The organism is Streptomyces sp. NPDC057623, assembly GCF_042800355.1.
Lineage (GTDB): Bacteria > Actinomycetota > Actinomycetes > Streptomycetales > Streptomycetaceae > Streptomyces.
On record NZ_JBHVGZ010000044.1, the window covers coordinates 1 to 57290 of the forward strand.

The following is a 57290-nucleotide window of genomic DNA, read 5'->3' on the forward strand; positions in this document are numbered from 1 at the left end:
CCCTCCGCGAGAGGTCCACGCCGAACATGTGAAGTTGCGAGCCGTCGCGTGAAATGAACGGTCAGACACCAGTCCGGAAAACGCGAGGCCCCTCACACCTACGGGGGCGAAGGAGTGTTGCGGCTGACCGTGCAGCGCGACGGGTCCGCCGTGGGTCCCTTCGTCGGCTCGTCGGCCTTCATGCGGCTACGGCAGCAACGCCAGACGCGCCGACATGTTCGGGAGTACTTGGGCGGCGAACCCTGGCCAGCCGACGGCGTCAAGTCCATGACGTCGCTCTCGCCCGAGGACATCGGGGACTGGCTACCAATGTTCGCTATCGGACTCCAGACCCAGGGAGTCTTCCCGTGGGCCGAGACCTACGAAGACGGCTCGTACACGCTCTGGCTGCGTGACACGGCTGTCACCTCGTGGGCCACAGTCGATTACGAACCGGGCCGGGACGAATTCGAGGTCTACCAGTTCGGCCCCCGAGACCTCTGGGATGAGGTCGCCCTCGCGTACTCGCACTGGGACGCTATGGACAGGCCCGGGTGGGGGAGGTTCGGCCTGACGGTCGACGGCGAGACTGGCGAACACACCCCCTGGCTCGACCAGCCGAGCAATACCCTGCGCCCGATCGGCTGACTTCCTCCGAATCCCCGACCGTCCCCCGCCTACGGCCAGATGAGGGGGACGGTCGGGGATCCGCATTTCACCTGGTAGTGGCGTGGCTTGGGCACGCCGCCGGCCGTAGAGGCTTTGGGCGGGAGCTGCCATGGGGCGAGTGAACAGGGGGCCTTACGCTGCCCTGCGGATCGGGCAGTCTTTGGGACCTGCCCGCAATAGCCCGATCGGCCCCCTGTTCTTAGAGGCTCGCTCCATGGTGGCTGCCTAAAGCCTCGTAGGCCGTCGGCCCCCAGCCCGAGAGGGTTTGCGCCGGTCCCGGCAGATCAATCGTTCTTCGAATTCTGAGTGAGGTGCCTATGTGGTCGTGTAGTGCTCAGTTCGCGCCCTCTCCGCAAACGCAGGCTGAGGCGTTCTATCTGGCAGGAGTAGAACCAGACATCGATCTCAAGCTGATTCTGCGGTGCGAACTGGGAGCGCATAAGGGGACGGATCACTCGGCGGGGATCGTGGAGCCGCATGATCCCTCGGGGCGCATGACCTGGGTGTGGTGGCGCTCTGGAGTGGAAGTTCGTGATCCGTGCCCTGTGCGTCGGTTCGGGGACGATGATGTTGACCGGAGGAACAACGACTTGTGCGCGCTGTTCGCAGGTCATGAGGGCGAGCACTCCTGGCCGATGCTGCTGGATGAGGATGAGGGCTGACTGGTGAGCGCCGGTGGTCCGGCCCGGTGCCGTGATGGCTGGAGGCTGTGAGCTACGGGCCCCAGCTCACGGAGAGGGCGCGGGCGAGGTGGGCTGTGCTGAGTCTGGCTGGCTAGTCAGGGCTCGCCTCGTCCCGCGCCGGGGCGGCGGCGCCCCGGACCGGACCGGCCGAAGGCCGCATGCCGGGCCGGGGTGGCTTGAAATAAGTAAAGCCAGATTCCGCCACGCACTGAACCGCTGCCCGCTCCCCTCTCCTGAAGGGCGCATGGCCCGGAGAGTAACCGGCCGCATAGCCAAGCAAGGTTCCCGCTGCCGGGTCCGTCCGGCTCTCTCATACCTGACGGACACTCAAATTCTGTTAATGCAAGGGCAAATCGGCTCGCCACAGCGATGGGCCGGTGTCGGCTGACGGAATTCGCACTCCGGTCAATTGGTGCAGGCTCCAATGGTTCCCGCTGGTCCGGTGGTGTTCATCACGAAAAAGTCACGGGCTACTGCCGGTGACAACTCATGCAATGCAAAGGCAAGTTGGCTGCGCCTGACCAGGGCGTACGCAATACATGTGCGCCCTGTAAGCGCAAAGGAGAGAAGCCATGAATACCCGCCATCTACTTCCTGACCTGAGGCTCTGGAGGCCGCGTTATGTCCGGCGAATCCGGCAACACCATCACACGCCCTATCAGCCCGTCCGGCACGTCTTCCGATCCGGCCGGGCGTTCCGTCGTGCTGGCGCGCGAACAGCGAGTGCAAGCTCCCTCAGAGGCGGACCGTGACCTTGGTCGGCTAATCCGAGATCCGCTCTTTTCGCGCTGGAAGGAGCAGATCAAATCCATCGGTGGCTGCGCCCACCCGATCTACCTGTCCGGTTCGACCGTCACTCGTGATGCGGTTACGGGTGAGGTGCTCTCGTCCTGTTCGACGGACGGGGAGCCGGGTGAGCGGCTGGCGGTGCGCTGCCGTAACCGGCGGGCCTCGGTGTGTGAGCCGTGCGCTTACCTGCATGCCGGGGATACCTTCCAGCTCGTTCGCGCGGGCCTGTCCGGCGGCAAGGGTGTGCCCGATACGGTGCGGGATCGCCCCCTGCTGTTCGTCACCCTGACTGCTCCGTCCTTCGGGCTGGTGCATCGGGTGCGCGACGGGGAGCGGTGCCGTCCTCGCCGGGACGATCCGCGCTGTGAGCACGGTCGGCGGCTCGGCTGCGGCCTGGTGCACACCGAGGACGCCCCGGCGGTTGGTCTGCCGCTGTGCCCGGACTGCTACGACTACGTCGGCCATGTGCTGTGGCACGCGCATGCCGGGCGGCTGTGGGACCGGTTCACCACCTCCGTGCGCCGCTATCTGGCCTCGGCCGGTGGGGTGCCGCGTTCCAAGCTCGGTGACCACCTGGTGGTGTCGTTCGCCAAGGTCGCTGAGTTCCAGCGGCGCGCGGCCGTCCACTTTCATGCGGTCGTGCGGATGGACGGTCCGGACGGCCCCTCCTCGTCCGCCCCGGACTGGGCAACAGAAGACGTCCGCAGGCTGGTCGAGGAGTCCTTGGGGACTGTGCCCCAGCGTGCCGAGTCCTATCGTCGACGGCTGGCGGAGCTGGATGACCAGATTGAGAAGAAGCGTGCCAGTCGCAAGCGCAAGATTGCTCTCCTTCTCGCCTCCGTCAGCGATGACCAGGACGACGATGACGACGCCAAGCTTGTTGAAGAGATGAAGGCGGAGCTGAAGCAGCAGGAAGCCGACCTTGTTGCCGAGCGTGAGCGCGTTGCCGAGTGGCTGTGCGAGGTTGAGGGCCAGGAAGGCCGTGCTCAGCACATGCTCGCCAAGATCGAGAAGGTTGACGGTCGCTTGGACGACTTCACCTTCGAGCAGAAGCAAGATGTGCTGGACCTACTCGACGTGCGCGTGCAGATCACTGGCAAGGGCGAGCCTCGCCACAAGGGGGTGACAGACCCGATCGCTGAGTGGCACCGAGAGACCGGCGTGACCATCCCTGTCGAGATCACGGACGAGCAGTGGCGGGAGGTCGAGCGCATCGTCTCGCCCAGCCGCCAGTGGAAGGACGTCCGGGGCGGGTTTGACGCGATGCTGGACAAGATCCGTTCAGGGAAGAACTGGAAGGACTATGACCGCTCGGAGCGGATTGGCGGACGAGGCTGGGCGGCCCTGTATCGGCGTGCACAGCATTGGTGGGGCAACGGGGAGTACGAGGGTGCGCTAGCGGCCCTGGCGCCCTATGAGGGCGTTGCGCCGCCTCCCCTCTACGTGCTGCCTCCTATGGAGGTGACGGGCACGGCCGATCCGGAGTACACCGCTGAACGGGCTGGTCGGGGCGGTAGTGACTCCGAGTGGAACCACGCGAAGATCGGGGCAGAAGTTTCCCCGAGATGATCATCTATGGGCTCATCCAGCCGATCATGTTCGTGGTGCTGTTCACCTACGTCTTCGGCGGATCCATGCAGATCGGCAGCAGCACCAGCGCCGTCGACTACAAGAACTTCCTGATGGCGGGCATCTTCGCGCAGACCGTCACGTTCGCCACCGCCAGTTCCGGTGGGGGCATCGCCGACGACATGCACAAGGGGCTCATCGACCGCTTCCGCTCGCTGCCCATGGCGAGGGGCGCGGTGCTCACCGGGCGCACCTTCGCCGACCTCGTCCAGACCGCGCTGACCCTGGTCGTGCTGGCGGTGGTCGCCCTGCTGGTCGGCTGGCGCATCGGGTCGGACGGGAGCACCAACGCCGCCAGGGTGCTCGGGGCCTTCGGACTGCTGCTCCTGCTCGGTTACGCGTTCACCTGGATCGGTGCCCTGATCGGCATGTCCGTCCGTACGCCCGAGGCGGCCACGTCCAGCGGACTGATCTGGCTCTTCCCGGTCACCTTCATCTCGAACGCGTTCGTGGACACCAGCCACATGACCCCGTGGCTGCGCCACATCGCCGAGTGGAACCCCTTCAGCGCCACCGTGCAGGCCTGCCGGGTGCTGTTCGCCAATCCGGGCCAGTCGGCGTCGGACGCCTGGCCCATGCAGCATCCGGTCTGGGCCTCGCTGATCTACTCGGTCCTGATCATCATCGTTTTCCGCACCCTGGCGGTACGCAAGTACCGCTCCGCGACAGCGTGACGAAGCCCCCGGCGCCACGGGGGCGCCGGGGGCTTCGTCAAGGACACGGCGTCGGCCGGGACCGGCCGACGCGCGGTCCGGGTCAGCCGTTGTAGGGCTCGGCCTTGAGGATCTTCACCGAGGCCGTCTTGCCGTTCGGCAGCTCGTACTCGGCGTCCTCGCCGACCTTGTGGCCGATCACGCCCGAGCCGAGCGGGGACTGCGGCGAGTACGTCTCGATGTCGGAGCTCGCGTACTCGCGCGAGGCGAGCAGGAAGGTCATCGTGTCGTCCTCGTCGCCGTCGAAGGCGATCGTCACGACCATGCCGGGCGCCACCGCACCGTCCGCCGACGCCGGCGCCTCGCCGACCTTGGCGTTCTCCAGGAGCTGGGTCAGCTGGCGCACTCGGAGCTCCTGCTTGCCCTGCTCCTCCTTGGCCGCGTGGTACCCGCCGTTCTCGCGCAGGTCGCCCTCCTCGCGCGCGGCCGCGATCTTGGCGGCGATATCCGTGCGCGCAGGACCAGACAGGTACTCCAGCTCGGCCCTGAGCTGGTTGTACGCCTCCTGGGTCAGCCAGGTGACGTTCTCACTGGTCTGGGTCACAGGTGCTCCTCGTAGGTACTGGGAATACAAAGCATCGCCCTACCCAGAAGGATGTTCCTTCACGGATGGGCGAAACCACGAGCCTAACAATTCAATGGCCGAAGGGGGAGGACATAAGCCATCAGAATCACGTCAACGCAGGTCAGCGGGTATGTAATCCAGACACGACCAGTCGAGGGCGACCAGGAGTGGTCGATTTCGGTCAGCCTGTTCCGCGAGCGTGATCAGCCGGTGTGAGCGGCCGTGTGATCAGCCGTGTGATCAGTCGCTGTGGCAGCCGAGCAGCTCGGCCGTCGTGCCCTGGGACGTCGTACGCAGCGTGACGACCTTGTCGATCCGCGTGGCGTCGCCGTCGAAGCGGAAGTCGGCCCGGCCCACCTCGGCGCCGCTCTCCGCCTGGGAGCGCAGCGTGCAGTAGCCGGAGGCGCCGGCGTCCTTGCGGACCTCCAGATGCACCTTCACCGAGGTCTTGCCGGCGTCGAACTCGATGACCTCGGCGCTGATCTTGTTCTGGCCGACGTAGTGATAGGCGAAGTAGCCGACCAGTGCCAGCACGACCGCCCCGAGGACGGCGCCGACGATCTTGAGCGTGCGGTCGGCGCGCTCGTCCGAGGAGCGGCCGTAGCGGCTCTCGGGCAGCCGCGTGCTCGCCGTACTCATGATCGTCCTCTCGGCCGGGGCGGGACGGATGTCCCGAAACGGGGCCCCGGGGCCGTACCCCGGAATTATCCGCCCCCCGATTCGGTCACTATAGAAGCCGCCGTTCGCCCCCGAAGACACCGGGGCGCCGACTTACGAGGATTGAGTCTTGACTGACCAGCTGCGACTGATGGCCGTGCACGCCCACCCCGACGACGAGTCGAGCAAGGGCGCGGCCACCATGGCGAAGTACGTGTCCGAGGGGGTGGACGTGCTGGTCGTGACCTGCACGGGCGGGGAGCGCGGCTCCATCCTCAATCCGAAGCTCCAGGGCGACAAGTACATCGAGGAGCACATCCACGAGGTACGCAAGAAGGAGATGGACGAGGCCCGCGAGATCCTCGGGGTCAAGCAGGAGTGGCTCGGCTTCGTCGACTCCGGACTGCCCGAGGGCGACCCGCTGCCGCCGCTCCCCGAGGGCTGCTTCGCCCTGGAGGACGTCGACAAGGCGGCCGGTGAGCTGGTGAAGCAGATCCGTTCCTTCCGTCCCCAGGTGATCACCACCTACGACGAGAACGGCGGCTACCCGCACCCCGACCACATCATGACCCACAAGATCTCGATGGTGGCGTTCGAGGGCGCGGGGGACAGCGAGAAGTACCCGGAGGCGGAGTACGGCCCCGCCTACCAGCCGCAGAAGCTCTACTACAACCAGGGCTTCAACCGCCCCCGCACCGAGGCGCTGCACCAGGCCATGCTGGACCGCGGCCTGGAGTCCCCCTACGGGGACTGGCTCAAGCGCTGGGACGAGTTCGGCATGAAGCAGCGCACGCTGACCACGCATGTGCCGTGCGGTGACTTCTATGAGATCCGTGACAAGGCCCTGATCGCGCACGCCACCCAGATCGACCCCGACGGCGGCTGGTTCCGCGTCCCGCTGGAGCTTCAGAGGGAGGTCTGGCCGACGGAGGAGTACGAGCTGGCGAAGTCCCTCGTCGATACCTCCCTCCCCGAGGACGACCTCTTTGCGGGCATCCGCGACAATGCCTGACATGAGCGCAAGCGCAAGCCTGGCAATGACACAGCTCGCCACCCTCGCCAAGGAGGTGGACGAGGACAAGGTCACCCCCGGTGTCCTCGGCTTCATCGTCTTCGCGGTGATGGCACTGGCGGTCTGGGGCCTGATGAAGTCCATGAACCGCCACATGAACAAGGTCGACTTCAAGGAGGCCCCGGATCCCGGGGCGGGTGCCTCCGGCGACGGCGACAGCGTTGACACGGCGGGCGCGGACGCGAAGCGCTGACCGCGCGGCGCTGACCGCGCGGCGATGCGGTGACGGCATGATTCCGTGGTGCCCGGTGGCATCGGGGGGTCATGCCGTGTGGCATGCCTGCTCCACCGTGGCGCCCGCCCGGCCGAACTGCTCCACCACGGGCGCCCGCCCCGCCGAACAGCGCCGATTCATCGAGACGAAGCCGCGGTCGGTACTCCCATGACCTCTCTGGCATGCCGGTTCGGCACCATCCCCAACCGCCAGGCCTGCCAGCCGACCTCCAGGTCCACGCCTCGTTCCAGCAGCAGCAGATAGGCCTCGACGAAGTCGTCCAGCTTCCCGTCCCGACGGCCGTGCCCGCTCCGTGCCAGCTCCGTCAGTTCCTCTTGCGCCACAGCCGTCCCGACCTCGACGCCGCCGGGCGCCGCGTACGGCAGCAGCGTGCAGCGCAGGAAGCGCGCCCAGTCCTCGCCCCTGCGGTCGCCGTAGGACGAGAACAACGCCACCGCGTCGTCGCACAGCGCCAGTGCCTGCTGGGTACGGGCGTTCCCGGCGTCCACCACCGCGAGCTCCAGACATGTCCACGCCTCTCCGTGGGCGACGCCGATGCGCTGGAAGTTGGCGCGGGCGTCCACGAGGAGCTGGCGGGCGAAGCCGGAGTTCTTCAGCGAGCCGGTCTGGGCGGCCCGCTGGTCCCGGGTGACGCGGGCCGAGTGGTGCCGGGCGCAGGCGAGGCCGTAGACGTCCTGCATGCGCGAGAACATCGTGCGCGAACGTTCCAGCTCGCGCACCGCCACGTCCAGGTTGCCCGTCTCCTCCAGGGCCTGGCCCAGGTAGTAGACGGACCAGGCCTCGCCGCGCGCGTCCTCGTTGTCGCGGTGCCGGGCGGCCGCCTGGCGCAGACCGTCCACCGCCGGGGACGGGTCGCCGGCGACCAGGCGGGCGCGGGCCAGCTGGGTCAGCGCCCAGGCCTCCCCGCGGGCGTCGCGCGTACGGCCGTACAGCTCCAGGGCCTGGCTCAGCTCCGACTCCGCGCGCGGGACGTCGCCCATGCGCAGCCCGAGCTGGCCGAGCTGGAAGTGGGCCCACGCCTCGCCGTGCACCGACTCGCCGGCCCGGTGCAGGACCAGGGACTCGGTCAGCAGGTCCATCGACTCCGAGACGCGGCCCCGGTCCCGTTCCACCGCCGCCAGCGCGTGCATCGTCCAGGCGCGGTCCGTCGCCAGCTGGGGAGCCGACTGCAGGTCCAGGGCCGCCCGGAGCTTGGCCACGGCCTCGGTGAGGTTGCCCTGGTGGTGGAGCGTGATGCCGAGGGAGCAGAGCGCGCGGGCCGCGCCCGCGTCGTGGTGGGCCTCCATATAGAGGTCGACCACCGAGGTCAGGGTCGTGCGGGCCTTGTCCAGCTCGCCGAGCTGGCGGGCCGCGATGCCGGTGCGCCACTGCACCGAGCGCACCAGCAGGCCCTGGTCCACGGCCTGGGCCAGCTCGCTGATCTCGCCGAGGCGGTAGAGGTCGCCGCGCAGCAGGCAGTAGTCGCACAGGGCGCCCAGCAGATTCAGGACCGCCGCCTGGTTGACGTCCTCCGCGTGCCTGAGCGCCGCCGTGATGAAGCTGGACTCGTCGTCCAGCCAGCGCAGGGCGTCGTCCAGCGAGGTGAAGCCGTGCGGGCTGAAGCGGTCCGAGCGGGTCGACATGTTGCCGTCGACCAGGCGCAGGACGGACTCCGCGAGGTCGGCGTAGTTCACGATCAGCCGCTCCTGCGCCGCCGTACGCTCCGCCGCCTCCTCCTCGTCGAGGAGACGGGCGTGGGCGAAGGCGCGGACCAGGTCGTGGAGGCGGTAGCGGTTGCCGCGTACATGGTCGATCAGGCCGGAGCGGGACAGGGCCACCAGGTGGCGCGTCGCCTCCGCCTCGTCCGTGGCCAGCAGCGCGGCCGCCGCCGCCGCGCCCAGCGAGGCACGGCCCGCCAGGGCCAGCCTGCGCAGCAGGCGCCGCGCCGCCTCCGACTGGTCCGTGTAACGCAGCCACAGCACCCGCTCGACCGGCTCCACCGGGCCGTACGCGCCGAGGTCCGTCGCCAGCGTGCGCGGTGACCGCGGGCCCAGCGACGAGCCCGCGATGCGCAGCGCCAGCGGCAGCCCGCCGCACAGCTGCCCTATCCGGTCGGCGGCTTCGGCGTCGTAGGGGGCCGAGGAGTCCTGGGCCGCCGCGGTCAGCAGTTCCTCCGCGCCCGCCGCGTCCAGCGGCTCCACCGGCAGCTGGTGCACCCAGGCGGCGAGATCCGCGGGCAGGTCGAGGGGCTCCCGGGCGGTCACCAGGACCAGGCTGTCGGAGCGCTCGGGGACGAGGGTGCGGACCTGCGCCGCGTCCGAGGCGTCGTCCAGTACGACGGTGACCGGGAGGCCGGTGAGGTGCTGGTGGTAGAGCTCGCTCAGCCGCTTGACCTGCTGGTCGGTCGAGGAACGCTCACGGAACAGGAGCTGCTCGCGGGGTGCGCCCAAGCGGTTCAGCAGGTGCAGGAGCGCGTCTCTCGTGGACAGCGGCGCCTCCTCCGTCGTGTCGCCGCGCAGATCCACCACGCACGCGCCGCGGAACTGGTCCTTCAGGTCGTGGGCCGCGCGGATCGCCAGTGCCGTACGCCCCCCGCCGGGCGCGCCGTGCAGGACGACGACCGTCGGCTTCGTCTCCGTACTCGCCCGCGCCGCCTGGACCCACTGCCGGATGCGGGCCATCTCCTGTCTGCGGCCCGCGAACGAGCCTGCCGGCGCCGGGAGTTGACCGAACGACTGCTCCAGCACGTTCCGGCCGCGGGCCGCCGCGCTCTTGTCGGCGCCCTTGAGCCGCCGCCCGGTCTGCTTCGGGCCGGTGGAGGCGTTCAGCACCCGCTGCTGGTCGAGGAACGGACGGATGCCCCGTACCTCCAGCGCCGTCAGCCACTGCAGCCGCAGCTGTTCCGGTCCGCCGGGCTGGCTGACGGCGCCCGCACGGTGGTGCGCGGCGGGCAGATGCGTGCCGGCCACCTTCACGACCGCCGCCGCCGCGCCGACGACACCCACGGTCACGCCCGCGCCCACGGCCGTCCCCGCGCCGGTGCCGAGCGCCAGGTCGGACACGGCGGCCGCGAGCGCCGCGACGCCCGCCACCATCAGGGGCGTACCGCCGCCCTCCCGCGCGAACCGCTGCCCGAAGGTGAGCCGGCCGGCCTCCGCCTCGTCCAGCGCGCGGGTATACGCCTCGTACTCCTCGGCCGCCGCCTGCGCCATGGCGTCCAGCGCCCCGCGCGCCCGCGACAGCAGCACCTGCCCGTCGACGCGCCCGCCCGAGCGCCGCACCTCCTCCTCCACGGCCCGGGCCAACAGCCGCTCGGCATCGGTCCGATGGCTGTCTCGCATGTCACGTCCCCCTCCGGCGGAAACAGCGTTCTTGGTCAAGTGTGCTGCGAACGGGGCGATGTGGGGAGGGGGCCGGGTGATCGTGGGGCGTCGCTCCGGGGCACGGTGGGTGGCCGTGGGGTTCCGGGCAGCGGGGTGCCGGGTGCCGAGTGGTGTGGGGAGAGTGTGCGCGGTCGAGGCGTCGATTGGCGCCGCGCGGTGCCATGGCTATGGTGATCGCGGACACTCGGTGGAAAGGGCGGGGGAGACATGAGTTGGGCGAACAACGGGCCTGCGGGTGCGCCGCAGGGACAGCCGTACACGCCACCGGAGCCTCCTCCGCCGCAGGGGCCCCAGCCGCCGCGTTGGGCCTGGTGGGTTGGCGGGATCCTGATCCCCCTGCTGGGGATCCTTGTCTCGGTGCTGGTGAGCCAGTCGGACTCGTCGGGCGACGACGGCGACCGGAACGTGGAGTCGGCGCCCACTTCGGCCGCGCGGTCCGGCGGCGACGAGGGGCAGGGCGGCGGCGAGACGCAGAGCAGCGCGCCGCCGGCGGCCGCCGCCGAGACGTGGGAGAAGGTCTACGGGCCCGTCAAGCTCGAGGTCGAGAAGACGGACATCTCCGGAACGAATATCGACCTGGACACGCCGAAGCAACCCCTCGCGAATGCCGGCGACGGCGCGGACTTCTCCTTCGGGGCGGAGTTCCTCGATCCGTCGCTCTCGGTCCCCGGCGACGCGAAGTACCTGGCGCCGTGGCCCGACCCCGGTACCGCACCGACGCCCGAGGGCTGTATGGAGAGCGTGGACACCAACGGTAGCTACAGCGCGACGGTGAAGCGGGGCGAGCAGTACTGCCTGCTGACCGGCGAGGGCCGGATCGCCCACATCAAGGTCCGCACCGCGCCGGACAGCGGCGGCGGAATTCTCGACGTGACCGTCTGGGAGTCGTCTGACGCGTGACACGTGGGGTACTGCGGCAGGATGGACCCCATGCCGAACCGACTGGCTCACGAGACGTCCCCCTATCTGCTCCAGCACGCGGACAACCCCGTCGACTGGTGGCCGTGGTCGGCCGAGGCCTTCGAGGAGGCTCGCAAGAGCGGCAAACCGGTCCTGCTCAGCGTCGGCTACAGCAGCTGCCACTGGTGCCATGTGATGGCGCACGAGTCGTTCGAGGACCAGGAGACGGCCGACTACCTCAACGCCCACTACGTCAGCGTCAAGGTCGACCGCGAGGAACGCCCCGACGTGGACGCCGTCTACATGGAGGCCGTCCAGGCCGCCACCGGCCAGGGCGGCTGGCCCATGACCGTCTTCCTCACCCCGGACGCCGAGCCCTTCTACTTCGGCACGTACTTCCCGCCCGCACCCCGGCAGGGCATGCCGTCCTTCCGCCAGGTGCTGGAGGGCGTGCGCAGCGCCTGGGCCGACCGGCGGGACGAGGTCGCCGACGTCGCGGCGAAGATCACCCGCGACCTCGCCGAGCGGGAGATCTCCTACGGCGGTACCGAGGCACCCGGCGAGGAGGAACTGGCGCAGGCGCTGCTCGGGCTGACGCGGGAGTACGACCCGCAGCGCGGCGGGTTCGGGGGCGCGCCCAAGTTCCCGCCGTCCATGGTGGTCGAGTTCCTGCTGCGCCACCATGCGCGGACCGGCGCCGAGGGCGCGCTGCAAATGGCCCAGGACACCTGCGAGCGCATGGCCCGGGGCGGTATCTACGACCAGCTCGGCGGTGGGTTCGCGCGCTACTCCGTCGACCGTGACTGGGTCGTGCCGCACTTCGAGAAGATGCTCTACGACAACGCCCTGCTGTGCCGTGTGTACGCCCACCTGTGGCGCGCCACCGCCCGCGGCGGAGCCGCTGATGAGCACAGCGAGCTCGCCCGCCGCGTCGCGCTGGAGACCGCCGACTTCATGGTGCGGGAACTGCGCACCACCGAGGGCGGGTTCGCCTCCGCGCTCGACGCCGACAGCGACGACGGGACCGGCAGGCACGTCGAGGGCGCGTACTACGCGTGGACGCCGGAGCAGCTGCGCGAGGCGCTCGGCGACGAGGACGCCGAGCTCGCCGCCCGGCACTTCGGCGTCACCGAGGAGGGCACCTTCGAGCACGGCTCGTCGGTGCTCCAGCTGCCGCAGCAGGACGGTCTGTTCGACGCCGAGAAGATCGCCTCGATCCATGAGCGGCTGCTCCGGCAGCGCGGCACGCGCCCCGCGCCCGGCCGGGACGACAAGATCGTCGCCGCCTGGAACGGCCTCGCGATCGCCGCCCTCGCCGAGACCGGCGCCTACTTCGACCGCCCGGACCTCGTCGAGGCCGCCCTCGGCGCCGGTGACCTGCTCGTTCGGCTGCATCTCGACGACCACGCCCGCCTGGCCCGGACCAGCAAGGACGGCAAGGCCGGCGTCAACGCGGGTGTGCTGGAGGACTACGGCGACGTCGCCGAGGGCTTCCTCGCGCTCGCGTCCGTCACCGGTGAGGGCGTCTGGCTGGAATTCGCCGGGTTCCTGCTCGACCACGTCCTCGCCCGCTTCGTGGACGCGGAGTCCGGCGCCCTCTACGACACGGCCGCCGACGCCGAGCAGTTGATCCGGCGTCCCCAGGACCCCACCGACAACGCCGCCCCGTCCGGCTGGAGCGCGGCGGCCGGCGCCCTGCTGAGCTATGCCGCGCAGACCGGCGCGGAGCCGCATCGGGCCGCCGCCGTGAAGGCGCTGGGCGTCGTCAAGGCCCTCGGCCCGCGCGTGCCCCGCTTCATCGGCTGGGGGCTGGCCGTGGCCGAGGCCAACCTCGACGGGCCCCGCGAGGTCGCGATCGTCGGACCGGGGCTGGACGACGAGGCCACAAGGGCCCTGCACCGTACGGCACTTCTGGGCACCGCCCCCGGTGCCGTCGTGGCCGTCGGGACTCCGGACAGTGACGAGCTTCCGCTTCTCGCCGATCGCCCGCTGGTCGGCGGTGAACCGGCCGCGTATGTCTGCCGTAATTTCACGTGTGACGCGCCGACGACCGACCCTGAGCGACTGCGCACGTCGCTGAGCGGCTAGGGGTCGAGGACCACCGGAAAACGGAAGCGGAAGGCGTGGTTTCCGCATGCCCAAATTGGGTGTGTGTTCGGATAGATCGCGCTTTCTGACGCACCGTTCCGAAACAAGCTATTTATCGGAACAGCCCTCACGCTTCACAGTTCCCCCCTAATCTCTCCACAGTGACGCGACGGCTGTCCGAACGGCCGTCGCGACAGGGGGCATTGGGGATCTGGGGGGATCTTTTGCTGACGTCTGTCTTCATAGCCGTCGTCTCGCTGGCCTTGTTCTGGATGGCGGCTTTCACCCTGTGGTGGCAGATGCACGCGTGGCGTACGCCCGAGGTGCTGGCCTCCACCCGGTTCAGCAGACCGGACGGCGGCGAGCACGTGTCGTTCTCGCTGCTGCTTCCGGCCCGGCACGAACAGGCCGTGCTGGACCACACCATCCAGCGCCTGCTGGAGTCCACACACACCGACTTCGAGATCATCGTCATCGTCGGGCACGACGACCCGGAGACCACCGAGGTGGCCGAGAAGGCCGCGGCACGTGATCCGCGCGTCCGCGTCGTCGTCGACACCCACGAGAAGAAGAACAAGCCGAAGGCCATGAACACGGCGCTGCCGCACTGCCGCGGCGATGTCGTCGGGGTCTTCGACGCCGAGGACCAGGTCCACCCGGAGCTCCTCGCCCATGTCGACCACGCGTTCCGGACGACCGAGGCGGACGTGGTCCAGGGCGGGGTCCAGCTCATCAACTTCCACTCCAGCTGGTACAGCCTGCGCAACTGCCTGGAGTACTTCTTCTGGTTCCGCTCACGGCTGCACCTGCACGCGCAGAAGGGGTTCATCCCGCTCGGCGGCAACACCGTCTTCGTCCGCACCGACGTGCTGCGGGAAGCCGACGGCTGGGACCCGAACTGCCTTGCCGAGGACTGCGATCTGGGTGTGCGGCTCTCCAGCGTCGGCAAGAAGGTCGTCGTCGCCTACGACTCCGACATGGTGACCAAGGAGGAGACGCCCGGCAGCCTGATGTCGCTGCTCAAGCAGCGCACCCGCTGGAACCAGGGCTTCCTCCAGGTCTACCGGAAGAAGGACTGGAAGCAACTGCCCACCTTCGGGCAGCGGTTGCTCGCCCGCTACACGCTGATGACGCCGTTCATGCAGGCCTTCACCGGGCTCATCATCCCGCTCAACATCGCGATCGCGGTGTTCCTCGACGTGTCCGTGAGCGTCGCCTTCGTCACCTTCCTGCCGGCCGTCACCGCGCTCGTCACCTTCGTCTTCGAGGTCGTCGGACTGCACGACTTCGGCAGGCAGTACGGGCTGCGCGTCCGCTTCGTCCACTATCTGAAGCTCGTCGTGGGCGGCCCCTTCTACCAGGTGCTCCTCGCCGGGGCCGCCGTCCGCGCCGTGTGGCGTGAGCAGCGCGGCCGTAACGACTGGGAGCTGACCACCCACGTCGGCGCGCATCTCGCCCATGCCGGAACGACCCGCGACCTCCGAGAGGACGTCCCCGCGTGACCTCCACCCTTCCCGCGGTGACCACTCCGAAGGTCCCCGCGCAGCGGCAGCCTGCGCCTGAAGCGCGTCCGGCCGGCCGAACGAGCCCGCCGACGCGCCTGCGTTCGTCCAGAGCCGACCTGATCCTGTGCGGTGCGCTCCTCGTCGCGATCCTCGTCGTGCAGGGCTGGAACATCTCCGACTACCCCACGCTCAGCGACGACGAGGGCACCTACCTCGCCCAGGCCTGGGCCGTCCAGGAGGGCCGGGGGCTCGCCCACTACACCTACTGGTACGACCATCCGCCCCTCGGCTGGATCCAGATAGCCCTGCTGACCTGGATACCCGCCGCGCTCAGCCCCGACTCGATGACCGTCGGCACCATGCGCGCCGCGATGCTCGTCATCAGCGCGGTCAGCGCCGTCCTCGTCTACGTGCTCGGGCGTCGGCTGTCCCTGCCGCGCTGGGCGGCCGGGCTCGGCATGGTCCTGTTCGGGCTCTCACCGCTGTCGGTCGTCCTCCAGCGGGAGATCTTCCTCGACAACCTCGCGGTGATGTGGACGCTGCTGGCCTTCGCGCTCGCCGCCTCGCCGAGCCGCCATCTCTGGCACCACTTCGGGGCCGGGATCGCGGCCGCCACGGCCGTGCTGACCAAGGAGACGATGCTCTTCGTCCTCCCGGCGGTCTTCGTCACGATGTGGCGGCACAGCCACCGCGACACCCGCAAGTTCGCCCTCACCGGCGCCGTCACCGCCTGCGTGATGATCGGCCTCTCGTACCCGCTCTTCGCGCTGCTGAAGGGCGAGCTGTTCCCGGGCGGCGGGCACGTCTCGCTGTGGGACGGCATCAAGTACCAGATGACCCGGCCGGGTTCGGGCTTCATCCTGGACCAGGGCTCCGGCTCCTACGGCGTCCTGCAGTCGTGGCTCTACTACGACCGCGTCCTCATCCTCGGCGGCCTCGCGGGCGGCCTGCTGCTCCTGGTCACCTGGCGCTGGTCGGTCACCGCCCGCGCCCTGGCCGGACCCTCCTGCGCGGTGGTCATCCTCGCCCTGGTGGCCATGCGCCCCACCGGCTACCTGCCCGCCATGTACGTCATCCAGGCGCTGCCCTTCCTCGCCCTCGTCCTCGCCGGAGGAACGGCCTCCGTCGCCCACGCCGTACTGCGGCGCCGACGGTCCGAGGCGGAGAAGCGGTACGTCACCGGCGCGCGGTACGCCCTCGCGGCCGTCCTCGCCCTCGCCGCCTGCGCCTATGTCGTCCCGCGCTGGTACGACGGCGCCCGCACGGCCGTCACCTCCGACGCCAACGCCCCCTACCAGGCGGCCTCGAAGTGGCTGGCCACCGAGGTGGCGGACCCGCAGGACACCCGGGTCCTCGTCGACGACGCGCTCTGGCTCGACCTGGTGCACGCCGGATACGAGCCGGGACTCGGCGCCATCTGGTTCTACAAGGCCGACCTCGACCCGGCCGTGACGAAGACGATGCCGCGCGGCTGGAAGGACCTCGACTACGTGGTCGCCTCGCCGACGGTACGGCGCGACGCGGTCGACCTGCCCAACGTCAGGGCGGCGATGGAGCACTCGACGCCGGTCGCCGTGTTCGGCACCGGCGAGGACCGGATCGAGATCCGGCAGATCCAGACGGTATCCGGAGGGGTTCGATGACTCACGAGTACACCGCCCCCGAAGAGCTGGGCGATCCGTCGGTGGACGCCGCCGAGGTTCCCGAACCCGGCGCCGTCACCATCGTCGTACCGACCTTCAACGAGTCGGCGAACGTACGGCGGTTGCTGCACCAGATCACCGAGTCGGTGCCGTCCCGGCTGCCCTGCGAGGTCGTCTTCGTGGACGACTCCACCGACGACACTCCGCAGGTCATCAAGGAGGCGGCCCAGGACTGCCCCTTCCCGGTCACCGTCATCCACCGGGACGAACCCGTCGGCGGGCTCGGTGGTGCGGTCGTCGAGGGGATGAAGGCGGCCGGGTCGGAGTGGATCGTCGTCATGGACGGCGACTGCCAGCATCCGCCCTCCCTGGTGCCGGACCTGGTCGCCACGGGTGAGCGCGCGAACGCCGGGCTCGTCGTCGCCTCCCGGTACATCAAGGGCGGCAGCCGGGCCGGGCTCGCGGGCAGCTACCGGGTGGCCGTCTCCCGGGCTGCGACCTGGCTGACCAAGTCCCTCTTCCCGCGCCGGCTGCACGGCATCAGCGACCCGATGAGCGGCTTCTTCGCCATCCGCCGCAGCGACATCACGGCTCAGGCACTCAAGCCCCTCGGCTACAAGATCCTGCTGGAGCTGGCGGTCCGCAGCCGTCCGCGCACCGTCACCGAGGTGCCGTTCGTCTTCCAGGAGCGGTTCGCGGGGGAGTCCAAGTCCACGGCGGCGGAGGGGCGCCGCTTCCTGCGTCACCTCGCCGGACTGCGGACGGCCGACCCGCTGTCCCGGATGGTGGTGTTCGGGCTGATCGGGCTGACGGGCTTCGTGCCGAACCTGGCCGCGCTGTGGGCGATGACGCAGGCGGGGCTGCACTACCTCCCGGCGGAGATAGCCGCCAACCAGTTCGGCGTGGCCTGGAACTTCCTGCTCATGGAGAAGCTGCTGTTCCGCGACCGGCGGCAGCACCGCCACTGGGCCGACCGCACCGTACGGTTCGCGCTGCTCGCCAACGCCGACCTGGTGCTGCGCATCCCGTTGATCGCGCTGCTCGTGGGGCAGTTCGGGCTGGCCGTGCTGCCCGCGACCGCGCTGGCCCTGGTCATCACCTTCGTCCTGCGCTTCGTCGGTACCGAGGCGCTGGTCTATCTGCCGGGCCGCCGTATCGGTCGGCGGTCCGGGAGCCGCACCGCAAGGAGAGCCGCATGACAAAGCGTCTCGTCAGCAAGCGCCGAAGAAGGACCGCACTGGTCGGGGTGGGGGCCCTGACCGCCGGTCTCCTGCTCACCGCGCCCCAGCCCGCCTCCGCCGCCAACCTCATCAAGAACCCCGGCTTCGAGACCGCCGGCACCGACGACATGCCCTACTGCTGGAAGAAGTCCGGCTGGGGCGACAACGACTTCACCTTCGAGACGACGACGGACGCCCACAGCGGCTCCAAGGCGATGAAGGTCACGCTCACCCGCCGCGTCGAGGGCGACCGCAAGGCGCTGATCACCGAGTCCGCCGAGTGCGCGCCCGTCGTCACGCCGGGCAAGCAGTACGACCTGGGGCTCTGGTACAGGTCGACCACCCCGGACGCCTCGGTCACCCTCTTCCGGCACGACGCCACGGCGGGCTGGCAGTACTGGACCGACCTCAAGACGCTGGACATGGCGGCCGGGTGGACCGAGGCCACGGTCCGCACACCCGAGGTGCCCGCCGGCACCGACCGCATCGCCTGGGGCGTCTCCGTCTACGGCACCGGTTCGGTCACGACCGACGACTACACGATGGACCAGGTCGCCGCGCCCGTCCCCGACCCGGTGTGCACGGGCACGGCGGAGGAGTGCGCGAACGGCCGCTGGGACGTGCTGCCGACCAAGAACCCGGTCCGCTCCATGCACTCCGTCGTCCTGAACAACGGCAAGGTGCTGCTGATCGCGGGCTCCGGCAACGACCCGACGATGTTCCAGGCGGGCACGTTCACCAGCGCGGTCTACGACCCGCAGAACGGCACCTACCAGCAGATCCCCACGCCCAAGGACATGTTCTGCGCCGGCCACGTCCAGCTCGACGACGGGCGTGTGCTCGTGATGAGCGGCAACAAGGGCTATCCGTCGGCGGACGGCACGATCGGCTACCAGGGCTACAAGGACTCGTACATCTTCGACCCGGTCAGCGAGACGTACAGCAAGACCAACGACATGAACGACGGCCACTGGTACCCGTCGGCCACCGTCCTCGGCAACGGTGACGTGATCTCCTTCGGCGGTCTGAAGGAGGACTCGTCCGGTTCGGTGACGGCCGAGCTGTGGTCGGACGCCGAGCAGAGGTGGCTGGAGCTCTGGAAGGTCAACCAGACCTGGTCCTACTGGGGTCTGTACCCGTCGATGATCCTGATGCAGGACGGCCGCCTCTTCTACTCGGGCAGCCATGTCTTCGGCAACAACATCCCGGGCACGGGTTCGGCGATCTACGACTACGGCGCCAACACGGTCACCCAGGTCCCCGGCCTGCGGAACAAGGACCAGCGCGACCAGTCCGCGAGCGTGCTGCTGCCCCCGGCCCAGGACCAGAAGGTCCTCACCGTCGGCGGCGGCAACATCGACTCCAACCCGGACGCGAACCGCCTCACCGACGTCATCGACCTCAAGCAGCCCAACCCGTCCTACGTCGCGGGACCGCCGCTCCCGCAGGGCACCGTCGACCTCGGGAACGGCAAGGTCCCGCAGACCGGCAACCAGGGCAAGATGTACGTCTCCGCCGTGCTCCTGCCCGACGGCAAGGTGCTGGAGACGGGCGGCGCCCTGCACAACCGGGCCGACCCGGTGTACGAGTCGTCGCTCTACGACCCGGCGACGGGCACCTTCGACCCGGTGGCGGCCGACCCGGAGGAGCGCGGCTACCACTCCTCGGCCTTCCTGCTGCCCGACGGCCGGGTGATGGCGACGGGCGACAACCCGGGCAACGGCAGCTGGAACCACGACGTGTCGGTGTACACCCCGCCGTATCTCCTCAAGGGCGAGCGCCCGACGATCACTTCGGTCATCGACTCCGAGTGGACGTACGGCGACACCCAGCGGATCACCGTCGACCGGCCGATCGCCAAGGCCGAGCTGATCCGCCCGGCCGCGGTCACCCACTCCTCCGACCCGAACCAGCGCTTCGTGGACCTGCCGCTGTCGGTGGACGGCGACAACATCGACCTGAACGTGACGAGCAACCCCAACCTGGCCCCGCCCGGCTGGTACATGCTCTTCGCGGTCGATGCGGGCGGCGTGCCGTCGGTCGCCAAGTGGGTGCACCTCCAAGGCCCGCAGGCCCTGAGCGCGACGGACGCCTCCGCCCACGTCCACGAATTCGCCGACAACCTCAAGGGCAAGGTCACGGGCCCGGGCAAGAAGCGGAAGTCGCAGAAGGTCAGCCCGACCGTCGCCGGCTGCGACCGGCACTACGGCTCCGCCAACGTCTGCGTGCCGACGGACTTCCCGCCGACCGTGAAGGCGACGACGAAGGCCCGCTGCGACTGGCTGAAGAAGAACGACTACGGCCGCCTGAAGGTCAACGGCAAGGACGACCCGCTGCGGCTCGACCCGAACCGGGACGGGATCGCCTGCGGAAAGGGTGACGCGAGCAGGCGTTGGCCTCAGCTCGCGTAGTCGGCGAGGGCGCGCTCCACGATGGCCACCAGCTGCTCGTGGTGCGCGCCCTTCCAGTACGCCCGCTTGCACTGGGTGCACTGCGCGAACACGTCGTACGACCGCTGCGTCCCGCCCTCCAGCCGGTCCGCCACCTCGTCCTTGGTCGCCGCCCTGAGCAGGCCGTTGCAGGCGGAGCAGCGGGTCCAGGGGCGCAGCTCGGGGCGGAACCGGTCCAGGACGTCGCGGAGTTGGTCCTCGGGCCGCGTGCTGTAGACATACGCCCCGGCCCACAGCTCGCGGCGGCGCAGCAGCCCTCGGTCACGGCTCAGCATGACCCGCTGCTCGGCGGCCGACAGTGCCGCGAGCGCCGGGTCGCCGATGTCCGTCGACTCGTACGCCGTGTCCACGCCGAGCAGGCGCAGACGGCGGGCGAGGGTGCCGAGGTGGACGTCGAGGAGGAAGCGCAGGGGAGCGCCGGGTACCCGCTGGGGGCGCGGGACGGGCCGTACGGACACGGCCTCGCCGCCGGTCGGGACGTACGACACCGGTACCTCGCGCCCGTCCACGAGCAGCGGGCCGGCCTCGGTCAGCGGGACGCCGAGGGACTCCACGAGATGGCCGAGGGTCGAGACACCGTCGGTGGCGACCTGGGCGGCATCGTCCCGGCGCCGGCCGTTGGGGAGGAAAACACGCAGCTCGGGGGCGAACTCGACGCGGATCTCTGGACCGTTCACCCGGCCAGGATGTCACGACCGGGCGCTCGCGCCTCAGACCTTTTTCGTGGGGAGGCCCTGCTCGATGACGTCCAGAGCCCGGTCCACCAGCTCGCGGAGGTCGTCCCGGCAGTCGTTCTCCGCCCAGGTGATGTTGACCTCCATCAGGCCGCGGACCAGGGACATCGCGTAGACCCGAACTTCGAGGCTGTCCGCGTCCAGACCGTGGTGCTCGGCGATGGCGCCCCGCAGCAGGCGGCCGGTCGCCGACATGCTCTCGATCATCCGGGCGCGGACGGCGGGGATCTGGACCGCCAGATGCGCCCGGATCCGGACCGCCTCGGGGTCCTCCGCCAGCAGCGCGTCCATGCTCCTGTGCATCACGTACCGCACCGAGTCCATCCAGGACTCCGAGGCGGGCCGGGCACGCAACTCCTCCAGCATCAGAGGGTCGTACTCGTCCGTGAGGACGATGTCCTCCTTGGTCGGGAAGTAGCGGAAGACCGTGGACGGCGACACCTCGGCGCGCTCGGCGATCTGCTCGATCGTCGTGGCGTCGTAGCCCTGCTCCTTGATCAGCGCGTACGTCGCGTCGCGGATCGCCGTCCGGGTCTTGATCTTCTTCCGCTCACGAAGCCCCAGCTGGGGACGGTCGGTGGGGGGAGAGATACGTGAGGGGGGCATGAGGTCATTGTCGGGCGTCGGTCTGCGGGGCATGGCAAGGGGAAGCGTCGACAGGTGCCCATCCGAACCACAACGAGATCGCCTCGATTCGAGCGGGCTGCCGCATAACGTACACAGTTCCGGTCGATTGTGATCTTCTGCGCCGGACTGCCGCGGACAGGGCCGTACGGTGATCGGCATGCAGCTTCGTTACCAGTACCGTGGGTGTCGATCGTGAAGCGAGCGGACGGGGTCACGTACCGCACGGCGGTGGTGCCCGTGCGCCTGCGTTCGAAGGACTACCGCAAGGTGCACGAGACTGCCTACCGGGCCGGTCTGCTGTTCACGAATCTGGCCGGGTTCCGGCAGGAGTTCTACGACCGTGAAGGATGCGATCCGAGCCGGGCCGAAGCGCTGGGGCAGGTGGAAGATCCCGAACTCCTGCGGATGCACGCCCATTCCAAGCAGGCCGTCTACGAGGCGCTGACCGAAGCGGTCAGCACGGCCCTGACGAACATCGGCGAGGGCGTGGAGGGCGTCAGGATGCCCCACCGGGCTAAGAACTACCGGCCCGTCGCGTTCACGCGCGGCTACGGATGGCGGATCACCCCGGACGGAAAGCTCGCGCTGTCGCTCGGACGCAGGGACGGCCGGATTCTCCTGCCCGTCCCCGAGGTGACCGACGCCCGTACCGGCAACACGGTGCCGGCTGATGACTGGGGCGAGGTCGAGCCGTGCTGGGACCGCGACAACCGGACCTGGTCCCTGCACATCCCCTACGCAACCCACCAGCCGCCCGTTCTCGGTCTGCAGAACGTGATGGCCGTGGACGAGGGCATCATCAACCCGATGACCTGCGCGGTGGAGACCACTGAGGCCTACGAGGTCACCGTCATCAACGGACGGTCCGCCCGTGCGGTCAAGCACCGGCGCAACACCGCCGTCGCGGCCCTGCGCCGCAAGCAGTCCAAGTGCCTCAAGGGCTCACGCCAGTGGCGCCGGTACGACAAGGCCGTCAAGCGTGCACAGGGCAAGGCGAAGACCAGCCTGCGCAACCACAACCACCAGGTCAGCCGCAAGGTCGCCGATCTTGCCCAGGAGCACGACACCGGCACCATCACGGTCGGCGACGTACGCGGCATCGAGAAGAACACCCGCAATACCAAGGTCCGCCGCAGCGGACGCCATCAGCGCCGCCGTCTGTCCCAGTGGGACCGCGGCGACCAGGAACGCCACGTAGCGCAGAAGACCGGCGTCGGCCTCGTCCACATCGACGAGTCCTACTCCACCAAGACCTGTCCAGCGTGCCTCACACGCAACCGCCCCTCCGGGCGGAACTACCGGTGCCGCACCTGTGGCTTCACCTGCCACCGCGACGCTGTCGGCGCGATCAACATCCTGATGCGCGCCAAGCACGGCGAATACCGTGCCATAGACCCGGACAAAACAATCCGGGTCACATATCTGCGAGCCACGCCCTTGCATCGGGCACCAGCACGTAGTACAGGCTAGATGCGGCCCACCGCAGGCAACAACACCTGCGGCGTAGCCGGGCAAGCCGCAGGTCCCGACCACCCGTCTCCGGACGGAACGTCCGACCCACAGGCGAAAACCCGGAAGCCCTGTCCATAGGGGGGGGAGCATCACGATCGTCATGTCGACCTCTCGCGACCAGAGCCCACCAGCGGCGGGTGCTCCGTGGCTGGGCGATATTGGCCCTAAAGTGAGATTCAGTACCAAAATATCGGGACTGTCGAACGGGGGAGTCCTACGCGTGAAGGCGGGCATGGAGGAAGGGCCACGGCTCGAAAGCCGTGGCCCTTGTCGATCGCGAGCGGCTAAGCGTGTTGGTACGCCACCAGCGAGATCCCCACGTAGTGCGTGATGAACGCCGCCAGGGTGAAGGAGTGGAACACCTCGTGGAAGCCGAACCAGCGCGGTGACGGGTTCGGGCGCTTGATGCCGTAGATCACGCCGCCCGCGCTGTAGAGGAGGCCGCCGACGATCACCAGGACCAGCACCGCGATGCCGCCGGTGCGCATGAAGTCCGGCAGGAAGAAGACGGCCGCCCAGCCCATCGCGATGTAGCAGGGGGTGTAGAGCCAGCGCGGGGCCCCGACCCAGAAGACGCGGAAGACGATGCCCGCCGCCGCGGCCCCCCAGATGCCCCACAGCAGCCACTGGCCCTTGGCGTCCGGCAGCAGCAGCATCGTCAGCGGTGTGTAAGTGCCCGCGATGATCAGGAAGATGTTGGCGTGATCCAGTCGGCGCAGGATGCCGTCCATACGGGGACTCCAGTTGCCCCGGTGGTACAGCGCGCTCACGCCGAACAGCAGGCAGGCCGTGAGGGCGAAGATCCCGCAGGCGAGCCGGCCTCTGGGTGAGTCCGCGAGGGCGGTGAGCACCAGGCCCGCGACGAGCGCGGCCGGGAACATGCCGAGGTGCAGCCAGCCGCGGAGCTTGGGCTTGATCTCGTCCGTGAGCTGCTGGGCGTGGTGTGCGATCTGGTGCGGCAGGGAGGGCGCGCCGGAGCCGCGGCCGGCGGCCGGCGTGTCCGTGGAGGCGTCGGGGACGGGCGCAGTCATGGAGGGCATCGTACCTACGGAACCGTAAGTTACGTATCAGCGCGGCGAGATGAGAGCCCGGAAGTGGCCATCATCTCACGGGGTCCCCGGATCGGGCGCACCTGGGGTGAAGCCGTGGTGACGCATCGAAAACATCTCGATGAGTGGCGATGCTCACGCCGCTCACCTGTGACGCCCTCTGGACATATGGGCGGACGCGTCGGATGATCAAATGAGTGCGGTCGGCACCGGATGAGCGCGGAAGATCGGGACGGTGGATCCAGCCCCTTACCGCCCGCGAAGCATCCGGGTCGCGGCCCCCACGGGGCATACAAGGGCATATCAGGACAAAATCCCTCTCTATAGGAGCAACCGTGGCGCGCGACATCGCGGCTCCCCCCGTCCCCACCCACCACCGGGAACTGGTCTCGTGGGTCAACGAGATCGCTGAACTGACGCAGCCGGACAACGTGGTCTGGTGTGACGGATCCGAGGCCGAGTACGAGCGTCTGTCCGAGGAGCTCGTCGCGAAGGGCACCTTCAAGAAGCTCGACCCGATCAAGCGCCCCAACTCGTACTACGCCGCCTCCGACCCGACCGACGTCGCGCGCGTCGAGGACCGGACCTACATCTGCTCCGAGAAGGAGGAGGACGCCGGCCCGACGAACCACTGGATGGACCCCGCCGAGATGCGTGAGGTCTTCTCCGGCGAGAAGGGCGTCTTCCGCGGCTCGATGCGTGGCCGGACCATGTACGTCGTCCCGTTCTGCATGGGCCCGCTCGGCTCGAAGCTCTCCGCCATCGGCGTCGAGATCACCGACTCCGCCTACGTCGCGGTCTCCATGCGCACCATGACCCGCATGGGTCAGGCCGTCCTGGACGAGCTCGGTGAGGACGGCTTCTTCGTGAAGGCCGTGCACTCCGTCGGCGCCCCGCTGGAGGAGGGCCAGGAGGACGTCCCCTGGCCCTGCAACCAGACCAAGTACATCTCCCACTTCCCGGAGAGCCGCGAGATCTGGTCCTACGGCTCCGGCTACGGCGGCAACGCCCTGCTCGGCAAGAAGTGCTACGCCCTGCGGATCGCCTCCGTCATGGCCCGCGACGAGGGCTGGCTCGCCGAGCACATGCTGATCCTGAAACTGACCCCGCCGCAGGGCGAGTCCAAGTACGTCGCCGCCGCCTTCCCGAGCGCCTGCGGCAAGACCAACCTCGCCATGCTGGAGCCCACCATCTCCGGCTGGACCGTCGAGACGATCGGCGACGACATCGCCTGGATGCGCTTCGGCGAGGACGGCCGTCTCTACGCCATCAACCCCGAGGCCGGCTTCTTCGGCGTCGCGCCCGGCACCGGTGAGCACACCAACGCCAACGCGATGAAGACGCTGTGGGGCAACTCGGTCTTCACCAACGTGGCGCTCACGGACGACAACGACATCTGGTGGGAGGGCATGACGGAGGAGACCCCGGCCCACCTGACGGACTGGAAGGGCAACGACTGGACGCCCGAGTCGGAGGTCCCCGCCGCCCACCCCAACGCCCGCTTCACCGTCCCCGCCGCGCAGTGCCCGATCATCGCGCCCGAGTGGGAGGACCCCAAGGGCGTGCCGATCTCGGCGATCCTCTTCGGCGGGCGCCGCGCCACCGCCGTACCGCTGGTGACGGAGTCCTTCGACTGGAACCACGGTGTGTTCCTCGGCGCCAACGTGGCGAGCGAGAAGACCGCCGCGGCCGAGGGCAAGGTCGGCGAGCTGCGCCGCGACCCGTTCGCGATGCTGCCCTTCTGCGGCTACAACATGGGCGACTACATGGCCCACTGGGTCGACGTGGCCAAGGACAAGGACCAGGCCAAGCTGCCGAAGATCTACTACGTCAACTGGTTCCGCAAGAACGACGCGGGCAAGTTCGTCTGGCCCGGCTTCGGCGAGAACAGCCGCGTCCTGAAGTGGATCGTCGAGCGCCTCGACGGCAGGGCCGAGGGCGTCGAGACCCCGATCGGCATCCTGCCGGCCAAGGGCGCGCTGGACACGAAGGGCCTCGAACTGGCCGACTCCGACCTCGACTTCCTCCTCACCGTCGACAAGGAGATCTGGCGCGAGGAGGCCGCGCTCGTCCCCGACCACCTCAACACCTTCGGCGACCACACCCCGAAGGAGCTGTGGGACGAGTACCGCGCGCTGGTGGAGCGCCTGGGCTGAGTGCCGCCCCGAAGACTCCGCGGCCGGTTGGGATGCCCTGACCAGTGATCGTCACGGCCGGCCGCGGTGCGATACGGCGAAGCCGCGCACAACGGCGTGCGTGGTTCTGGGCCTGCCGCTGTCGATTCCGTCCGCCCCGACGGGATGACGGCGGCAGGCCTTCGCCGCTTTGGGGGTGTTGTGGCTGGTCGCGGGGGCGGCCACGGCCTGGAGCACGGCGGGGCGGTCGCCGTCGACACGGCCCTGTCCTGGCAGCGCCGGGGACGCAAGCTCCACCTGGTGGTGCCGACCGGCATCGGCGAGGCGGACTTCGTGGAGCAGCTGGAGGACGTCCCCGCCGACGTGCTGCGGGCCGCACTGGACGCCACGCGGCGAAGCCGCGCGTCGACGGGCGGTTCATCGCCGGTACCGGCACGACGGGGCCGATCCGACGCCTCGACGCGCCGCGCCCCTTCGAACCGCTCGGCGTGGGCATCGAGTTCCTCGGCGACGGCGCGCATCCTCGCCTACCCCACGCCTTCGGCGTACCGGGGCTGTGGCGCCCGGTCCGCGCGTCGCTGCGGGTGCACGCGGACCGGGGCCGTTCAGGGGGCTCAGCCGACGCCGGTCAGCTCCTGCGGCTCGGCCTGCGCGGCGGCGTGCGCGTCCATGCGCTCGGCCGCCAGGATCGCCGCCGCCGTGTCGGCCCGGGACGCGGCGACCACCAGCGCCCGCCCGGCGAGGGCGTGTGCGCGCCGGTGCAGTGCCGCGAGCTTCGCCTGACCGCCGGAGGCCGCCGCGCGGGCCGGCTTGCGTCCTTCCCGCAGCCGGGCCACCTGGTCGGCGAGCCGCACGGCGGCCGCGTCGAGGTCGGCGGAGGGTTCCGTCGTGCGCAGCTCGTCCGTGACGGCGAGCAGCGCGGCGAGGTGGCCGGCGAGCTGGATGTCGAGCTCCTCCTCACGCGAGCGGTGAGGGAAGTCGGTGGTGTTGCCGGCCATCGTGCTGTGGACCGACTTGGCTCGGATCGGTTCGTACATGGGATGGCCTCCTGTGCGCTGACAGGAAACCATCCTAGCTTAGATTTCGTCTAAAGTTGAGCCGTTCACAAGACGGGGGCCGCCCGTCTGCGCAGGGTCACGGCTGGCTGTACCCGTCGAGGAACCGGCTGATCCGGCTCATCGCGTCCCGCAGGTCCGTGACCGTCGGCAGGGTGACCACGCGGAAGTGGTCCGACTCCGGCCAGTTGAAGCCACTGCCCTGGACGACCATGATCTTCTCGCTCCGCAGCAGGTCCAGGACCATCTGCCGGTCGTCCTTGATCTTGAAGACCTTGGGGTCGAGGCGCGGGAAGAGATACAGCGCGCCCTTCGGCCGTACGCAGGTCACGCCGGGGATCTGGGTCAGAAGCTCGTACGCGACGTCCACCTGCTCCTTCAGCCGCCCCCCGGGCAGCACCAGGTCGTTGATGGACTGCCGTCCGCTGAGGGCGGCGACGACGCCGTGCTGGCCGGGCATGTTCGCGCACAGCCGCATGTTCGCGAGGATGGTGAGGCCCTCGATGTAGGAGTCGGCGTGGGCGCGGGGGCCCGAGATCGCCATCCACCCGACCCGGTACCCGGCGACCCGGTAGGCCTTCGACATGCCGTTGAAGGTGAGGGTGAGCAGGTCGGGGGCGACGGAGGCGGTCGGGGTGTGCGTGGCGCCGTCGTAGAGGATCTTGTCGTAGATCTCGTCGGAGCAGACGAGGAGGTTGTGCCGGCGGGCGATGTCCGTCAGCCCCCGGAGCATGGCCTCGTCGTACACGGCCCCCGTCGGGTTGTTGGGGTTGATGATGACGATGGCCTTGGTGCGGTCGGTGACCTTGCGCTCGATGTCGGCGAGGTCGGGCATCCAGTCGGACTGCTCGTCGCACCGGTAGTGGACGGCGGTGCCGCCGGACAGGGAGACGGCCGCGGTCCACAGGGGGTAGTCGGGCGCCGGGACCAGCACCTCGTCGCCGTCGTCGAGCAGGGCCTGCATCGCCATGACGATCAGCTCGGAGACGCCGTTGCCGATGAAGACGTGCTCGACGTCGGTCTCGATGCCCAGGGTCTGGTTGTGCATGACGACGGCCCGGCGCGCGGCCAGCAGGCCCTTCGCGTCGCCGTAGCCGTGCGCCGACGACACGTTGCGGAGGACGTCCTCCAGGATCTCGGGCGGGGCCTCGAAGCCGAACGCGGCCGGGTTGCCGGTGTTCAGCTTGAGGATCCGATGCCCCGCCGATTCAAGCCGCATCGCCTCCTCGAGCACCGGGCCCCGGATCTCGTAACAGACGTTGGCGAGCTTGGTCGACTGGATCACCTGCATGTCAAGGAGCTTACGGCCCGGTAAAGCGCCTTGGTCGGTGTTTTCCGACACGTGAGACGCGGGGGCTTTGGGCTGTTATCGCCGGTAGCTGTCGCACGGGCCGGACCCGTCCCTACAATGCGCGGCCATGTCCAGCCCACCTGAGCGCGAGAACGGGACACCGCAGGGGCAGCCGAACGTGTACCACCCGAGGCCGACGGCGCCCCCGGCGTACGAGGAGTACGCGGATCCGGCGGCCGCGCACGGCTGGCAGAACGCGTACGACGAGACGGCGCCGCTGCCCCGGGTGGGTGATGCGGGGACGGCCGAGGGGGCGGCCGGCGGCCACGGCGAGATTCCTGCGGGCCCCGGCCCCGGTGTGCCCGCGCGTGGCGCGGCTGCGCGCCGCGCGCCTCGGGCGGGCGGTGCGGGCCGGGGGGCGCGCCGCAGGGCGCGGGCCCGGGGCTCGCGGCGCGTGGCGATCGTGGCCGGCGCGGTGGGGGCGGTGTCGGCGGCGGCGATCATGGCGGGGTTCTCCCTGTCCGGCTCCTCGCCGGAGGGCGGCTCGCACGGCGAGCAGGGCGGTGCGAGCCCGACGGCGGGGGCATCGGCGGACCGGGCCGACCCCCTGGACGGCGACCCCGCCACGCCCCGTTCGTCCGACCCCACCGGGTCGCCGGGTGCGCAGGCCCCGGGCGCCTCGCCGAGCACGTCCGCGCCGGACGGGGCCGACGAGGACGGCAGGACCGGCACGCCCTCGTCGGCGCCCGCCACCACGAGCACGGCGCCCTCGACCCCGACCGCGACCGCGAGCACGGGGGCGCCGGGCGGCGGACGTGGGGACAACCCGGGGCGGGGGCTGGGGAACACGAAGGGCCCCAAGTAGCGCCGCCGTTCGGGGCCGGCTGGGCGCAGCGGGGCAGGGTCCGCCGACGCCGATCGGCGGGCTGACGGCTCTTCGGGGGCGCCGGAAGGGGCAACGACCGGCTGCCCGGGCGGAGTTTGTCCCGAGGCGTGTCGCGCCCCCGGTGTGATCGGCTGTGGTGATCCCGGCGCCGTTCCGTGAACGTCCTGCGCCGTCGGCCCGGCGGATCTGCCGGGCGCCGCACTCCCCGTGATAGGGAAACCCCTACGGCTCGAACTCGCCGGTAATCAAGTCCTTGTCCGTACCCCCCTCCTGCGTGAGAATGTGCATGACAAAAGTGCGGGTGGCCGGAGATTCTTCGGTCACCCTCCTCGTATGAGGGGACCCCCACATGAGAAAACCGCTCGGCGCCGCCCTCCTCGCCCTGGCGATAGCCGGGGCCGGCGCCGCACCCGCGGTCGCGGCTCCCGTGGACTCGGCCGCTTCCTTCGGCAAGAGCGTGGACGCGGGCTCGGTCACGTCGGTGGTCAATGACACCGTCGCCTCCACCGCGGACACCCTCGGCCAGGTCCTGAACAGTCCCAAGGTCAAGGCCGTCAACTTCGCGGGCACCGTCGCGCTCAGCAACTGTTCCGGCTCCGTCGTCCGCTTCCCGGACTCGGAGGACAACGACCCGGCGCTGGTGATGACCAACGGCCACTGTCTGGAGACCGGCATGCCGGGCCCGGGCGACGTCGTGGTCGACCGGGCCTCCAGCCGTACGTTCACCCTGCTCAACTCCTCCGGCGGCCGGGCCGGCACGCTGCGGGCCAGCAAGATCGCTTACGGGACGATGACCGACACGGACGTCGCCTTCTACCAACTCACCACCACGTACGCGCAGATCAAGAGCTCGTACAGCATCAACCCGCTCACGGTGGCCGACACCCACCCGGTCAAGGGCACCGCCATCACCGTCGCCTCCGGCTACTGGAAGCGGCTGTACAACTGCAACATCGACGGGTTCGCGTACCGCCTCAAGGAAGGCGACTGGACCTTCAAGGACTCGGTCCGCTACACCTCCGCCTGCAACACCATCGGCGGCACCTCCGGCTCTCCCGTCATCGACCAGGCCACCAACCAGGTCGTCGCCGTCAACAACACCGGCAACGAGGACGGCGAGCGCTGTACGGTCAACAACCCGTGCGAGGTCGACGAGAGCGGCAACGTCACCGTCCGCCAGGGCATCAACTACGCCCAGGAGATCTACCAGATCCACGCCTGCTTCGGCGTCGACAACAAGCTCGACCTGAACGCGAGCGGATGCGTGCTGCCCAAGCCGTAACCGGCTAGGCGGTTCCCCGGATCGCCCGTCCCGCCAGTACGTCCGTGCGGCGGCCGTCCTCGATCACGAAACGGCCGTCGACCAGGACATGCGGGATGCCCGTCGGTAGCGTGCGCGGCTCCTCGAAGGTGGAGCCCGCCGCTACCGTCGCCGGGTCGAACAGCACCAGGTCCGCCCGGTACCCCTCGCGGACCAGCCCCCGGTCCCGCAGCCGCAGCCGCGCCGCCGGGCGCGCGGTCAGATGGGCCACGCACTCCTCCAGGGACAGCACCCCCAACTCCCGCACGTACCGGCCGAGATAGTGCGGGAACGTGCCGTACGCCCGTGGATGCGGCTTCGTGCCGCGCAGGATGCCGTCCGAACCACCCGTGTGGACGCGGTGCCGCATGATCGTCCGCACGTTCTCCTCGTGGCCGACGTGCTGGAGGATCGTCGAGCCCAGCCGGTCGTCCAGGAGCAGCCGGCGGGCCGTCACCCACGGGGCCTCGCCCCGCGCGTCCGCCGACTGCCGGATCGTACGGCCGACGAAGTCGCCGAGCGCCGGGTCGCTCACGCCCGAGATCTCGATGGTGTCCCACTCGATGGGCACGCCGTGGCAGCCGTCCGCGCCGACGACCTCCATGTGGTGCCGGATGCGCTCGGCGGTGTCGTCGTCCGCCAGCCGGGCCAGCACCGCCTCGGGGCCGCCCTCGCTCGCCCAGCTCGGCAGCATGGCGACGAGCGTCGTGCAGCCGGGCGTGTAGGGGTAGGTGTCGAGGGTGATGTCGGCCCCCGACTCCAGTGCCTTGTCCAGCAGCGACAACAGCTCCGGCGCACGGCCCTTGTTCACGCCGAAGTTCATGGTGGCGTGGGCCAGATGAAGAGAGCAGCCCGCCTCCCTCGTCAGGGCCACCATCTCCTCGTACGCCTCCAGGGCCCCGGCCCCGTAGGAGCGGTGGTGCGGGCAGTAGTAGCCGCCGTACGACGCCACCACCCGGCACAGCTCGGTCAGTTCCGCGTCCTTGGCGTACATGCCCGGCGTGTACGTCAGCCCGGACGACATGCCGACCGCGCCCTGCGCCATGCCCTCGGCGACCAGCTGACGCATCCGGTCGAGCTCGTCCGGCGTCGCCGCGCGGTCCTCCCAGCCGACGGCGAGCGCGCGGACCGTGCCCTGCGGGATCAGGTAGGCCGCGTTGACCGCGATGCCCTGGCCTTCGAAACCGAAGTCGAGGCGGTCCAGGTACTCGCCCACCGTCCGCCAGTCGAAGTCGATGTCGTCGCCGGAGCCGTTCCAGCCGGTGATCGCGCGGCGGACCTCGGCGAGCGTGCGGTCGTCGACGGGCGCGTACGACAGCCCGTCCTGGCCGATCACCTCAAGGGTGACCCCCTGCGCGGCCTTGGCGCTGTGGCCGGGGTCGCGCAGCAGCTCCAGGTCGCTGTGGGCGTGCATGTCGATGAAGCCGGGGGAGAGGACGAGACCCTCCGCGTCCAGCTCCCGGCGTGCCTCGGGGCGTTGGCAGCCCGCCGCGGCCGCCTCCTGGACGATCGACACGATCCTGCCGCCGTCCACGACCACGTCGGCGCGGTACGACGGGCCGCCGCCGCCGTCCACGACGTCCGCGTCCCGGATCACCAGCTCTTCCATGACCGATACCTCCCCTCTCTCCTGTGTCGTCTAGAAGAACGTGCGGATGTATTCGACGACCGTCCCGTCCGCCCGGGCGACCGGGATCAGCTGCCACTTGTCGAACGACGTGCACGGATGCGACAGCCCCATGCCGAGCCAGTCCCCGACCTCCAGGTCCGCCTCCCCGGTCGTCGCCAGCCACGCGTGCTGGTCGGAAAGGCCGGTGACCGAGATGCCGGTGGCCGGCCGCTCGGTGCCGTCGCGCCGCACCACCTGCGCGAACGGCAGATCGAGGTCGTAGGCCGCGTCGCGCTTGCCCGCGTTGGTGAAGGCCTGCTCGGCGGAGGGGCGCGAGACGACCTGGGACCACAGTCGGAAGGCGGGTTCGAGGGCACCCTCCTCCGGGACCCGGTTGAACGGGGTCAGTTTGCGGTAGTGCCCGTCGTCGTGCGAGACGTACGCGCCCGAGCGCAGCAGCTTCAGCACCGGGAGGGAGAGTTCGGGGATCTCGGCGAACACGTCCGCCACCGCGTCGAACCAGGCACTGCCGCCCGCGCTGACGACGATCTCGTCCAGGCCCGCGAACCGGCCCGCCTTGTCGAAGTCGACGACCATGGCGATCACCCGGCGCAGCCAGGCCCGCACGCGCTCGGGGTCCGCCTGCGGGACTTCGCCCTCGTATCCCGCGACGCCGACCAGCCGCAGCGTGGACACGGCGGCCACCGCGTCCGCGACGGCGGCGCACACCGCCTCCGTACGGGCCCCGGTCCGGGCGTGCTCACCGGCCGCCGGCTCGATCACGACGTCCACGGGGCGGGTGGCGCCGGCGTCGCGCAGCGCCGCGTCCATCAGTTCCACGCCGCGCACGGAGTCGACGTAGGTGATGAGGCGGAAGTCGTCGTCGGCGGCGAGCTCGCCCGCGATCCAGCGCAGCGCTGCCGCGTCCACCAGCTCGTTCGCGAGGAAGATCCGCCGGACGCCGTACGCCCGCGCCACCCGCACCTGGTGCGGCACCGCGAGCGTGATGCCCCAGGCGCCGTGCTCGATCTGGCGCTGGAACAGCTGCGGCGCCATGGAGGTCTTGCCGTGCGGGGCGAAGGCGAGGCCGTGCCGGGCGGCGTACGTCTCCATGAGGTCGAGGTTGTGCTCCAGGCGCTCGGCGGAGAGCGCGAGCACCGGGGTGGCGAAGCCGTCGGTGAAGAGGTTGCGGCGCTGGGCGGTCAGCTCGGCGACCGTCAGGCCGTCGGCGTCCGGGGGGAGGCCCTTGAAGCGGTGGTCGACGCGTTCCTCTCCGAGGCGGGCGAGGGCATCCGAGGGGCTGTCGGCTGTCATGGAGCCTCCCTGATCGGGTCTGTTGCAGATCCTGCAACGCTCATTGCGTATATCGCTTATCGCTGTCTAACATCTCGGCCAACCGCGGGTCAACGGAGCCGCCGGTCAACCCGCCCAAGTCCTGGAGCTACGACGATCGTGACCCTCACCGGACCCTGCAATGCCCCCGACGTCGTGGACGTCGTCGCGCTCGGCGAGTCCATGGTCACGTTCCTGCCCTCGCGGCCGGGACGCCTCGCCGATGTTCCGTCGTTCGAGCGGGGAATCGGGGGCGCGGAGTCGAACGTCGCGTGTGGGCTCGCGGCGGCCGGGCACTCCGTGCGGTGGGTGAGCCGGGTGGGGGCCGACGGGTTCGGCGACCACCTGGTCGAGACGATCGCGGCCTACGGCGTCGACGTCTCGGCGGTGCGCCGCGACCCGGCTCGCCCGACGGGCGTGTATTTCCGTACGGAGGGGGACCGGGCCACAAAGGCCCACGAGGTGGCGTACTACCGGGCGGGCTCGGCGGCCTCGGCCATGTCGGTGGCGAACATGGACCCGGGCATGGCGCGTTCGGGCCGGGTGCTGCATCTGTCGGGGATCACGGCGGCGTTGTCGGAGGGGTGTCTGGAGTTGCTGCGGGAGCTGACGGCTCCGCTCGCGCAGCGCCCTCTCGTCTCGTTCGACGTCAATCACCGACCGGGACTGTGGACCGACGCCGACGGTCCGCGGGTGCTGCTGGAACTGGCGCGTGGTGCCGATGTCGTGTTCGTGGGGGAGGACGAGGCGGAGGAGGCGTGGGGCATCACGGGCGGACCGGAGGCGGTGCGCGCCGCGCTGCCCGAGCCGCGGGTGTTGGTGGTGAAGCAAGGAGGAGTGGGGGCTACGGCCTTCGTGTCGGGTGCGGGTGGTGGTGAGCCGGTCGCGCCCACGCGGGGAAGCCGCACATGTGACAGCCCCGCGTCCCTGAGGTCGGCTGACGGTCCCCCGTCGCAAGCTGCGGACGGCGCTGAGCCAAGCCGCCCCGTCCCACAGAAGGGCGGCACCCCGCAAGCGCCGGACAGCGCCACCCACCCCCGGCCGGCGGCAATCCCGGGCACCCGGCAGTCCACGGCATTCGTCCCGTCCCCCCACGTCCACATCGCGGCAGCGACAGGCGCCGGCGACGCCTTCGCCGCCGGGTTCCTCTCCGCCACCCTGCGCGAACTCCCCTTCGCCGACCGCCTCCGTCACGGTCACCTCTGGGCGGCAGCCACCCTCACCGCCCCCGGCGACCTCGCCGCGCCCCCTGCCCGCGACACCGCCGACCGCCTGGTGGCCCTGGACGACGCCGGGTGGGAGAAACTTCGACTCGGCCCCGGCTGGACGCAAGCCGCAGAGAGGGCCGACGAGGAGGTACGTACGCCATGAGTCAGACCGTCGACCGCGCGCTGAGCATCCTGCCGCTGCTCGCCGAGGGCCCCGCCGACCTGGGCCAGGTCGCCGACCGCCTCGGCGTCCACAAGTCCACGGCCCTGCGCCTGCTGCGTACCCTGCACGAGCACGGCCTCGTCTACCGCCAGTCCGACCAGCGCTACCGCCTCGGCGCCCGCCTCATCGCCCTCGCGCAGGAGGCGATGGAGAACCTCGACATCCGCGAGATCGCCCACCCCCACCTCGTACGCCTCAACGAGCAGTGCGGGCACACCGTCCACCTCGCCGTCTACGAGGAGGACGAGGTGCTGTACATCGACAAGGTGGAGAGCCGGTACCCGGTGCGGATGTACTCCCGGATCGGCAAACCGGTGGCCATCACCGTCGCCGCGGTCGCGAAGCTCCTTCTCGCCGATCTGCCCGAGCACGAGCGCCGCCCTCTCGCCGAGAAGTTCGACTACCCCATGTACACGGCCCGTTCCACCCCCAACGCCCCCGCCTTCCTACGGGAGTTGGACAAGGTGCGCGAACAGGGCTGGGCCACCGACCTCGGTGGCCACGAGGAGTCCATCAACTGCGTCGCCGCACCGATCCGCGGCGGGGACGGCCGGGTCGTCGCCGCGATGTCGGTCTCCGCGCCGAACGTCGTCGTCACCGCCGAGGAACTCCTCACCCTGCTCCCGCTGGTGCGCCGTACCGCGGAAGGCATCAGCGGCGAGTACTCCGGCAGAAACACAGCGAAAGGCACCGCATGACCGAGAAGACCGCACTCACCCCGAAGACCCACACCACGCCTCCGGCGAAGTTCTCCCACGGTGTGAGGAAGGGGAACATCCTCCAGGTCGCGGGCCAGGTCGGCTTCCTCCCCGCCGTCGAGGGGCAGCCCCCGACGCCGGCCGGCCCCACCCTGCGCGAGCAGACCCTCCAGACCCTCGCCAATGTCAAGGCGATCCTGGCGGAGGGCGGCGCCTCCTGGGACGACGCGATGATGATCCGCGTCTATCTGAGGGACACGGGGCACTTCGTCGAGTTCAACGAGATTTACGACTCGTATTTCGAGGAGCAGGGGGTCGCACAGGCCGCACCCGCACGCACCACGGTGTATGTCGGTCTGCCCGAGGGGCTGCTGATCGAGATCGACGCCCTTGCGGTGCTCGGATAGACAACCGCCTTTCGAACGCGTGACCTTTCCTCGTCGGTGTCGTTGATCTGATCGACAGCATGACGCGGCGGGGGAGGTACTCGTATGAGCCGGGCGGTGCCGCGGTATCGCGGCTTTCGCACGCGCCTGGCGCTCACTCCTCAGCAAGAGACCCGGCTCGATGATCAGGCGCATGCCGCACGGGCACTGTGGAATCTGCTGCACGAATTGGTCACCGTCTCCGGGGCGCGGCGCCCTCCAGTTGCCTACCTGGACGGTGAGGTCCGTTGGGCGCGGACCCGCGTCGAGTGGCTGGGGGTGCTTCCGGCGCAGGCAGCGCAGGCGGTTCTGAAGACGTACCACCGCGCCTGGGTGAACTGCTGGGACGGCAGGGCGGAGGCGCCGACCTACAAGTCCCGCTCGCGTGCGGTACTTGCTGTGGACATTCCTCAGGGACGGGATCTGCATGTTGTACGTGTGCATCGTCGCTGGGGGATGGTGAACATCCCGAAGCTCGGACGGGTGCGGTTCCGCTGGACGAGGGAGCTCCCGGGGGTGACCAAGGGCAGTCCTCCAGGCCGGATCACCGGCGCGCGGCTGACCAAGGATGCGCTTGGATGGCACATCGCCTTCCGTGTCGAGACCGAGGCGCAGACGGCGCCACCGAGAGACTGGGCCGACTCACATGTGGGTATCGACCGGGGCATCGTCATTCCGCTGGCCCTCTCGGACGGCAGCACGTACGAGCACAGGGCCTGGCTGACCGAGGAGGAAGAAGCGCGGCTTCTCCGCGCTCAACGACAGGCCGCTCATCGGGAGCGGCACAAGAAACCCGGAGGGCGGGTCTCGAAGAGACTGCGCGCCACGTACGACCAGATCAAGGACCTTCGCGCGAGAGCCAAGCGGAGGGTGCTCGACTGGCAGCACAAGACCACTACCGCGATCGCGGAGACGTACACGCTGGTGTCGGTAGAACGGCTCAGTGTAGTGAACATGATCAAGTCGGCGCGGGGGAGGGGCGACTTGCCCGGTGTCAAGGTGGCCCAGAAGGCTGGGCTGAACCGCGGTATCGCCGGCGAGGCGTGGGGACGAACCGTCGAACTGCTCGCCTACAAGGTCGACGACCGCGGCGGTCGCCTGGTTCAGGTGCCTTCACCCGGCACATCCCTGCGCTGTTCCGAATGCGGAACCGTCACCTTGGGCAGCCGGGAGTCACAGCAGTGGTTCGCGTGCCGGAACAATGAGTGCCAGTGGTCGGGGAATGCCGACTTCAACGCAAGCCGCAACATCGATCGGGCGGGTCTCGCACTCGTCACGGTTGCCGGGAGGGCAGTCGTCAGACAGACCTGAGTGCTGTCGAACTCCCCGGGGCGACCTGGAGGAGAGTCTCCCGCCTTGTGCGAGAGAGAACTCCAAAACGCCTACTTCGAGGCTCCCACGTCAACGACGGTGCCCGCGCGCGGAGCGCGCTGACGGATGCAGCTGGATCGTCGCCAAGTACTTCGGCATCAGCGAGCGGGACACGTTGAAGACGTGGACGGTCTTGGAGAGTGTGTTGTCGGTTGCCGGATTTGTGGTGGCCGGGGTGCTGAGCTTCTTCGTGTAACGATGCGGGGGCTGGTTGTGCGGCGCACAGGGTTGTCGACCATACTGCTGCGCTGTGGAGCAGCGCATAGGTTCAGGCAGCCAGCCCCTGGAAGGCGCCGGGTTCGACCCGGCCTTCATCCCCGGGCTCACCTCACCCGCGTCAGCCAAGCCGGAGGGCGTGCGGGAGGAGGACGTGGCCGAGGAGGCCGCCTCGAAGGAGGCGACTTCCGAGGGGACGGACTCCGAGGAGACCGACACGGCCATCGAGGCCGACGAGGCCGAGGCGCGGAACGCCGCCGAAGCCGAGGGGGCCGAGGAGGACGCCGCTGAGGAGGCCCCGGTCGACGGGCCCGTCTTCGAGGCCGCCGACCGTCGGGCCCGTATCGTCGCCGACCACAAGGGCGTCAGACTCTCCCTGGACGACCAGGAGTGCGAGTTCCGCTGGGACGAGATCGGCGCCGTCGAGACGGAGTCCCCGCGCTTCGGGAAGCGTTACACCGTCACGGTGCACACTCCTGACCGCCGCTGGTACCCGATCGAGATCGAGGCGACGGCCAGGAGCCGCTTCACGGAGTGGGACGAGCAGCTGGACGCGGTCCTCGACGCCTACTTCGAGGACGCGGACGCCGAGGCGGCGGACGCCGACGAAGTGGACGCCGAGGAAGCCGACGTCAAGTAGCTAGGCGCAGTACTGGGCTTCCTTCCCGATGGACCGGTACATGCAGTCGGCGTTCTCCAGCAGCTGCAGTACCGCGTCCCGGTTCCGGGAGGTCTCCCGCTCGATCACCTCGTCGGGCGGGTAGAAGCCGCCGCCCCCGGACCTCGGGTACATCTCGAAGGTGTACGCGAAGATCTTCTGGTTGCCCCACAGCCAGTCGTCGATCGAGCCGTCGGTGATGTACAGGTCACTGGACTGCTCCGGCGTGTAGCCGTTGCTCGCGGCCATCTTCTGCCCGACCGTGGCGAACGCGTTGCGGTCGTCGGCCGTCATCCCGGTCGTCGTGTCGGAGTAGGTGTACCCGAACGGCCACAACACCAGCTCGCTGTACGTGTGGAAGTCGACGCCGGCCTTGATCTGCTGCACCCCGCCGACGACGCGGCTGCGCACGAAGTTGGCGACGACCTTGACCTCGGGCGCCGACTCGGCGGACGCGCCCCGGTAGGTGTCCGAGGACGCCGACCCCGATGAACCGCCGCAGCAGCCCCACCGGTAGTTCCAGTTCCGGTTGAGGTCGGTCCCGACCGCGGACGAACCGGAGTTGGGCTGCCGGTTCTTGCGCCACGACCGGTAGGAGCCGGTGGCGATGTCGTACTCGCCGCCGTCCGGGTTGAGGTCGGGGACGATCCAGATCTCGCGGTTGTTCACCATGCTGGTGACCCGGGAGTCGCTGCCGTAGTCGGAGGTCAGCTCGCGCAGCAGGTAGAGCGCCATCTCGACGGTCAGATGCTCACGGGCGTGCTGGTGGTGCGTGAAGAGGACCTCCGGCTCGGCCTCGTCGCTCCCCACGTTGTCGCTGATCTTGATGGCGACGATGTTCCGGCCCTGGTACGAGGTGCCGATGACGCGCTGGCTCGCGATGGAGGAGTTGGCCGAGACGAGCGAGTTGATCTCGCTCGTCATCTCCGCGTAGTTGTGGTAATTCGAGTCGCCGGACGGGAAGTCGTAGAGCCGGACGTCGTCCTCGCCGGCGGACCGGTCGGGGACCGCGCCGAGCGGGGTGGCCTCGTAGCCGAGCGCCCGCAGCTTCCTGATCTGGTCCGCGCGGCCGGAGACGACGACACCGTGGCTGTCGGCCTCGTCCACGGTCACTCCGGCCTGCTGAAGTGCCGTGCGGTCCTTGGCGGTCGAGTGCGTGTGGATCTCGTACTGCCGGACGTCGTCCGCCGAAGGGGCCGCCTTGGCGGCGCTGTCGGCGTTCGCGGTCATGTTCGCGGAGAGGGGCGCCGCGAGGGTGAGGGCGAGCAGCGTGGCGAGCGCGGCGGTACGTCTGCCGCTGCGGGCGCCGGAGCCGCGTATGCGAAGTCGCATGAAGTCTCCTTGTGGGAGTGGGGGGTGGGGTTCAGTGCGACGTACTTACGTGGTGCGGGTGTGGCGCTCATCGTGGGCCGCTGGCATGAGCAGGTCAAGAGCGGCTCGTTGGTCGCGGCGCGAACCATTCGAAAATCAGCCGCGCAGTGTACGCGCGACGCCTCCGCACGGAGCGGTCCCGCGCGAAGTCCACCCGGGGGTGTGATCCGGGGGTGCGAACCGGCGCGGGGCCGGGGGAGGGTGAGGAACCGCGCAAGGGGGGAGCGGTGGGAGCGGCGGCACAGGCGGGGACCGGCGCACCCTCCGGCTCCCCGGCTCCCTGCTTCCCCGCCCTCCCGATTCCGGCTCCCTTCGACGACACCCGCAGAGGAACGGCTGATCATGGGCGGATCAGCGCCACGGGATCATCAGCTGCCGGTCGAGACGACCACCTTCGTGGACCGGCGCGGCGAACTCGCCGCCGGCCGCGAACTCCTGGCCAGGACACGGCTGGTCACGCTGACCGGCCCGGGCGGCGTCGGCAAGACCCGCCTCGCCGCACGCATCGCGGGCGCCGTACGGCGCACCTTCCCCGACGGCGTGCGCGTCGTGCACCTCTCCGGCCTGGACGACCCGGCGCTCGTCCCGCTCGCCGCCGCCGACGCGCTCGACCTCCACGACCACTCCGCGCAGCCGCCGCTCCAGGCGCTGGTGGAACGGTTACGGGACCGCCGGCTGCTGCTCCTCGTCGACAACTGCGAACACCTCCTGCCCGCCTGCGCCGAACTCGCCGCTGCGCTGCTGCACGGCACGACCGGCGTACGGATCCTCGCCACCAGCCGCCACCGCCTGGGTCTCACCGAGGAACACCTCCTGGACGTACGGCCCCTGCCGGTGCCCGACCCGGACGGCGACCTCACCACCCCCGAGGGCTACCCGGCCCTGGCCCTCTTCGCCGACCGAGCCGCCGCGGTGGTCCCCGGCTTCCGGCTGACCGCCGCCAACCGCGGGGCCGTCGCCCGCCTCTGCCGCCGCCTGGACGGCCTCCCCCTCGCCATCGAACTCGCCGCCGTCCGCATGCGCGTCCTCGACGTCGGGCAGCTCCTGGACCGCCTCGACGACCGCTACCGCCTGCTGACCGGCGGCAGCCCCGCGGCCCTGCCCCGCCACCAGACCCTGCGGGCGGCGGTCGACTGGAGTCACGAACTGTGCGACGCACGGGAGCAGTTGGTGTGGGCGCGGCTGTCGGTCCTGGCCGGGAGCTTCGATCTGGAGACGGCGGAGGCCGTGTGCGCGGGGGAGGACGCCGCCCCGGCGGAGGCTCCCGTGGGGGCCACGGCGCCCCTGCGGGGTTACGACGTCCTCGACGCCGTCACGGGCCTCGTCGACAAGTCCGTACTGTCCCGCGAGTCCGGCCCCGACGGCATCCGCTACCGCCTCCTCGACACCCTTCGCCACTACGGCCTGGACCGCCTGCGCCGACTGCCCGGCGAGGAGCCCGCGGCCCGGCGCCGCCAGCGGGACTGGATGCTGCACCGGGCCGCCGCCTGCGAGCGGGCCTGGTTCGGTCCGGGCCAGCGGGAGATCGTCGCCCGGCTGCGCGCCGACCAGGACAACCTCCGTACCGCCCTCGACTTCAGCCTCACCACCCCGGGCGAGCCCCTCCCGGGCCTGCGCCTCGCCGGCACCCTGTGGTTCTACTGGCACGCCTGCGGCGCCCCCCGAGAGGGCCGGCACTGGCTCGACCGCGCCCTGGCCGCCAACCCGGACCCGACCCGGGAACGGGCCCGCGGCCTGTGGATCGCCGGGCTCCTCGCCGCCGCCACCCATGACCTCACCGCGGGACTCGCCCTCGCCCGGGACGCCCACGCCCTGGCCCAGGACCTCGACGACGCGGCGGAGGCGGCGCACGCCGAGTACGTCATCGGCGTCATCACCCTGTTCATGGACGACCTGCCGACCGCGCTGAAGCACTTCGAGGCAAGCGTCCTGCGCGGCCCCGTCCCCGGCCAGCACCTCAGCCTGTACGGCCTCGACCAGGTCGAACTCGCCTGCGCCCTGGGGTTCCTGGGCGAGGCCGAGCGTGCCGTCGAGGTCTGCGAGCGGGCCCGCCGGATGTGCGAACGGCACGGCGAGGAGTGGGTGCACTCGTACGTCCTGCGGATGCTCGCCCTCGCCCACACCGTGCAGCGCGACTGGCAGCAGGCCGACCACCACGCCCGCCACGCCCTGCGCCTCAAACTCGCCGTCCACGACGTCACCGGCAGCGCCCTCACCCTCGACCTCCTGGCCCGCATCGCCACGGAGACGGGCGCCCACGAGCGCGCGGCCGTCCTGCTCGGCGCCGCCGACCACACCTGGGCCGGCATCGACCGCGACCGCTGGGGCTCGGCGGCCCTCAAGGCCACCCGCCGCGACAGCGAGACCCGCTCACGCGAGGCGCTCGGCCCACCCGGCTTCCGACGGGCGTACGAACGCGGACGCGGCCTCGGCGCGGGCCTCGCGGAGACCGTCGACTACGCCGTCCACGACGCCCTCCACGACACCGGCTCCCGCGCGGTGAACGGCGGCCGGTCCGGATCCCCCCGCCCCGCTACCGGCATCCACCTCACCCGCCGCGAGAGAGAGGTCGCCGAACTCGTCGCCCAGGGCCTCGCCAACCAGCAGATCGCCGACCGCCTGATCATCGCCCGCCGCACCGCCGAGGGCCATGTCGAACGCATCCTCGGCAAGCTCGGCTGCAACAACCGCAGCCAGATCGCGGCCTGGATGGCAGCCCAACGCTGAGCCCCGCCCACCGCGGACGCTCCCCACCCACCCCACCCCGACAACCGCCCCGAGGGAGAACCACCCCCATGACCGCCCACCCCGCCCCGCCCCCCACCCAGTTCGACCACCGCATCACCGTCTTCGCCAGCGACGAGGAATTCCTCGCCGCGGCCCTTCCCTTCCTCGACGAAGCCCTCGCCACCCCCGGCGAACCCCCGCCCGTCGCCATCGCCGCGCCCGGGAACCTGGACCTTCTGCGGGACGCTCTCGGCAGTGACGCCAAGGGGGTCGTTCTCGTGCCGCACGCCGAGTGGTACACCGGGTCCGCCGCCAACGCGGTCGCCCAGGGAGCCGGATACCTCGCGGCGAACGCCGGACCCGGCGGCCGCATCCATCTGCTCATGGAACCCGTCTGGGGCGGCCGGGCGGGGCGCTCGCCGCGGGAGGCCGCCGAGTGGATCCGGTACGAGGCCCTCGCCAACCTCCTCTTCGCCCCGCTCGCGACGACGGCCCTGTGCGCCTACGACTCCCGCGTCGCGGGCCCGGCCGTCGTGGCCGCCGCCCGCCGTGCCCACCCCGACACCGAGGTGTACGAGGACCCGTTCCGGCTCGCCGCCGAACTCGACGCCGTACCGCTGGCCCCGCTCCCCGCCGACGCCGAACGGCTTCCCGGCCCCGCGCCGAGCGCCGATGCCGTGCGCACCTGGGCGACCGTGCAGGGACTGCCCGCCGCGGACGCCGAGTTGTTCGCTACGGCCGTCACCGAGGCGGCCGCCGTCCTCGGGCCGCTCGACGGTGCCGTGCTGTGGGGCGAGGCCCCGGCCTGTGTCTGCGAGCTGCGCGCCCCGCGCCGCGTCGACGACCCGCTGGCCGGCTTCGTACCGCCGCCGAGCGCGGAACTGGAACCCGGGCAGGGGCTGTGGTTCGCCCGGCAGGTGTGCACCTACGTCGACGTCCGTGACGATCGGGAGGGGACGAGCGTACGGCTCCAGTTCGGGTAGCGAGGTGCCGGGAGCAGGTAGGGAATCGGGTATTCCTCCCCGTGCGCCCGTACCCGTGCGCCCGCCACTGTGGACTCATGCTGCACCTCTACGGGGCGCGCTTCCCGGATCCCGGTCCCCAGTACGGTTCGTATCCCCAACCGCCCATGGGGGCCGGCCATCTGAGCGTCGAGTACGACCCCCGTCCCTCCGCGGTCCGTGAGGCCCGTGCGGAGGTCCGCCGGCAACTGGAGGGGTGGGGGCTCGCCGACCTGGACGATCTGGCGGACGTGGCCGAACTGCTGGTGAGCGAGCTGGCCACCAACGCCCTCGTGCACTCGGCGAGCCGCTTCCGGCTCACCCTGTTCGCCGCGCACGGGATCCTGCGCTGCGAGGTCCGGGACCACGGCAACCGCGTGCCGAGGGTGCTGGACGCGGGGGCCTCGGAGAGCGGCCGAGGGATGTTCCTGGTGGAGGCGCTCTCCCGGCGCTGGGGCTGCCACCAGGACGGGCCGGGCAAGACCGTGTGGTTCGAGCTCGCGACGTGCGGATCCGAGTGCTCCCGGTCATGAGCACATCGAGTGGAGATCGCGCACGCCCTCTTGTCCGGCGGGTGCCTTTGCGCTCTCTTGAACGTCATGGCGGACACCACGGGAAACACAGCGGCAGCACAGGTCGGCGAGGCGGACTCCCGACCCCGTAAGTCCAGTTGGCGGTACATCGGCCCCGGCATCGTCGTCGCCGCGACCGGTGTCGGGGCCGGTGACCTGGTCGCCACCCTCATCGCGGGCAGCAACTTCGGCTACACCCTGCTCTGGGCGGCGATCCTCGGCTGCCTGGTCAAGATCTCCCTCGCCGAGGCGGCGGGCCGCTGGCATCTGTCCACCGGCCGCACCCTCTTCGACGGCTGGGCCAGTCTGGGACGCTGGACCACGTACTTCTTCGCGGTCTACGTCGTGATCTGGGGCTTCGTCTACGGCGCGGCCGCGATGTCGTCGAGCGCGCTCCCGCTCCAGGCGCTGTTCCCGAACGTGATGGACCTCGAATGGTGGGCCATCGCCTGCGGTCTGGTCGGCCTGGTCTTCGTCTGGTTCAACAAGTACGCCGTCTTCGAGAAGGTCATGACGGTCCTGGTCGGCGTCATGTTCGTGGTGACGGTGTACCTGGCGATCCGGGTCACGCCCAACCTCCCGGACGCCTTCGCGGGCCTGCTGCCCGTCCTGCCCGACGAGAAGGACTCGATCCTCAACACCCTCGGCCTGATCGGCGGCGTCGGCGGCACCATCACGCTCGCCGCGTACGGCTACTGGGTCAACGCCAAGGGCTGGACGAACACCGGCTGGATGAAGGTCATGCGGCTCGACAACCGGGTCGCCTACGCCACCACCGGCATCTTCGTGATCGCGATGCTCTTCGTCGGCGCGGAACTGCTGCACTCGGCGAACGTGGCCATCGCGAGCGGCGACAAGGGCCTGCTCCAGCTCAGCGACATCCTGGAGGCGGAGTACGGCTCGGCCACGGCCAAGTTCTTCCTGATCGGCTTCTTCGCCACCTCCTACACCTCCCTGATCGGCGTCTGGCACGGCGTGAGCCTGATGTTCGCGGACTTCGTCGCCCGCTACCGGGCCCAGGGCGCGACGAAGGGCGAGGAGGTCGCCTCCGGCGCACGCGAACGCTCCTGGCCGTTCCGCGTGTACCTGCTGTGGCTGACCTTCCCGCCCATCGTCCTGCTGTTCCAGGGCGAGCCCTTCCGCCTGATCATCATCTACGGCGTGCTGGGCGCGGCCTTCCTCCCGTTCCTCGCCGGAACCCTGATCTGGCTGCTCAACTCCTCCCGCACACCGAGCCAGTGGCGCAACGGCCCGCTGAGCAACGCGATGCTGGCGATCGCGGGCCTGCTGTTCCTGGTGCTGTGCGTGAAGCAGGTCTGGGACCAGCCGTGGGCGGAGTTCTTCTAGCCGCTGCTACCGGAACTGCTCCCACTGCCGGCTGAGGGCGATCTCCCGTAGCTCCTTCTTGGTCAGGGCGGGGGTCTCGCGGCTGGGGGCGTCGTGCTGGGTGCCGGCGTTCAGGGCGCTGATGACGACGCGGAAGCCGTCCGGGCGCAAGGTGTCGACGGTCCACATCACGGCGCCGTCGACGCCCTTGTCGCCGCCGCTCTCCCGGAAGGCGACCTTGGTGCCGTCCGGGAGCGTCTCGGCGTCGTCGCCGAACAGTTCGTCGGCGACGTCCCCCATGCCGTGCTGCACGTCGATCTGGACGTAGCCCCTGCCCTTGCCGTCGTCGAGGACGACGTACGAGTAGTCGTCGCCCTTCTCGACCACCTCGGCGTCCTTGGGCAGGAGCGGTACGAGGGTGCCGAGGATCGCCTCCACGGTCGGCTCGACGGGGGCGTTCGGCGTGGCCGTCGCCGTCGGCTTGTCGGGATCCTCGGCCATGGAGTCGACGTAGCCGCGCCACACCTGCGCGCTCACCAGTTCCTTCAACTGGGAGGCGGACAGCGGAGGTTCGCTTCGGCTGATCGGCGCGTCCTTCTCGGCGGCGGCGTTCCACTCGCTGACGGAGACGTGCTGCCCGGTCGGGGTGACCAGGTCGGCCGACCAACGCTTGGTGTCGACGCGTCGGTCGGGATACTCGTACCCCTGGAACAGTGTCAGCAGCGACCCGTCGGGCAGCCGGGTGGAGTCACAGGCGTCGTGCGGGACCAGTGCCTGGTCCGGGCAGTCGGTCGCCTGGCGGGCCTGGTCGCTGCCGGGCTCGACCCGGTCCAGGCTGACGCCGACGGCCGCGGGCCCCTTCCCGTCGTCGTAGACGAGATGGACGTACGGCGGCACCTCGGGGTTCTCGGCACCCCGCGCGTCCTGTTCGCTGAACTTCCCCTCGGGGAGCAGTCCTTCGAGCGTCCGGATGAGTTCGCGGTCCGTCACGGGAGCTGCGGGCGGCGTGCCCGAGGGCTGCTCGGCCACGCTGGAGGCCGACGGCTGCGGGGCCGGGGCGCCGCCCCACGACACCAGCAGCGCCCCGCCCACCCCGACCAGCGCGATCCCGGCCGCGCCGCCGGCCATGGTGGCGCGCCGCCGCAGCCGCCTGCCCCGCATCCGGCCGGCGGCGGCGAGTGCGGTCCGGTCGGGGTCGAAGCGGTCACCGACGTCGTGCAGGGCGTGCGAGAGCCGCCCCTCGAAGTGCTCCTCGTCGTGTTCCACGGGCATGGCAGAACCACCGTTCGTCATGGTTGGAGTCGTCAGGGATGGGGCTGAGGGTTCAGTGGACCGAGGGTTCAGCGGGCCGAGGGTTCAGTGCGCCGCGAGCTCGCCGAGGTCCTCGCCCAGCAGCTCGCGCAACCGGCCGAGCGCCCGGGTGCACCGGGTGCGCACCGCCGCGGAGCTGGCGTTCAGCGCGGACGCGGTCTCCTCGACGGACCGGTCCTCCCAGTACCGCAGGACGATCACGGCCCGGTCCTTGGCGGGCAGCCGGGCGAGCGCCTGGAGCAGGGTCAGCCGCAGCGACACGTCACCGCCCTCGGCCACCCGGTCCGGCAGCACGTCCGTGGCCCGCTCGGTGCTGCTGCGCCGGCGCTGATGCGCGAGGAAGGTCCGGGTGAGGACGGTCTGCGCGTACCCGGCGGGGTTCTCGGCCCGCGAGATTCGCCCCCAGCGGACGTACACCCGTCCCAGCGTCTCCTGCACCAGGTCCTCGGCGAGATGGGTGTCCCCGGCGGTCAGCAGACAGGCCGAGCGGTACAGATGCCCCGCTCGGGCCACCGCGAACTGCGCGTAGTCGTCCGCGGCCGCCTGTCTCATCCGCTCCCCCTGATCGCTGTGCGTCGGCTGTCGACGAGGTCCTCACTTCACTGATGCGGCGAGGCAGGGAGAATGTTTCATCACAGCACCGAGAAAAATCCCGCGAGCAAGGACCCAGGACCCCACGGATGACCGACCAGCCACCAGCACCCGGTCCGGGCTTCGGCCCGCCCCCACCGCAGTACGCGCCCCAGTACCCGCCCCCGTACGCGCCGCAGCCCGTGCCGCAGTACGCGCCCGCGCAGCCTCCGAACGGCCCGGAGTTCCTGGCTGTGGGCAAACGCAACGCCGTCGTCGTCGACGTGTCCGGCGTCGTGTTCGAGATGTCGGGTCTCACGATCGAGTTCCGCTGGCCCGAGATCCGCAGCGTCCACTACAAGGCGAGCCCCGACGGCAAGGCCCTGCTGGTCGCCGTGGTCCACATGGACGGCCGGTTCCACGAGTGCGGGGTGGAGGCCAAGCCCCGGGCGCGGCTACAGGAATGGTTCCCGCAGCTGGCCTGGGTACTTGGCCACTACCGTCCGACGGGATGAGGCCGGTGGGGCCTACGGCAGCGCGTGCACGTGCGGTCCCACCGCGTTGGACCAGGCGTTGCCCGCCGTCGCGTCCCAGTTCGTCGACCAGGTCATCGCGCCCCGCAGGCCGGGGTACGTCCGCGAGGGCTTGAAGGAACCGCACCCCGTGCCCCTGGTCAGGCAGTCCAGGGCGTTGTTCACGACGGAGGGCGCCACGTACCCGCTCCCCGCGCCCCGCGTCGAGGCCGGCAGGCCCAGGCCGACCTGGGACGGGGCCAGGCCGCCCTCCAGCTGGATGCAGGCCAGGGCGGTCAGGAAGTCCACCGAGCCCTGGCTGTAGACCTTGCCGTCGCAGCCCAGCATCGAACCGCTGTTGTAGTACTGCATGTTGACGACCGTGAGGATGTCCTTGATGTTCAGCGCGGTCTGGAAGTAAGAGTTCGACGTCGACTGCATGTCGATGGTCTGCGGCGCCATCGTGATGACCAGCGACGGGCCCGCCTTCGCCGAGAGCGACCGCAGGGCCTGGGTCATGTAGGTGGCGTCGAGGCCGTTCTCCAGGTCGATGTCGACGCCGTCGAAGCCGTACGTCCGCATCAGGGAGTGGACGGAGTTCGCGAAGTTCGCCGCCGACGCGGCGTCGTTCACCGCCACCGTGCCGCGCTCGCCGCCCACCGAGACGATGACCTTCTTGCCGGCCGCCTGCTTCGCCCTGATGTCGGCCTTGAACTGGTCGACGGTGTAGCCGCCCAGCCCGGCCGAGTCCAGGTTGAAGGTCACCGCGCCCGCGGTCGGGGTCGCGTCCGCGAAGGCGACGGCGATGATGTCGTACTGGGACTGGACGTCGGCGAGCCTCTGGACCGTGGCCCCGTTGTCGAAATTCTGCCAGTAGCCGGTCACCGCGTGCTCGGGGAGGGCCGGGCCGGGGCCGGTCGGGTTGTTCGTCGTGCCCGTCACCGCCGCCGACCTCGGCGATTCACCGGCCGCGTTGGTGGCGGTGGTCTGGAAGGAGTACGACGTCGAGGCGGTGAGCCCGGTCACGGTCGCGGAGGTGCCGGTCACCGCGGTGATCTTGGCGCCGTTCCGGTAGACGTTGTAGCCGGTCGCGCCGGAGACGGCGGTCCAGGCCAGGGAGACCGAGGACGAGGTCGTGCCCGACACCGAGAGGCCGCTCGGCGCCCCGGGGACCGTGGGGGTGGGGTCGGTGCCGCCGCCGTCGGGGCCGTACACCGACACGTCGTCCGCGTAGTACGCGGCCTGCCCGTACCAGCCGTGCGTGTAGAGGGTCACGGAGGTCGTCGAGGCACCGGTGCTGAAGGTGGTCGAGAGCTGCTTCCAGCTCGCCGAGTCCGGCGTCCAGGCCGACACGTCCGTCGTGCCCGTGCCCGTCACGCCCAGGTAGCTGTAGCCGCCCCGCACCCAGGCGCTCAGCGTGTAGGTGGAGTTCGGGCGGACGGCCACCGTCTGGACGCACCGGGCGTTGTCCTGCCCGGCCGGGGTCGCCTTCAGGGCGGTGGACCCGCCGTGCACGGGTGAGGAGACGGTCGTGCCGCTGTTCGCGGAACACGTCCAGTCGCTCAGGCCGGACTCGAAGCCGGCGTTCCTGGCGTTGTTGACGTCCGCTGCGGACGCGGGGCTTCCGGGGAGGAAGGCGAGGGCGAGGGCGGCGGCGGTGACCGAGGCCACCCGGATTCTGCTGCCTATGGACATGACAAGTGACATGTCGAACAACTTGGTCCAGACCAATTCACCTGTCAAGAGATTCCGGTAGTGGAGACTTTGTGCGCGCAACCTGCCCCGTTTTGGCGTGACTTGTGGCAGTGGAGTTACTTCCCGGCTGGAGAGAAGCTGTTCTCCGGCCGCGGAGCCGTGGATACAGTGCTGAGATAGTCACGCAATGAAGTCATCGGGGAGCTGCGCGTGCCAACTGCCATTGCCGTGACCAGCGCCGACATGGCGCTGCCGGCGCAGGACGAGCGAACCGTGCCCGCCGTCGTGCTCCAGGACCTCGACCGGGAGCCGCTGGAGCGGTCGTTGGCGGTCATGCAGACGCTGGTCGAGCAGCACGGACATGTGGTCGTCGTCTGCTCGCAGGCCGTTCCCCGCGGCGTCCGGCAGCGGCTGCACACCGTACGGTCCCTGCTGGAGAGCGACCGTATCGCCGTGTTCCGCCCCGAGCTGCCCCCGCTCGGCCTCGCCGTCCTGGCCCGCCAGCTGCGGCAGCTGGCCTCGTGCGACCTCAGCCCCGGCGTCCTCGCCTCGGCCGGCCGGCTGCTCACCCACTACCTCCACGCCGGGGCGCTCCTCGGCTCCGTCGCCAAGCTCGACCGGGTCCCTGTCGGCCTGAAGTCGCACGCCAAGTCCTGGGTGCCCGGCAGCCAGTTCGGCGTGCTCGCCCACCCGGCCCCGCAGCTGGTCCGGATCGCCCCCGGAGTCACCCTCCCCGGCCCCGAGTTCGGCACGTCGATGCTGGTCGCCCAGGGGCAGCTCCAGTCCGACTGGGTCACCGTCACCCTGGCCAAGTCCTGGAACGCGCAGGGCCTGAGAGAGGTGGTCCTGCCCGCCGAGTCGACGGCCTGGTGGGGGACGGCGAAGCTGATCGAGTTCTGCGCCTTTCTGCCCGACCTGCCGGTGCTTTACCAGCTCGTCACCTCCGTACGGCAGAACACCTGTCATTGGTGCGGCATCGACGTCATCGGCGACCGCTGCGTCTTCTGCTCCGCCGTCCCGCCCACCCACGAGCAGCCGGCCCGTGCGGGCTGACCGGAACCCGGCAGCCCTCCAGGCCGGTCCGACCCCATCCGACCGCTCCCGACCGATTCCCCCAATGAGGTTGCACGGCTCATGAACTCCCGTCAGCGCCGCGGCGTGATACTCCTGCTCCTGTCGGTCGTCTGCGCCCTCGGCGCCTTCGCCGGTGTCCTGTCCGTCATCAGCGACGTGAAGTCCCAGGTCGGCCCCAAGGTCGTCGCGTACGAGCTCAAGGCGGACGTGGCGCCCTACACGCCCCTCAACGCGGGCCAGTTCAAGCAGGTCCAGATGCCCGACCGGTGGCTGTCTGACAACGCGGTGACCAACATCCGTGAGATCCAGGGCAAGATCGCCGTCACGACCCTGCGCCAGGGCTCCCTGCTCCAGAGCGACATGATCGTCGACCAGCCCGCCCTGCGGACGGGCGAGCAGGAGGTCGCCATCATGATCGACGCGGCGACCGGCGTGGCCGGCAAGATCACCCCGGGCTCCACGGTCAACGTCTACGCCACCTTCGAGGGGCAGCGCGACGGCGATCCCGACCAGTCCAAGCTCATCGTGGAGAACGCCAGGGTCATCGACGTGGGCCGGCTGACCGCGCTCAAGCCCGACGCCGACGACCGCGACCGGCAGCCCACCGACGCCGTCCCGATCACCTTCGCGCTGAGGACCGTCGACGCCCAGCGCATCACGTACGCCGAGTCGTTCGCCGAGGAGGTCCGGCTCGCCCTGGTGGCACCCGGCGCCGACTCCGACGTCGCCGCGACGGACCGCACGTACGAACTCGCCAAGGACAAGTGAGAGGCCCCCATGCCCACGAGGATCCTCCCGGCCGTCGGCGACGCGGACGCGGTCCGTTCTCTCACGACGCTGCTCAGCCAGCTCCCCGACGCCGAGCCCGTCGCCCCGGTGGCCGACTCCACCCAGCTCGTCGACACCCTCGCCCGCCTGGCCGCCGAGTCCATCGACGAACTCCCCGAGGTCGTCGTCGTCCATGAGCGCATCGGCCCCGTCCCGGCCCTGGAACTCATCCGCGAGGTCGCCCTGCGCTTCCCCGCGGTGGGCGTCATCCTCGTGACCTCCGACGCCGGCCCCGGCCTCTTCCAGGCCGCCATGGACTACGGCGCCCGCGGCCTGGTCACCCTGCCCCTGCACTACGAGGAGCTGGCCAGCCGCGTCAACGCGGTGGCCCAGTGGTCCGTGGGCGTACGGCGCCACCTGGGCGCCGGAGGCGACGTGTTCAGCGGCGTCGGCGGCACGGTCGTGACGGTGAGCGGCGCGAAGGGAGGCGTCGGCGCCACCCTCACCGCCATCCAGCTGGCCCTCGCCGCCCAGGCGTCGGGCCGTGGCACCGCCCTGCTCGACATGGACCTGCAGACCGGGGACATCGCCTCCTACCTGGACATCCAGTTCCGCCGCTCGGTCGTCGACCTCGCCGCCATCAGCGACATCTCGCCGCGCGTACTGGCGGACGCGGTCTTCCGGCACGACACAGGGGTCGCGCTGCTCCTCGCCCCCGGCGACGGCGAACGCGGCGAGGAGGTCACCGACCGCGCCGCCCGGCACATCGTCAGCGCCCTGCGTTCCCGCTACGAGGTCGTCGTCATCGACTGCGGCGCCCAGCTGAGCGGCGCGAGCGCGGCCGCCGTGGAGATGGCCGACACGGCGCTCCTCGTCACCACCCCGGACGTGGTCGCCGTCCGGGGAGCCAAGCGCACGGTACGCATGTGGGACCGCCTCCAGATCCGCAAGGCGGAGGAGACCACGATCGTCGTCAACCGCCACTCGCGCGGTACGGAGATCCAGCCCGCCCTGATCCAGCGGATCACCGGCACGGCGGTCGCGGCCACCGCGATCCCGGCCAACTTCAAGGAACTCCAGGGCGCCGTCGACGCCGGCCGGGTGCACGAGCTGGACGCCAAGGGAACCGTCAAGCAGGCCCTTTGGGCCCTCGCGGGGGAGCTGGGCCTGGTCAAGGGCACCGAGGGAGCCGCCGCCCCGCGCCGAGGCGGCAGGGCGGCGCGGGGCGGGGACCGGGCGGCGCTGACGTTCCGGCGGCGCAAGGAGATAGGGCGGTGAACCGGCGGGTGAGGCGGCGCCGGCTCGGAACCGACCGCGGTCAGGTGACCATCGAGTTCCTCGGCATGACCCCGCTCATCGTCCTGACGCTGGTGCTGCTGTGGCAGTTCGTGCTGCTGGGGTACACGTTCACGCTCGCGGGGAATGCTGCGGACGAGGCGGCCCGCGCCGCGACCGCGTCGGAGGGACAGTCGGCCTGCCAGGAGGCGGGGCTTCGGCATCTGCCGGCTGCCTGGGAGGGCGGAGCGAGCGTCGAGTGCGGAGTAGCCGGTGACTACGTCACGGCCGATGTGCACCTTCAGGTGCCCGTCCTCTTCCCCGGCTCGATCGGCTTCCCCTTCACGGTCGATGGCCACGCGGGGGCCGTGCTGGAGGAGAAGGACTGAGATGCCGTACGCCGGTGAGGGCGCCCGTAGGAGGGCCCGCGAGCGCGGTCAGGTCGCCATCGAGTACCTCGGGTTCATCCCGATCCTGATCCTCGTCGCCATGGCGGGAGTACAGGTCGGCCTCATCGCCTACACCGCGCAGCAGGCCGGAACGGCGGCCCGGGCGGGAGCGCGTGCCGCCTCCCTCGAACCCGGATCGGCCCAGGAGGGGTGCCAGATGGCGGTCAGCGGCTGGCTCGCCGACGGGACCGACTGCGCGGAGGCGCCCGGCGGCGACGTGGTCACGGTCACCGCCACCGTCCAGATCCCGTCCATCGTTCCCGGCTGGGACTTCGGCGACGCCCAGAAGACCGCGACCATGCCGCTCGACTCGACCACCGACTGACGCAGGAACAAGGAGCACCGACGATGAGCCTGCGCGCACGCATCAACTCCCCCGAGGAGAACAACGGCCGGGGCGAGGACGGCCACCTGGTCGCCTCCTACCGGGCCAAACTCCTGGAGGAGATCGACCTCGCGGAGATGAGCTCGCTGGCCGCGGCCGAGCGCCGGGCCCGCCTCGAGCGGGTGCTCGGGCACATCATCAGCCGCGAGGGGCCGGTGCTGTCCACGGGCGAGCGCTCGCAGCTGATCCGCCGGGTCGTCGACGAGGCCCTCGGCCTGGGCATCCTGGAGCCGCTGCTGGAGGACGCCTCGATCACCGAGATCATGGTGAACGGGCCGGACGCGATCTTCGTGGAACGCGCGGGCCGCGTCGAGCAGTTGCCGCTCCGCTTCCCGTCCCACGACCAGCTGATGCAGACCATCGAGCGGATCGTCTCGACGGTGAACCGGCGCGTGGACGAGTCCAACCCGATGGTGGACGCCCGCCTGCCGTCCGGCGAACGCGTGAACGTCATCATCCCGCCCCTGTCCCTGACCGGCGCGACCCTGACGATCCGCCGCTTCCCGCGCTCCTTCACCCTGCACGAGATGACCGGCCTCGGCTCGCTCGACGAGCCCATGGTGTATCTGCTGGCCGGGCTGGTGCAGGCGAAGTTCAACATCATCGTCTCGGGCGCGACGGGCACGGGGAAGACCACGCTGCTCAACGCGCTGTCGGGGCTGATCCCCGAGCACGAGCGCATCATCACCATCGAGGACTCGGCCGAACTCCAGCTCCAGCAGTCCCATGTGATCCGTCTGGAGTCGCGCCCGCCGAACGTGGAGGGCAAGGGGCAGGTGTCGATCCGCGACCTGGTCCGCAACTCCCTCCGCATGCGCCCCGACCGCATCGTCGTCGGCGAGGTCCGCGGCGGCGAGTCCCTGGACATGCTCCAGGCGATGTCGACCGGCCACGACGGCTCCCTCGCCACCGTGCACGCCAACAGCACGGAGGACGCCCTGATGCGTCTGAAGACCCTCGCGTCCATGTCCGACGTGTCGGTCCCCTTCGAGGCGCTGCACGACCAGATCAACAGCGCGGTGGACGTGATCATCCAGCTGACCCGCTTCCCGGACGGCGCCCGCAGGATCACCGAGATCGCGCTCCTGGACAGCCACGGGGCGGAGCCGTACCGGGTGGCGACGGTGGCCCGCTTCAACGCCCAGCCCATGACGCCGGACGGCCGCGTGCACGGCGCCTTCGCCTACTTCCCTCTCCCGCGCCGCACCGCGGACCGCCTCTACATGGCGAGCCAGCCGATACCCCAGGCCTTCGGCGTCGCCCAGTCACCGCTCGAGCTCGCCACCCGAGAAGCCAGGTAGGACCCCACCCATGGACCTCCAGACCCGCATCACGCTCACCACCGGCGTCGCCCTGCTCACCTGCGCGCTGGCCGTCGTGGGCGTCCACGCACACGCCTCCGGCCGGGCGCAGCGCCAGGCCCTGGTCGACCGTCTGACGTCCGCCGGCCAGATCACCGGAGCCGGCGGCCGCCGACGCCGCTTCACCGACCTGGACCGCCGACTGCGCCGTACGAAAGCGGGCAAGCGGCTGGAACTGCGCCTGGCGGCCACCGGCCTGGACGTCACCCCCGGTGAGTTCTTCGCCTACATGCTGGCGACGGTGGCCGGCCTGTGGCTGATCGGCCAGGCGGCGCTGGCCCCGTTCTTCGGCCCGATCGCGGGCCTGCTGGGCGTGGGGGCCGCGGTCCAGTTCCTGAACTGGCAACGCCAGAAGCGCATCGAGCGGTTCATCAACCAACTCCCCGAACTGGCCCGCATCCTGGCCAACGCCGCCCACGCGGGCCTCGCCCTGCGGACCGCCATCGGCATGGCGGCGGAGGAACTGGAGGCCCCGGCGGGCGAGGAACTGGCCAAGGTCTCCAACCAGTTGGCCCTGGGCGCCTCGATGGACGACGCCCTGGGGGAGCTGGCGGAGCGCCTGCCGTCCCGCGAACTGGTCGTCCTGGTCACCACGCTGGTGCTGTCCAACCGGGCCGGCGGCCAGGTGGTGAGCGCCCTGCGGAACCTGACGGAGACGCTGGAGGAGCGCAAGGAGACCCGGCGCGAGGTCCGTACGCAGCTCTCGCAGGTGAGCATGACGTCGTACGCGGTCCCCGCGCTGGGCATCGGCTCGCTGTTCCTGATGAACGGCGTGAAGGACGGAGCCCTGGACCGTATGACGGGTTCACCGGCGGGGCAGGCGGCGGTGCTGATCGCGTTCGGGCTGTACGCGGTGGGGTTCGTGCTCATCCGGCGTCTGTCGCGGATCGACGTCTGAGGCGCGGACGGGAAGGAGGACGACGATCATGGGACTGGGACTCGGGGTGGGACCACTGGGCCTGCTTCTGGCGCTGGTGACGGGCCTCGCCGTGTGGGGGATCTTCGCCGGCGTCCGCATGTACCGCGCGGACGCCAGGCTGCCGAGCGATCTGGCGCTGGCCCTGGAGGTCGGCGCGACCCGCACGGGCGCCGTCGACTCCCTCATCGACCGCATGGGCATGCGCTACGCCCCCGCCGTACTGCGCCTGATGGGCCCGAAGCTGGTCGCCAGGTACCGCCGCAAGATCGACCTCGCGGGCAACCCCGGCGGCCTGACCATCGACCGCTACGCGGCCAGGCGGGCGGTCTACGGCTTCCTGGGCGCGGTCGGCTTCCTGGTGTTCCTGCTCCGGGGACAGGTGCTGGTCGCCCTGCTGTTGCTGGCCTTCGGCGCCTTCTGGACGGAGGTCGGCATCTGGTCGGCCATCCGGATCAGGAAGGACGAGATCGAACGCACCCTGCCGGACTTCCTCGACGTCCTGGCCGTCGTGGTGAGCGCGGGCCTGGGCTTCCGCCAGGCCCTGGACCGGGTGTCCTCCAAGTACGAGGGCCCCTGGGCGGACGAACTCCGGATCACCCTGCGCCAGATGGACCTCGGCATGAGCCGCCGCCAGGCCTTCGCGGAGCTGCGGCGGAGGAACGACTCCGAGCAGGTGGCGATGTTCGTCACGGCCCTCCAGCAGGGCGAGGAACTGGGCGCCCCGATCGTCGAGACGCTGGTGGCCCTGGCCAAGGACATGCGCCGCACCGACGCCCAGAACGCCCGCCGGAAGGCGGCCCGCGCGGTACCGAGGGCCACGCTGATGATCACGACGTTCATGGTCCCGGCGACGATGATTCTGCTGGGGGCGGGGCTGTTGCTGGGTTCGGGGACGGACTTCGGGTCGTTGACCGGGGAGTAGGGGGGAGGGGCGTGGCGGGCATGCCGGTGAGGACGAGGACGAGGACGGGTTCGGGGACGGGTTCGGGGACGAGGACGGGTTCGGGGACGGGGACGGGTTCGGGGACGGGGCTGGGGTCGGCCGGGGGCGAGGAGGAGGCGGGCGCGAGCGTTCCGCGGCGCCTGGTCCCCGGGTTCCTGAGAGCTCCTCGGCTGTCGCGGACCAAGGGCCGGCAGCACGCGGATTCGGACCGGTCAGCGACGATCCCGCTCCAGGTCAACGCCCTTCAGGCGATGTGCCGCCAGGTGTTCGGCTTCCGCCTGGGCATGATCGCCCTCGCGGCACCCTCCGCCCTGCTCAACGCGACCCCAGGCCTCGGCACCCGTCTGATGGGCGCGGCGGTGGTGGTCACCTTCATGGGCTCCTACGCCCTGTTCCGCGACTGGGAACGCTTCGGCCCCCTCCTCCTGCGCCACCCCACCCTCCTGGCGGCGGACACCCTCTTCACCTCCCTCCTCCTCATCTCGGCGGGCCCGGACACCACCCTCGCCTACGTCAGCGTCTGTACGCCCCTGCTGGCCGGCA

General features: G+C 70.3%; 48 protein-coding genes and 1 pseudogene (1 of these 49 running past the window's edge). 35 read left to right on the top strand and 14 right to left on the bottom strand.

Translation table 11 applies throughout. The annotated features are described in order from the left end of the window. The first annotated feature begins 117 nt into the window (after window positions 1–117). The 3 genes from ACFU95_RS33265 (at window position 118) to ACFU95_RS33275 (ending at window position 4423) form a co-directional block, all read left to right on the top strand. Window positions 118–627, top strand: a complete 510-nt coding sequence (locus ACFU95_RS33265; RefSeq protein WP_383835360.1) for a hypothetical protein — start codon at window positions 118–120, stop codon at window positions 625–627. 1325 nt (window positions 628–1952) lie between these two features. Next, on the top strand, window positions 1953–3689 hold the full coding sequence (locus ACFU95_RS33270; RefSeq protein ID WP_383835363.1) for a replication initiator: 1737 nt from the start codon (window positions 1953–1955) through the stop codon (window positions 3687–3689). Further along, window positions 3686–4423 carry an ABC transporter permease gene (locus tag ACFU95_RS33275; protein ID WP_383835366.1) on the top strand — a complete coding sequence of 246 codons (738 nt, stop codon included), beginning with the start codon at window positions 3686–3688 and terminating at the stop codon, window positions 4421–4423. The genes ACFU95_RS33270 and ACFU95_RS33275 overlap by 4 nt, the downstream gene beginning before the upstream one ends. Before the next feature lie 82 nt (window positions 4424–4505). On the opposite strand, the gene greA is transcribed toward ACFU95_RS33275, so the two are convergent. Together greA and ACFU95_RS33285 are read right to left on the bottom strand one after the other, a co-directional pair. Next, window positions 4506–5006 (bottom strand): transcription elongation factor GreA, encoded by a 501-nt coding sequence (greA, locus tag ACFU95_RS33280; RefSeq protein ID WP_383835369.1) that lies wholly within the window; start codon window positions 5004–5006, stop codon window positions 4506–4508. Between the two features lie 261 nt (window positions 5007–5267). Continuing rightward, window positions 5268–5666: a DUF4307 domain-containing protein gene (locus ACFU95_RS33285; RefSeq protein ID WP_383835372.1), complete on the bottom strand. Its 399-nt coding sequence runs from the start codon at window positions 5664–5666 to the stop codon at window positions 5268–5270. A 169-nt stretch (window positions 5667–5835) separates the two neighbouring features. Here ACFU95_RS33285 and mca point away from each other — a divergent pair, with 169 nt between their 5' ends. Further along, complete coding sequence (mca, locus tag ACFU95_RS33290; protein WP_383835563.1) at window positions 5836–6696, top strand: mycothiol conjugate amidase Mca; 861 nt, start codon at window positions 5836–5838, stop codon at window positions 6694–6696. After that, a complete protein-coding gene (locus ACFU95_RS33295; protein ID WP_383835375.1) occupies window positions 6689–6949 on the top strand; it encodes a hypothetical protein in 261 nt (86 codons plus the stop codon). The genes mca and ACFU95_RS33295 overlap by 8 nt, the downstream gene beginning before the upstream one ends. A gap of 158 nt (window positions 6950–7107) precedes the next feature. Here the strand turns inward: ACFU95_RS33295 and ACFU95_RS33300 are convergent, their stop codons facing one another. Beyond that, window positions 7108–10311: a tetratricopeptide repeat protein gene (locus tag ACFU95_RS33300; RefSeq protein WP_383835378.1), complete on the bottom strand. Its 3204-nt coding sequence runs from the start codon at window positions 10309–10311 to the stop codon at window positions 7108–7110. A 399-nt stretch (window positions 10312–10710) separates the two neighbouring features. Here ACFU95_RS33300 and ACFU95_RS33305 point away from each other — a divergent pair, with 399 nt between their 5' ends. From ACFU95_RS33305 to ACFU95_RS33330, 6 genes are all read left to right on the top strand, one after another. Then, complete coding sequence (locus ACFU95_RS33305) at window positions 10711–11253, top strand: hypothetical protein (RefSeq protein ID WP_383835381.1); 543 nt, start codon at window positions 10711–10713, stop codon at window positions 11251–11253. 30 nt (window positions 11254–11283) lie between these two features. Further along, a complete protein-coding gene (locus tag ACFU95_RS33310) occupies window positions 11284–13341 on the top strand; it encodes a thioredoxin domain-containing protein (RefSeq protein ID WP_383835384.1) in 2058 nt (685 codons plus the stop codon). Between the two features lie 224 nt (window positions 13342–13565). Continuing rightward, a complete protein-coding gene (locus ACFU95_RS33315; RefSeq protein ID WP_383835387.1) occupies window positions 13566–14843 on the top strand; it encodes a glycosyltransferase in 1278 nt (425 codons plus the stop codon). Further along, window positions 14840–16489 carry an ArnT family glycosyltransferase gene (locus ACFU95_RS33320; protein ID WP_383835390.1) on the top strand — a complete coding sequence of 550 codons (1650 nt, stop codon included), beginning with the start codon at window positions 14840–14842 and terminating at the stop codon, window positions 16487–16489. Before ACFU95_RS33315 ends, ACFU95_RS33320 begins: the two co-directional genes overlap by 4 nt. Next, window positions 16486–17688, top strand: coding sequence for a glycosyltransferase (locus ACFU95_RS33325; RefSeq protein ID WP_383835393.1), 1203 nt, complete (start codon window positions 16486–16488; stop codon window positions 17686–17688). Before ACFU95_RS33320 ends, ACFU95_RS33325 begins: the two co-directional genes overlap by 4 nt. Continuing rightward, window positions 17685–20120: a galactose oxidase-like domain-containing protein gene (locus ACFU95_RS33330; RefSeq protein ID WP_383835396.1), complete on the top strand. Its 2436-nt coding sequence runs from the start codon at window positions 17685–17687 to the stop codon at window positions 20118–20120. The genes ACFU95_RS33325 and ACFU95_RS33330 overlap by 4 nt, the downstream gene beginning before the upstream one ends. Here ACFU95_RS33330 and ACFU95_RS33335 read toward each other — a convergent pair. Continuing rightward, complete coding sequence (locus ACFU95_RS33335) at window positions 20108–20836, bottom strand: Mut7-C RNAse domain-containing protein (protein WP_383835399.1); 729 nt, start codon at window positions 20834–20836, stop codon at window positions 20108–20110. The two genes, ACFU95_RS33330 and ACFU95_RS33335, sit on opposite strands and share 13 nt — an antisense overlap. Before the next feature lie 33 nt (window positions 20837–20869). Next, a complete protein-coding gene (locus ACFU95_RS33340; protein ID WP_383835402.1) occupies window positions 20870–21499 on the bottom strand; it encodes a TetR/AcrR family transcriptional regulator in 630 nt (209 codons plus the stop codon). A 213-nt stretch (window positions 21500–21712) separates the two neighbouring features. Here ACFU95_RS33340 and ACFU95_RS33345 point away from each other — a divergent pair, with 213 nt between their 5' ends. Continuing rightward, window positions 21713–22990 (top strand): RNA-guided endonuclease InsQ/TnpB family protein, encoded by a 1278-nt coding sequence (locus tag ACFU95_RS33345; RefSeq protein WP_383835405.1) that lies wholly within the window; start codon window positions 21713–21715, stop codon window positions 22988–22990. 326 nt (window positions 22991–23316) lie between these two features. On the opposite strand, the gene ACFU95_RS33350 is transcribed toward ACFU95_RS33345, so the two are convergent. Then, complete coding sequence (locus ACFU95_RS33350) at window positions 23317–24063, bottom strand: hemolysin III family protein (protein WP_383835408.1); 747 nt, start codon at window positions 24061–24063, stop codon at window positions 23317–23319. 353 nt (window positions 24064–24416) lie between these two features. Here ACFU95_RS33350 and ACFU95_RS33355 point away from each other — a divergent pair, with 353 nt between their 5' ends. Next, entirely contained in the window at window positions 24417–26237 is a 1821-nt protein-coding gene (locus ACFU95_RS33355; protein WP_383835411.1) for a phosphoenolpyruvate carboxykinase (GTP), read from the top strand. A 593-nt stretch (window positions 26238–26830) separates the two neighbouring features. Here ACFU95_RS33355 and ACFU95_RS33360 read toward each other — a convergent pair. Both ACFU95_RS33360 and ACFU95_RS33365 read right to left on the bottom strand, forming a co-directional pair. Beyond that, window positions 26831–27253: a hypothetical protein gene (locus tag ACFU95_RS33360; protein WP_383835414.1), complete on the bottom strand. Its 423-nt coding sequence runs from the start codon at window positions 27251–27253 to the stop codon at window positions 26831–26833. A 97-nt stretch (window positions 27254–27350) separates the two neighbouring features. After that, entirely contained in the window at window positions 27351–28562 is a 1212-nt protein-coding gene (locus ACFU95_RS33365; RefSeq protein ID WP_383835417.1) for a pyridoxal phosphate-dependent aminotransferase, read from the bottom strand. Window positions 28563–28689: 127 nt separating this feature from the next. On the opposite strand from ACFU95_RS33365, the gene ACFU95_RS33370 reads away from it, so the two are divergent. Then, on the top strand, window positions 28690–29427 hold the full coding sequence (locus tag ACFU95_RS33370) for a hypothetical protein (protein ID WP_383835420.1): 738 nt from the start codon (window positions 28690–28692) through the stop codon (window positions 29425–29427). A 370-nt stretch (window positions 29428–29797) separates the two neighbouring features. Then, entirely contained in the window at window positions 29798–30730 is a 933-nt protein-coding gene (locus ACFU95_RS33375; protein ID WP_383835423.1) for a trypsin-like serine peptidase, read from the top strand. A gap of 4 nt (window positions 30731–30734) precedes the next feature. Here the strand turns inward: ACFU95_RS33375 and ACFU95_RS33380 are convergent, their stop codons facing one another. Both ACFU95_RS33380 and ACFU95_RS33385 read right to left on the bottom strand, forming a co-directional pair. After that, a complete protein-coding gene (locus ACFU95_RS33380; RefSeq protein WP_383835427.1) occupies window positions 30735–32357 on the bottom strand; it encodes an amidohydrolase family protein in 1623 nt (540 codons plus the stop codon). A 30-nt stretch (window positions 32358–32387) separates the two neighbouring features. Then, entirely contained in the window at window positions 32388–33671 is a 1284-nt protein-coding gene (locus tag ACFU95_RS33385; RefSeq protein WP_383835430.1) for an alanine racemase, read from the bottom strand. A gap of 138 nt (window positions 33672–33809) precedes the next feature. Here ACFU95_RS33385 and ACFU95_RS33390 point away from each other — a divergent pair, with 138 nt between their 5' ends. The 6 genes and pseudogenes from ACFU95_RS33390 (at window position 33810) to ACFU95_RS33415 (ending at window position 38470) form a co-directional block, all read left to right on the top strand. Continuing rightward, the gene (locus ACFU95_RS33390) at window positions 33810–35060 is read left to right on the top strand and encodes a PfkB family carbohydrate kinase (protein ID WP_383835433.1); all 1251 of its coding nucleotides are present in this window, start codon (window positions 33810–33812) and stop codon (window positions 35058–35060) included. After that, window positions 35057–35818 carry an IclR family transcriptional regulator gene (locus tag ACFU95_RS33395; RefSeq protein WP_383835436.1) on the top strand — a complete coding sequence of 254 codons (762 nt, stop codon included), beginning with the start codon at window positions 35057–35059 and terminating at the stop codon, window positions 35816–35818. The genes ACFU95_RS33390 and ACFU95_RS33395 overlap by 4 nt, the downstream gene beginning before the upstream one ends. Further along, window positions 35815–36225: a RidA family protein gene (locus ACFU95_RS33400; RefSeq protein ID WP_383835439.1), complete on the top strand. Its 411-nt coding sequence runs from the start codon at window positions 35815–35817 to the stop codon at window positions 36223–36225. Before ACFU95_RS33395 ends, ACFU95_RS33400 begins: the two co-directional genes overlap by 4 nt. A gap of 84 nt (window positions 36226–36309) precedes the next feature. Then, window positions 36310–37554: an RNA-guided endonuclease InsQ/TnpB family protein gene (locus tag ACFU95_RS33405; protein WP_383835442.1), complete on the top strand. Its 1245-nt coding sequence runs from the start codon at window positions 36310–36312 to the stop codon at window positions 37552–37554. 121 nt (window positions 37555–37675) lie between these two features. After that, window positions 37676–37810: pseudogene (locus tag ACFU95_RS33410) on the top strand (hypothetical protein); the annotation flags it as partial. Window positions 37811–37864: 54 nt separating this feature from the next. After that, window positions 37865–38470 (top strand): hypothetical protein, encoded by a 606-nt coding sequence (locus ACFU95_RS33415; RefSeq protein ID WP_383835446.1) that lies wholly within the window; start codon window positions 37865–37867, stop codon window positions 38468–38470. On the opposite strand, the gene ACFU95_RS33420 is transcribed toward ACFU95_RS33415, so the two are convergent. Beyond that, on the bottom strand, window positions 38471–39820 hold the full coding sequence (locus ACFU95_RS33420; RefSeq protein WP_383835449.1) for a M14 family metallopeptidase: 1350 nt from the start codon (window positions 39818–39820) through the stop codon (window positions 38471–38473). It abuts the gene before it with no gap. A 381-nt stretch (window positions 39821–40201) separates the two neighbouring features. On the opposite strand from ACFU95_RS33420, the gene ACFU95_RS33425 reads away from it, so the two are divergent. From ACFU95_RS33425 to ACFU95_RS33440, 4 genes are all read left to right on the top strand, one after another. Continuing rightward, on the top strand, window positions 40202–42586 hold the full coding sequence (locus ACFU95_RS33425) for an ATP-binding protein (RefSeq protein WP_383835452.1): 2385 nt from the start codon (window positions 40202–40204) through the stop codon (window positions 42584–42586). 68 nt (window positions 42587–42654) lie between these two features. Further along, window positions 42655–43569: an anti-sigma factor RsbA family regulatory protein gene (locus tag ACFU95_RS33430; RefSeq protein ID WP_383835454.1), complete on the top strand. Its 915-nt coding sequence runs from the start codon at window positions 42655–42657 to the stop codon at window positions 43567–43569. 146 nt (window positions 43570–43715) lie between these two features. Beyond that, a complete protein-coding gene (locus tag ACFU95_RS33435) occupies window positions 43716–44120 on the top strand; it encodes an ATP-binding protein (RefSeq protein WP_383835565.1) in 405 nt (134 codons plus the stop codon). 66 nt (window positions 44121–44186) lie between these two features. Further along, window positions 44187–45506, top strand: coding sequence for an Nramp family divalent metal transporter (locus tag ACFU95_RS33440; RefSeq protein WP_383835457.1), 1320 nt, complete (start codon window positions 44187–44189; stop codon window positions 45504–45506). A gap of 6 nt (window positions 45507–45512) precedes the next feature. Here ACFU95_RS33440 and ACFU95_RS33445 read toward each other — a convergent pair whose 3' ends face one another. Together ACFU95_RS33445 and ACFU95_RS33450 are read right to left on the bottom strand one after the other, a co-directional pair. Then, on the bottom strand, window positions 45513–46757 hold the full coding sequence (locus ACFU95_RS33445; protein ID WP_383835460.1) for a hypothetical protein: 1245 nt from the start codon (window positions 46755–46757) through the stop codon (window positions 45513–45515). Between the two features lie 84 nt (window positions 46758–46841). Then, entirely contained in the window at window positions 46842–47348 is a 507-nt protein-coding gene (locus ACFU95_RS33450) for a SigE family RNA polymerase sigma factor (RefSeq protein ID WP_383835463.1), read from the bottom strand. Between the two features lie 128 nt (window positions 47349–47476). Between ACFU95_RS33450 and ACFU95_RS33455 the strand changes: the two genes are divergently transcribed. Next, window positions 47477–47881, top strand: coding sequence for a hypothetical protein (locus tag ACFU95_RS33455; protein WP_383835466.1), 405 nt, complete (start codon window positions 47477–47479; stop codon window positions 47879–47881). A gap of 12 nt (window positions 47882–47893) precedes the next feature. Here the strand turns inward: ACFU95_RS33455 and ACFU95_RS33460 are convergent, their stop codons facing one another. Then, entirely contained in the window at window positions 47894–49585 is a 1692-nt protein-coding gene (locus ACFU95_RS33460; protein WP_383835469.1) for a chitinase, read from the bottom strand. A gap of 231 nt (window positions 49586–49816) precedes the next feature. Here ACFU95_RS33460 and ACFU95_RS33465 point away from each other — a divergent pair, with 231 nt between their 5' ends. The 9 genes from ACFU95_RS33465 to ACFU95_RS33505 form a co-directional block, all read left to right on the top strand. Continuing rightward, on the top strand, window positions 49817–50626 hold the full coding sequence (locus ACFU95_RS33465) for a hypothetical protein (protein WP_383835567.1): 810 nt from the start codon (window positions 49817–49819) through the stop codon (window positions 50624–50626). Window positions 50627–50707: 81 nt separating this feature from the next. Continuing rightward, window positions 50708–51415 (top strand): Flp pilus assembly protein CpaB, encoded by a 708-nt coding sequence (cpaB, locus tag ACFU95_RS33470; RefSeq protein WP_383835472.1) that lies wholly within the window; start codon window positions 50708–50710, stop codon window positions 51413–51415. 9 nt (window positions 51416–51424) lie between these two features. Beyond that, window positions 51425–52693, top strand: coding sequence for a CpaE family protein (locus ACFU95_RS33475; protein WP_383835475.1), 1269 nt, complete (start codon window positions 51425–51427; stop codon window positions 52691–52693). 65 nt (window positions 52694–52758) lie between these two features. Further along, window positions 52759–53079, top strand: coding sequence for a pilus assembly protein (locus ACFU95_RS33480; protein WP_383835570.1), 321 nt, complete (start codon window positions 52759–52761; stop codon window positions 53077–53079). Between the two features lies 1 nt (window position 53080). Continuing rightward, window positions 53081–53464, top strand: coding sequence for a TadE/TadG family type IV pilus assembly protein (locus ACFU95_RS33485; protein WP_383835478.1), 384 nt, complete (start codon window positions 53081–53083; stop codon window positions 53462–53464). 23 nt (window positions 53465–53487) lie between these two features. After that, on the top strand, window positions 53488–54825 hold the full coding sequence (locus ACFU95_RS33490; RefSeq protein WP_383835481.1) for a CpaF family protein: 1338 nt from the start codon (window positions 53488–53490) through the stop codon (window positions 54823–54825). Window positions 54826–54835: 10 nt separating this feature from the next. Next, window positions 54836–55783 carry a type II secretion system F family protein gene (locus ACFU95_RS33495; protein ID WP_383835484.1) on the top strand — a complete coding sequence of 316 codons (948 nt, stop codon included), beginning with the start codon at window positions 54836–54838 and terminating at the stop codon, window positions 55781–55783. Window positions 55784–55838: 55 nt separating this feature from the next. Then, the gene (locus ACFU95_RS33500; protein WP_383835573.1) at window positions 55839–56726 is read left to right on the top strand and encodes a DUF5936 domain-containing protein; all 888 of its coding nucleotides are present in this window, start codon (window positions 55839–55841) and stop codon (window positions 56724–56726) included. Between the two features lie 20 nt (window positions 56727–56746). Beyond that, a protein-coding gene (locus ACFU95_RS33505) for a sensor histidine kinase (protein WP_383835487.1) crosses the window boundary here: on the top strand, window positions 56747–57290 show its 5' end (the start). 914 nt of this gene lie beyond the right edge of the window; 544 of the gene's 1458 nt are visible here — the first part of the coding sequence; it begins with the start codon at window positions 56747–56749; its stop codon lies beyond the right edge, outside the window.

Coding starts and splice junctions, on each gene's coding strand:
- ACFU95_RS33270 (WP_383835363.1), top strand. CDS start 1,953: ATGTCCGGCGAATCCGGCAACACCATCACACGCCCTATCAGCCCGTCC.
- ACFU95_RS33275 (WP_383835366.1), top strand. CDS start 3,686: ATGATCATCTATGGGCTCATCCAGCCGATCATGTTCGTGGTGCTGTTC.
- ACFU95_RS33285 (WP_383835372.1), bottom strand. CDS start 5,666: ATGAGTACGGCGAGCACGCGGCTGCCCGAGAGCCGCTACGGCCGCTCC.
- mca (WP_383835563.1), top strand. CDS start 5,836: ATGGCCGTGCACGCCCACCCCGACGACGAGTCGAGCAAGGGCGCGGCC.
- ACFU95_RS33295 (WP_383835375.1), top strand. CDS start 6,689: ATGCCTGACATGAGCGCAAGCGCAAGCCTGGCAATGACACAGCTCGCC.
- ACFU95_RS33300 (WP_383835378.1), bottom strand. CDS start 10,311: ATGCGAGACAGCCATCGGACCGATGCCGAGCGGCTGTTGGCCCGGGCC.
- ACFU95_RS33310 (WP_383835384.1), top strand. CDS start 11,284: ATGCCGAACCGACTGGCTCACGAGACGTCCCCCTATCTGCTCCAGCAC.
- ACFU95_RS33325 (WP_383835393.1), top strand. CDS start 16,486: ATGACTCACGAGTACACCGCCCCCGAAGAGCTGGGCGATCCGTCGGTG.
- ACFU95_RS33330 (WP_383835396.1), top strand. CDS start 17,685: ATGACAAAGCGTCTCGTCAGCAAGCGCCGAAGAAGGACCGCACTGGTC.
- ACFU95_RS33340 (WP_383835402.1), bottom strand. CDS start 21,499: ATGCCCCCCTCACGTATCTCTCCCCCCACCGACCGTCCCCAGCTGGGG.
- ACFU95_RS33350 (WP_383835408.1), bottom strand. CDS start 24,063: ATGACTGCGCCCGTCCCCGACGCCTCCACGGACACGCCGGCCGCCGGC.
- ACFU95_RS33360 (WP_383835414.1), bottom strand. CDS start 27,253: ATGTACGAACCGATCCGAGCCAAGTCGGTCCACAGCACGATGGCCGGC.
- ACFU95_RS33365 (WP_383835417.1), bottom strand. CDS start 28,562: ATGCAGGTGATCCAGTCGACCAAGCTCGCCAACGTCTGTTACGAGATC.
- ACFU95_RS33370 (WP_383835420.1), top strand. CDS start 28,690: ATGTCCAGCCCACCTGAGCGCGAGAACGGGACACCGCAGGGGCAGCCG.
- ACFU95_RS33375 (WP_383835423.1), top strand. CDS start 29,798: ATGAGAAAACCGCTCGGCGCCGCCCTCCTCGCCCTGGCGATAGCCGGG.
- ACFU95_RS33380 (WP_383835427.1), bottom strand. CDS start 32,357: ATGGAAGAGCTGGTGATCCGGGACGCGGACGTCGTGGACGGCGGCGGC.
- ACFU95_RS33385 (WP_383835430.1), bottom strand. CDS start 33,671: ATGACAGCCGACAGCCCCTCGGATGCCCTCGCCCGCCTCGGAGAGGAA.
- ACFU95_RS33395 (WP_383835436.1), top strand. CDS start 35,057: ATGAGTCAGACCGTCGACCGCGCGCTGAGCATCCTGCCGCTGCTCGCC.
- ACFU95_RS33400 (WP_383835439.1), top strand. CDS start 35,815: ATGACCGAGAAGACCGCACTCACCCCGAAGACCCACACCACGCCTCCG.
- ACFU95_RS33405 (WP_383835442.1), top strand. CDS start 36,310: ATGAGCCGGGCGGTGCCGCGGTATCGCGGCTTTCGCACGCGCCTGGCG.
- ACFU95_RS33420 (WP_383835449.1), bottom strand. CDS start 39,820: ATGCGACTTCGCATACGCGGCTCCGGCGCCCGCAGCGGCAGACGTACC.
- ACFU95_RS33425 (WP_383835452.1), top strand. CDS start 40,202: ATGGGCGGATCAGCGCCACGGGATCATCAGCTGCCGGTCGAGACGACC.
- ACFU95_RS33430 (WP_383835454.1), top strand. CDS start 42,655: ATGACCGCCCACCCCGCCCCGCCCCCCACCCAGTTCGACCACCGCATC.
- ACFU95_RS33435 (WP_383835565.1), top strand. CDS start 43,716: ATGGGGGCCGGCCATCTGAGCGTCGAGTACGACCCCCGTCCCTCCGCG.
- ACFU95_RS33440 (WP_383835457.1), top strand. CDS start 44,187: ATGGCGGACACCACGGGAAACACAGCGGCAGCACAGGTCGGCGAGGCG.
- ACFU95_RS33445 (WP_383835460.1), bottom strand. CDS start 46,757: ATGCCCGTGGAACACGACGAGGAGCACTTCGAGGGGCGGCTCTCGCAC.
- ACFU95_RS33450 (WP_383835463.1), bottom strand. CDS start 47,348: ATGAGACAGGCGGCCGCGGACGACTACGCGCAGTTCGCGGTGGCCCGA.
- ACFU95_RS33455 (WP_383835466.1), top strand. CDS start 47,477: ATGACCGACCAGCCACCAGCACCCGGTCCGGGCTTCGGCCCGCCCCCA.
- ACFU95_RS33460 (WP_383835469.1), bottom strand. CDS start 49,585: ATGTCACTTGTCATGTCCATAGGCAGCAGAATCCGGGTGGCCTCGGTC.
- ACFU95_RS33465 (WP_383835567.1), top strand. CDS start 49,817: ATGGCGCTGCCGGCGCAGGACGAGCGAACCGTGCCCGCCGTCGTGCTC.
- cpaB (WP_383835472.1), top strand. CDS start 50,708: ATGAACTCCCGTCAGCGCCGCGGCGTGATACTCCTGCTCCTGTCGGTC.
- ACFU95_RS33475 (WP_383835475.1), top strand. CDS start 51,425: ATGCCCACGAGGATCCTCCCGGCCGTCGGCGACGCGGACGCGGTCCGT.
- ACFU95_RS33480 (WP_383835570.1), top strand. CDS start 52,759: ATGACCCCGCTCATCGTCCTGACGCTGGTGCTGCTGTGGCAGTTCGTG.
- ACFU95_RS33485 (WP_383835478.1), top strand. CDS start 53,081: ATGCCGTACGCCGGTGAGGGCGCCCGTAGGAGGGCCCGCGAGCGCGGT.
- ACFU95_RS33490 (WP_383835481.1), top strand. CDS start 53,488: ATGAGCCTGCGCGCACGCATCAACTCCCCCGAGGAGAACAACGGCCGG.
- ACFU95_RS33495 (WP_383835484.1), top strand. CDS start 54,836: ATGGACCTCCAGACCCGCATCACGCTCACCACCGGCGTCGCCCTGCTC.